Consider the following 56,102-nt stretch of genomic DNA (forward strand, 5'->3'; position numbering starts at 1 on the left):
CCGAGAGTTCCAGCAGCACCGGCCCGCGCGGCGCCGCCATCGCCGCGTCCAGCAGCGCCGCCGCCTGGGCGCCGGGCGCGCCGCCCGCCTCGGTGGCGCGGGCCTGCGCCTTGCTGACCGGCGCCAGCATGGCCGCATGGTCGAAATACTGGTGCGTCGTGAAGGCCCGCTCCGCGCTCGGGAAGCCGTCGGCCAGCAGCAGCACCGGGGCGCGGTCCAGCGCCGCCTGGGCCATGCCGTTCGCGGCATTGCCGACGCCCGGTCCGCGCGTGACAACCACGGCGCCGGGTCGGCCGCCGAGTTCCGCCTCGGTCGCGGCCATGATCACCGCCGCCGTCTCCTGCCGGGCCAGGACGAAGGGGATGCCGCGCGCCGCCGCCGCCTCGATCAGGTCGAGGCTCGAGCCGCCGCCGGGCACGCCGTAGAGCCGCGCGACGCCGGCCGCGCGCAGCGCCTCCGCCACCGCGGCCGCGCCCGTCATCCCGCCATGGTCCTGCTGCGGCATGCGTTTCCGTCCCCTGGCCGACCCCTTGGCCAACCCCCTTGGCCGGCATGGCGCGCAGCATAGGGCGGATCGGTCGCCTGACCAGCGGGTGGCGCTGCTGCCGGACTGTGCATTTTGGATAGCGATTGTGCGGGGCCACGCCACCCGCCCGAAATGGCAGCGTTGCCCGGCTTGAAGCGCGGGTGTGTCCCGTGCAGTTTCGGTCATCGGGACCATCAACCAGGGGATCCGCGCCGCGTGTCTGCTTCGAAACCCGCTGCCTTCGACGAAATGCGCGCCGAGGACGGGGTCCGCGCCGCCTATGCCGAGATCGCCGCCTGGCTGCGCGCCACGCCGCGCGAGGACCTGGATCGCAAGCGGCACGAGGCGGAGCTGCTGTTCCGCCGCATCGGCATCACCTTCGCGGTGTATGGCGAAGGCGGCGACCCCGAGCGCCTGATCCCCTTCGACATCATCCCCCGCATCATCGCCCGGTCCGAATGGGAAAGGCTGTCCACCGGGCTGCGGCAGCGGGTGCGGGCGCTGAACGCCTTCCTGGCCGATGTCTATGGCAAGCAGGAGATCCTGCGGGCCGGCAAGGTGCCGACCGCCCTCGTCCTGGAGAACGAGGCCTACCGCAAGGAGATGGTGGGCATCGTCCCGCCCGGCGGCATCTACACCCATGTCAGCGGCATCGACATGGTCCGCACCGGGCCGGACGAGTTCTACGTGCTGGAGGACAACTGCCGCACGCCCTCCGGCGTCTCCTACATGCTGGAGAACCGGGAGGCGATGCTGCGCCTGTTCCCCAGGCTCTGCGCCCGCCACCGGATCGCGCCGGTCAGCCGCTACCCCGAGGAGTTGCTGGAGACGCTGAAGGCGGTGGCCCCCGCCCGCGCCGGCGCCGACCCCACGGTCGCGCTGCTGACGCCCGGCCCCTACAACAGCGCCTATTACGAGCACTGCTTCCTGGCCGACGAGATGGGCGTGGAGGTGGTGGAGGGCGCCGATCTCTGCGTGCAGGACGAGGTGGTGTACATGCGCACCACCGCCGGGCCGAAGCGGGTGGACGTGATCTATCGCCGCATCGACGACGACTTCCTGGACCCGGAGGCCTTCCGGCCGGACAGCCTGGTCGGCGTGCCCGGGCTGATGGCGGCCTACCGCGCCGGCAATGTCGCGCTGGCCAATGCGCCGGGCGGCGGCATCGCCGACGACAAGGCGATCTACCCCTATGTGCCGGAGATGGTGCGCTTCTACCTGGGGGAGGAGCCGTTGCTGGCCAATGTCCCCACCTTCCTCTGCGAGCGGGAGGAGGACCGGAAATACGTCCTCTCCAACCTGCATGAGCTGGTGGTGAAGCTGGCCAAGGGCTCCGGCGGCTACGGCATGCTGATCGGCCCGCATGCGACCGCCGCGCAGCGGGAGGAATTCCGCGCCCGCATCCTGGCGAGGCCGGGCGACTACATCGCGCAGCCGACGCTGGCGCTGTCCACCTGCCCGACGGTGGTGGAGCAGGGCATCGCGCCGCGGCATGTCGACCTCAGGCCCTTCGTGCTCTCGGGCAAGGAGATCCGCATCGTCCCGGGCGGGCTGACGCGCGTCGCGCTGAAGGACGGGTCGCTGGTGGTCAACTCCTCCCAGGGCGGCGGCACCAAGGACACCTGGGTGCTGGAGGATGAGGGGCCGGGCGGGCTGGCGGAGGGCCAGAGCCAGAGCCAGGTCCAGTCGGCCGGCCTCGGATGCTGAGCCGCACCGCCGACAGCCTGTTCTGGCTGGCCCGCTACGCCGAACGCGCCGGCAATGTCGCCCGCGGCCTCGCCGTCGCCTCCCGCATGGCCGCGGTCTCGGCCCGGCTGGGCGACGAGGTGGCGGAATGGCGGGCGCTGCTCACCGCCTCGGGCGGCGATGCCGTCTTCTACCGGAAGTACGAGGCGCCGACCGCCGAATCCTGCATCCACTGGCTGGTCTTCGACCCGGAGAATTCCTCCTCCATCCTGTCCTGCTTCGAGGCGGCGCGGCGCAACGCGCGCTCCGTCCGCACGGCGCTGACCGTGGACATGTGGGAGGCGCTGAACGACAGCTGGAACCGCCTGCGCGAATTCTCGCCCGACGCGACGGAGGGCGAGCAGCTCGCCGATTTCCTCGGCTGGGTGCGGGAACGCGTCACGCTGTTCAACGGCGCGGCGCATGACACCATGCTGCGGAACGAGGCCTGGCGCTTCGTCCATCTCGGCACGATGCTGGAGCGCGCCGACAACACCGCGCGGCTGCTCGACGTCAAGCACGCGCTCTTCGCGCCGGAGGTGGCGGGGGCGGTCGACTACGTGCAGTGGCAGGCGGTGCTGCGCTCGGTCTCCGCGCTGCGGTCCTACCAGTGGATCTACCGCGACCGCCTCTCCGCCCGGCGCATCGCCGAGCTGATGATCCTGCGGCCGGAGCTGCCGCGCAGCCTCGCCGCCTGCCATGCCGAGGTGTCGGACACGCTGGAGGCGATCGCGCAGGAGCAGGGTGGCCGCACCGGCGAATGCCACCGCATCGCCGGGCTGCTGAAGGCGCAGCTCCGCTACGGCCAGATCGACGATGTCTTCGCCGAGGGGCTGCACGAGTTCCTGACCGGGATGATCACCCGCACCGCGGAACTGGGCGCGGCGATCGACGCCTTCTACATCCGCCACTAGGGCGGATCGCACGGCGCAACGCCGCCCCGGGCGCCAGGCTCAGCCCGGGTCCGGCCGGTAGAGCCGGATGACGGAGACGCTGTCGGCCATCGCATGGCCCTGGCCGACATAGGCGTCGAGCCGCCCGGTCGCGGCGCCGACCACCGGCAGGTCGAGCCCGAGGCCCGCCGCATAGTCCTGCACCGCATGCAGGTCCTTCTGCAGCTGCCGGGCATAGCCGAGCGGCGGGTCGAAGGCGCGGGCCTGCATCAGCGGCCAGATGCGCTGCAGCAGCGCCCCATCGGCGAAGCCGCCGGCCAGCGCGGCCGGCACCGCGGCGGCATCCAGCCCGGCGGCCTCGGCCATCGCCAGCGCCTCCGCCATCACCAGGAAGCCGGCGCCGACGACGGCCTGGTTCACCATCTTCGCCGCCTGGCCGGCGCCGGTCTCGCCAAGCCTGGTGACCTGGGCGCCCAGGTCGCGCAGCACCGGCAGGGCTGCGGCGACATCCGCGGCGTCGCCGCCGGCCATGATGGTCAGCGTGCCGGCGCGCGCGGCGGGCGGGCCGCCGGAGACCGGCGCGTCCACGAAGCCCATCCCCACCGCGTCCCGCAGCCGCGTCGCAAGGTCGCGCGCCGCCGCCGGCGGGATGGTGGACAGGTCGACCAGCCGCTTGCCGGCGCAGGCGGCGCGGCCGGCGGTCGCGACGCCGCCGGGGCCGAACAGGCAGTTCTCCACCGCCGCGGCATGCAGCACGCAGCAGAGCAGGATCTCGCTGGCGGCCACGACCGCGGCGGGGGAGGCGGCGGCGGCGGCGCCATGCGGCACCACCAGGTCCAGCCGCTCCGGCTCCAGGTTCCAGGCGGTGACCTGATGGCCGCGGGCCAGCAGGCGGCGCGCCATCGCCTCGCCCATCAGCCCGACGCCGAGCAGCCCGATCCGTGCCATGCCCGCCCTCTCTCCCTCTGCCGGCGATGCAAGTCAGCCGCGATAGATGCGCTGCGCCCGCCGCTCGGCCCGCGCCGCGGCCTCCCGCGCGGTCGCCTGGCCGCCCACCGCCTCGGCGAACATGTCGGCGACCACGCTGTCGGCCAGCGCCGCCGAGGCCTCCGGCCCCAGGGTCCCGGCCCAGGAGATCGGCCTGCCGCGCGCCGCGACGTCGCGGAACAGCCGCACCTTCGGGTCACGCGTCCAGACCGGGCTGTCGTCATAGGCCCGCAGCCCCTGGGAGAGGTAGCCGACCGAGGCTTCCAGCACCCGCCGGTAGCGCGGCGGATCCATCAGGAAGGCGAGCAACGCCTTGGCGGCGTTCGGGTAGCGCGTGTAGCGCATGACCACGAAGGGGAAGACGATGTGCAGCTCGGCCGGCTGGCCGACCGGCCCCACGGGCCAGAGCGCATGGTCGATATCCGCCGCCACCTCCATCCGGTCGGCCAGCGCCTTGCCGTAGATGGAGACGGCGTTGTTGGTCAGGTGGACCTGGCCGTTCAGGAAGGAGCCGTTGTTGGAGGCGTCGTTCCAGCCCTGGGTGCCGGGGATGAAATGCTGCGCCACCTCCCGCGCATACTCGATGGCGCGGATGGTCTCGGGGCTGTTGATGGCGACCCGGTTGCGCTCGTCCACCAGCTTCCCGCCATGCGACCAGAGCAGCCAGTGCGCGAAGGAATTGCCGTCATTCGGCGCCCGGCTCAGCGCGAAGCCGGCCGGCTTGCCGATGCGCTTCATCTCCCGCACCAGCCGCAGGAAGCCGTCGGTGTCCGCCGGGAAGCGCTCGAACCCCGCCTCCCGCAGGGTGGAGATGCGATAGACCGGCAGCACGCCGACGACGAAGGGCGAGAGGCCGATCCAGCGCCCGTCGCGCATCCCGTACTGCTCGACCAGCCTGTACCAGCCGCCGCCGGCCTGGCCGACCTGCGCCGCGAGGTCGGAGAGGTCGAGTAGCTTGTCGGCCAGGAGCTGCGGCGTCATCTGCAGGGTCCAGGCGACATCCGGCCCGCTGCCGATGCTGGCGGCGACGCTGAGCTGCGGGTGGACATCGTCCTGCCAGACGCTGTCGACGCGCACCTCGACGCCGGTTGCCTCGGTGAAGGCGCGGATGTTCTCGGTGGTGGCGCGCTCCTCGGCGTCGAGGAACTTTCCCCAGCGCAGCAGCCGCAGGCTGGCGCCGCGTTCCGGCTGGAAGGGCAGGGCCTGCGCCCGGGCCTGGGGCGACAGCGCGCCCGCCGCGGCGGCGGCGAGCAGGTGACGGCGTCCGGTCATGGCAACGCGTCCTCCCATGGTTCTTCTGCTTGTTGGGAGGAAGCCTGCGCGCCCGCGGCGCCGCGCGTCAACACGGACCCGGCCGGGGCCGGGTGCGTGTCGAAGGCTGGGCCTTCGATGCGGCCCGGTGTCCTGCCCGCTGCGTTCGCAGCCACTGCCTGCGAACGCAGCGGACCAGCAGGCTACTGAAAACAAAGGCTGGTGGCCCGGACCGCAGGACGCCAGAAGTGGCGGCGAAGGTCGGAGTCGGGACGCCGGAGCGGCTCGCGCGTTCCTCTGAGAGCGCGAACCGCTCTAGCCTAGTGGTTGCAGAGCGGCATCTCGCGTCCGGGCGTTCACGCCCTCCGGCGATCCGCTCCAGCGCCGCGGGGCCGGCGCGGCGCCGCCGGACGTCACCTGGCGGCAGCCCGCTTCGGCGGCGGGATCTCCCGCGGCGCCACGCGCAGCACCGCCCAGCCGGCCAGCCCGGCGGTGAGGGAGCCGAGCAGGATGCCGAGCTTCACCTCGTTCTGCAGCAACTCGTTCCCGTCGAAGGCGAGCAGGCCGATGAACAGGCTCATCGTGAAGCCGATGCCGCAGAGCAGCGAGACGCCTACCATCTGGCCCCAGCCCGCGCCCATCGGCAGGTCGGCGAGGCCGAGCCGGATGGTGATCGCGGCGCTGCCGAAGACGCCGACCAGCTTGCCGAGGACGAGGCCAAGCGCGACGCCGAGCGTCAGGTGGTCCGCCAGCGCATCGAGGCCGATGCCGCTGAAGGAGACGCCGGCATTGGCCAGGCCGAAGACCGGCACGATGCCGAAGGCGACCCAGGGGTGCAGTCTGTGCTCCAGCCGGTGCAGCGGCGAATGCTCGATGTCGTCCACCCGCCCCGGCTCGGCGTGCAGCGGGATGGTGAGCGCCAGCACCACGCCGGCGATCGTCGCATGCACGCCGGAGCGCAGCACCAGCACCCACAGCACCGCGCCGAGCAGGAGATAGGGGAGAAGCCGGGTGACGCCGCGCAGGTTCAGCCCTGCCAGCAGCGCGGCGACCGCGGCGGCGAGGGCGAGATCGAGCAGCGACAGGTTGCCGGTGTAGAACAGCGCGATGATCAGGACCGCGCCGAGATCGTCGATGATCGCCAGCGCCGCGAGGAAGACCTTGAGCGAGCTGGGCACGCGGTCGCCCAGCAGCGACAGCACGCCGAGGGCGAAGGCGATGTCGGTGGCGGACGGGATGGCCCAGCCGCGCAGCGTCTCCGCGTCGTTCCAGTTGAAGGCGGCGTAGATCAGCGCCGGCACCGCCATGCCGCCGGCGGCGGCGATGCCGGGCAGGGCGCGGCGTGGCCAGGAGGCAAGCTGGCCGGCCAGGAACTCCCGCTTGATCTCGAGGCCGACGAACAGGAAGAACACCGCCATCAGCCCGTCATTGATCCAGTGCTGCAGGCTGAGCGGGCCGAGATACAGGTGCAGCGCGGCGAAATAGCCCGGCGCGGCGGGCGAGTTGGCCAGCACGAGGGCGAGCGCCGCGGCGCCCATCAGCACCAGGCCGCCGGCCGCCTCGCTGTCCAGGAAATCCCGCAGCAGGGAGAGCGGGCGGCGGGAGGCGGGTGCGGTCCCGTCGGGCATCGTGGTCCTTTCCTGGGTCGGGCGGCCGTCCCTGGCGGGCAGGCCGCGGCGCCGGCGCAACGCGGCAGCCTCCGGCGGGATGCGAGGGGCCGCCTTCGGGGCACGCCGCAGCCGCAGCGGGCATATGGGGGAGAGCGGGTGGCCTTGTCACCTCGACCCCGGCAAGGCCCGGCCCGGTGGCGACATGGCCGCCGGCCGGCGGGCAGGGCAGGGTGCAGGGCGCGCCCGGCCGGGTTGCCGCAGCGGGTGGGCCGGGCCGCGGGCCGCCATGCGGCGCCGCGCCGGCATCGCCCGGCCCGACCCGCCGGCACAGCGAAGGCTGCGGAGGATGCCCATGCCATCCCCTCGCCCATCCCCTTGCCACGCGTCCGGAGCCGGTGCCGGCGACAGGTTCGGGACGGTACGCCCATGTGGAAATGGCCTATACCGGGCGCGGCCAGAGGAACGCCCGGCATGACCTATTGCGTCGGACTCTATCTGCGGGACGGGTTGGTGCTGCTCTCCGACACCCGCACCAATGCCGGCGTCGACCATGTCTCCTGCTTCGGGAAGATGCAGGTCGAGGAGGTGCCGGGCGAGCGCCTGCTGGTCCTGCAGACCGCCGGCAACCTGGCGCTGACCCAGGCGGTCTGGAACCGGCTGCAGGAGGGGGTGCGGCTCGACGGCCGGCGCCAGACCCTGCGCGAGGTACCGAACATGTTCCAGGCCGCGCAGCTGGTCGGGCAGGCGGTGCGGGACGTGTACCAGGCGGATGGCCCGGCGCTGTCGGCGCAGGGGGTGGGGTTCGACCTGTCCCTGCTGCTGGGCGGGCAGATCCAGGGCGGGCCGCCGCGGCTCTACCTGGTCTATGCCGCCGGCAACTTCATCGAGGCGACGCCGGACACGCCCTTCCTGCAGATCGGCGAGGTGAAGTACGGCAAGCCCATCCTGGACCGGAACGTGCAGTTCGACACCTCGCTGCCGGACGGGGTGAAGCTGGCGCTGATCAGCATGGACGGCACGCTGCGGTCCAACCTGACGGTGGGGATGCCGGTGGACCTGCTGACCTACCGCACCGACAGCTTCGCCGTGGCGCTGCGGCGGCGGCTGGGCGAGGACGACGCCTATTTCCGGACGATCCGGGAGGGCTGGGCGGCGGCGCTGCGGCGGGCCTACCAGGACCTGCCGGCGCCCGACTGGGGCAGGTCAGGGGGCTCTGCCCCCTGAACCCCCCCCGGGGGGGGATCGAACCGACCCCCGGGCCCCCGCATGGGGTTGACCCAGGCCGGTCCAGGGGTCGCCTGACCCCTGGCGGGTGGAGCCCTCCTCGGTCACGCCCGCAGGTCGTGCTGCAGCAGGGGCAGGCTGCGTAGCCGCTTCCCCGTCGCGGCGAAGATCGCATTCGCCACGGCCGGCGCCACCGGCGGCACGCCGGGTTCGCCCACGCCGCCAACCGGCACGCCCGGCGTCGTGAGGATGTGGGTCTCGACCACCGGCGCCTCCTCCATCCGCAGGATCGGATAGGCGTCGAAATTCCGCTGCTCCGTGCGGCCCTCGCGCAGAGTCACCGCCTCGTGCAGCGCGGCGGAGAGGCCCCAGGCCACGCTGCCCTCCATCTGCGCCGTCACCTGACCGGGATTCACCACCTCGCCGCAATCGATCGCCACCGTCACGCGGTGGACGCGCAGCGTGCCGCGCTCGACCGAGACCTCGGCGACCTGCGCGACCGGGCTGTCATAGATCTCGCAGAAGGCGATGCCGCGATGCCGGCCAGCGGGGGCGGGCGTGCCCCAGCCGGATGTCTCGGCCGCGGTCTGCAGCACCCGCAGCCGGCGCGGGTCATGCGCCAGCAGGGCGCGGCGCAGCGCATAGGGGTCCTGGCCCGTCGCCGCCGCCACCTCGTCGAGGAAACACTCCAGGAAGAAGGCGTTCTGCGAGCCGCCGACGCTGCGCCAGAGCCAGCTTTTCGCCGGCCCTTCCGTGCGCACCCATTCGCTGCGGAAGGCACCGAACCGGTAGGGCGTGTCGGTCACCGCCTGCAGCGCGAAGGGGTCCAGGATGGCCGGGCCGCGCGCCATGAAGCCGGGCCGGTAGTCGCCCATCACCGACTGCCCGGCGCTGCGGAACCAGAGGCCGGTGAGCTTGCCCTGCGCGTCCAGGGCGGCGCGGAGGCGGCAGGCATGGGCGGGGCGGTAGTACCCCTGCGCGAATTCCTCCTCCCGCGGCCAGGTCAGCTTGACGGGGCGGCCGACCGCCCTGGCGACCATCGCGGCCTGCTCGGCGACCTCCACCATCAGCCGCCGGCCGAAGGCGCCGCCGGCGAAGGTGGTGTGGACCCGCACCTTCTCCGGCGCCACGCCCGCGCCTTTTGCCACCGCGGCGCGCACCCAGTCCTGGTGCTGGGTGGGGGCCCAGGCCTCGGCGGCATCGCCCTGGATGCGGACGGTGCAGTTGTCGGTCTCGAGCGGGGCGTGGGCCAGCGCCGGGACCTCGTAGGTGGCATCCACCACCCGGGCGGCGGCGCGCAGCGCGGCCTCCACGCGGATCACCACGGCCTCGGCGCCCTTCAGCGCCGCCCAGGTATCGGTCGCCACCACCGCGACCCCGCGGGTGCCGAGCGGCACCACATCCACCACGCCGCGCACCGCGCGCGCCGGGGCGGCATCGAAGCCGGCCATCGCCGCGCCATGCGCCGGCGAGAGCTTCGCCACCGCCTGCAGCATGCCGGGCAGCCGCACATCCTGGCCGAACACTGCCGCGCCGCGCGTCTTGGCCGGCACGTCGAGCCGCGGGACGGGCTGGCCGACCAGGCGGCGCTCGGCGGCCGGCTGCAGTCGGGGCTGCTCGGGCAGGGGGAGGGCGGCGGCGGCCTCCGCCACCTCCCCTACGGCCAGGCTGCGGCCGGAGGCGGCGTGGGTGATCCGCCCCTCCGCCAGGGTCAGCGAGCCGGCCGGCACGCCCAGGCGCTGCGCCGCGGCCTCGACCAGCACCGCTCGCGCCTGGGCGGCGGCGCGGCGCAGCCGGGGCTGGATCAGCCGCACGCCCCAGGAGGCGCCGGCATACTGCTCGTTCACCGGGGTGTAGCGGAACGGGCCCTCGGGCTGCGCCACCTCCACCGTCACGGCCGAGAGCGGCACGCCGAGCTCGTCCGCGACGATCTGGGCATGCGCGGTATGGGTGCCTTGGCCCATCTCCAGGATCGGGGTCAGCACCGTCACGCGGCCATCGGCGCCGATGCGGAGGAAGGCGGTGACGCGGCCCGGCCCGGCATTCGGACTCTCGCCCGGCGGGATGGCGGTGGGGGGCGGGCCAGGAGGAGACCCAGGCGGGGCCTGCTGTGCCTCGGCGAGGACGGGGACCAGCAGGGCGGCGCCGGCGGCCTTGAGGAGATGGCGGCGGTCCATGGCGGCCTCCTCAGCCCTGGGCCGCGGCATGGATGGCCGCGCGCACCCGCTGATAGGTGCCGCAGCGGCAGAGATGCCCGGCCATCGCCGCGTCGATCTCGGCATCGCTGGGCTTCGGCGTCGCGGCGAGCAGGGCGGCGGCGCCCATGATCTGCCCGCTCTGGCAGAAGCCGCATTGCGGCACCTGCTGCGCCACCCAGGCGCGCTGCACCTTGTGGTCGCCGGCGGGGTGCAGCCCCTCGATCGTCGTGATCCGCTTGCCGGCGAGGTCGCCCAGGCGAAGCTGGCAGGCCCGTGCCGCCGCGCCGTCCAGATGCACCGTGCAGGCGCCGCATTGCGCGATGCCGCAGCCGTATTTCGTGCCGGTCAGGCCCAGATGGTCGCGCAGCGCCCAGAGCAGGGGCATGTCGGGGTCGAGGTCGAGGCGCCGCGCCTCGCCGTTCACGACGAGCTCTATCATGGGTAATGCTTCCTCCCGGACGGGTCCTTCTGGTGCGCCAGATGGCACCGGGTTAAGCGAACCGCAATGCGTTGCGCGGCCGCGACGGCCGCCGAGGGAGAGACCGAGGATGCACCGACGCCCCCTGCTGGCCGCGGCCCTGGCGACCGCCGCGCTGCCGCGCCGCGGCCTGGCCCAGGGCGGTGCCGCCTGGCCCAGCCGCCCGGTGCGGATCGTGGTGCCCTTCGGCCTGGGCGGGTCGGCGGACGTGGCGGCGCGCTTCCTGGCGGAGCCGCTGAGCCAGGCGCTGGGCCAGCCCGTCGTCGTGGAGAACCGCCCGGGCGCCGGCGCCGTGATCGGCACCGATGTGGTGGCGAAGTCGGTGCCGGACGGCCACACGCTGCTGCTGATGTCGAACACCCATACGGCGAACGAGACACTGATCCCGAACCGGCCCTATGTGCTGCTGCGGGACCTGGCGCCGGTGGCGGCGATCAACATCGCCTACCACGTGCTGGCGGTGCATCCCTCGCTCGGCGTGAGGAGCGTGGCGGAGCTGGTGGCGAAGGCGAAGGCCGAGCCTGGCAGGATCGACTACGCTTCCTCCGGCCCCGGCACGCCCTATCACATCGCCGGGGAGGTGTTCCGGGCGATGGCGGGGATCGAGGTCAACCACATCCCCTTCCGCGGGTCGAACGAGGCGCGGACGGCGCTGATCGCCGGCCAGGTGCCGATGATGTTCGACGCCATCCCGACGATGCGGGAGCAGATCGTGGGCGGCCGGGTGCTGGGCCTGGCGACGACGGGCACGGCGCGCAGCCCGCTGCTGCCGGAATTGCCGACGGTGGCGGAAACGCTGCCGGGCTACGAGGCGAGCATCTGGCTGGGGCTGATGGCGCCCGCCGGCACGCCGGCCCCGGTGGTGGAGCGGCTGCATGCCGAGGTCGGGCGCGTGCTGTCGGAAGGCGCGGCGCGGGAGACGATGGCGCGCGGCGGGGCGCAGCCGATGGTGATGGGCGTCGCGGAGTTCGACGCCTTCCTCCGGCGGGACATCGAGCGGCAGCGGGAGTGGATACGCATGGCGCGGGTGCAGCTGGGGTAGGCGGTCCGGGCCGCGCGCCGCGGCAGGGCTGACGGGGCTTGCCGGTGCGGGCGAGGCCGGTAGGCTGGCCGGCAACCGGAGGAACCAGACATGCCGCATCGCCGTGCCGTCCTGGCGGGGGCCGCCATGGCCGCGCTGGCCGGGCCGGCGGCGGCCCAACCCGCCTGGCCCAGCCGCCCCATCCGCATCATCGTGCCCTTCGGCCTGGGCGGCGCCGCCGATGTCGCGGCGCGCTTCATGGCAGAGCCGCTCTCCCAGGCGCTGCAGGTGCCCGTGGTGATCGAGAACCGGCCGGGCGCCGGCGGCACCATCGGCACCGACCTCGCCGCCAAGGCGCCGCCCGATGGCCACACCCTCGTCGCCCTAGGCAACACCGCCGCGGTGAACGAGACGCTGCAGCCGCAGCGCGGCTACGTTCTGCTGCGCGACCTCACCCCGGTCGCGCCCATCAACATCGCCAACAACGTCCTCGTCGTGCATCCCGCGGTCCCGGCGCGCGACCTCGGCGAGTTCCTCGCGCTGCTGCGGCGGGAACCGGGACGTTGGAACTATGCGCATAGCGGGCCGGGCACGCCCTACCACCTCGCCGGCGAGATGCTGAAGCACATGGCCGGGGTGGACATGGTCGCGGTCAGCTTCCGCGGCTCGAACGAGGCGCGCACCGCCGTGCTGGCCGGGCAGGTGCCGATCATGTTCGACGGCATCCCCACCATGATCCCGCAGATCGAGGCCGGGCGGGTCCGCGGCCTTGCCACCACCGCCCTGCAGCGCGACCCGGCCTTGCCCGCTTTGCCGGCGGTGGCGGAGGCGGTGCCGGGCTTCGAATACCCGATCTGGATCGGGCTGATGATGCCAGCCGCGACGCCGCGCCCGATCGTCGCCCGGCTGCATGGCGAGATCACCCGCATCATGGATGGCGAGGCCGGCCGCGCCGCGATGGCCCGCATGGGCGCCCGCCCGCTGGTCATGAGCCTGTCCGACTACGACGCCTATATCCGCCGCGACATCGAGACCTTGGCGGGGCTGGTCCGCAGCGCCAATCTGCGGGCGGAGTGACGGGGGGCTTCGCATGGTCGCGTTCACGCTGAATGGCGCGCCGGTCGCGCTGGAGGTGTCGCCGGATGCCTCCCTGCTGCACGCCCTGCGCGGCCCGGCCGGGCTTTCCGGCCCGCGCTTCGGCTGCGGCACGGAACAATGCGGCACCTGCATGGTGCTGCTGGATGGCGCGCCGTCCTATGCCTGCACCCTCGCCGCATCGGCCTGCGCCGGCCGCGCCGTGACGACGGTGGAGGGCCTCGGCACGCCCGACGCCCCACACCCGCTGCAGGCCGCCTTCCTGGCGGAACAGGCGGGGCAATGCGGCTACTGCCTGTCCGGCATCCTGGTCTCGGCCGCGGCGCTGCTGGCGCGCGACCCCGACCCCGATGATGGCGCCATCCGCGCCGCGCTCGACCCGCATCTCTGCCGCTGCGGCAGCCACAACCGGATCCTGCGGGCCGTGCGCCGCGCGGCCGCGGCCATGCGGGTCCCGGCATGAGCGGCGGCAAGGGGCTGATCGCCGACCCTGTCACCGGCACCACCACCACCGGCTTCGGCGCCGCCATGCCGCCGGCGGATGGCAGGCCGCGCCTGCCGGGCAGCCTGCACCTCAACCGCCGCCTGTCGCAGTGGCTCTCCTTCCACGCCGATGGCCGCGTCACCATCACGCCCGGCAAGGTGGAGCTGGGGCAGGGGATCCTCACCACCCTGTCCCAGATCGCCGCCGAGGAGCTGGACGTCGATTTCGGCCGCATCGCGGTGACGCCCGCCGCCACGCCCACCAGCCCGGACGAGGCGGTGACCAGCGGCAGCCTCTCCACGCAGGACAGCGGCGGCGCGCTGCGCCATGCCTGCGCCCAGGCCCGCGCGATCTTCCTCGGCGTGGTGGCGCAGCGCACCGGCGTGCCGGTCGACTCCATCACCGTCGAGGACGGCGTCTTCCTCGGCCCCGCCGGCGCCATCGGCAGCTACTGGGCGCTCGCCGACCAGGCGCTGCTGGAGACGGAGGCGACGCCCGACGCCACGCCGAAGCCGCCCGGCGCGCGGCGGATCGCCGGCACCTCCGTCCCGCGGCTCGACCTGCCGGACAAGGTGTTCGGCGCCGCGCGCTATGTGCATGACCTGCGGCTGCCCGGCATGCTGCAGGCCCGCATGATCCGCCCGCCCTCGCGCCGCGCCACGCTCACCGCCATCGCGGATGGCGCGCTGCCGGGCGATGCCAGGGTGGTGCGCGACGGCGATTTCCTCGCCGTCCTCGCCGCGACCGAATGGGAGGCCGAGGCCGCCGCCACCCGCCTCGCCGCCCGCTGCACCTGGCAGGAACGGGACACGCTGCCGGACCAGGCGAGCCTCGCCGTCTGGCTGCGCGACGCCGCGACGCGCGGCGAGCGGAGCGAGGTCGCCAGCCGCGGCACGCCCGGCACCGCCGGCCGCACCCTGAAGCGCGAATTCCTCCGGCCCTACCTGGCGCATGCCTCCATCGGCCCCTCCTGCGCGGTGGCGCTGTGGGAGGGCGACACCGTGACCGTCTGGTCGCACACCCAGGGCCCCTACAACCTCCGCGCCGACATCGCCAAGACGCTGCGCTGCCCGGCGGAGAAGGTGGTGGTCCGCCATCGGGAGGGCGCCGGCTGCTACGGCCACAACGGCGCCGACGACGTGGCGCTGGATGCCGTGCTGGCGGCGCGCGCGGTGCCCGGCACGCCGGTGCGGATGCTCTGGTCGCGCGCCGAGGAGCTGGGCTGGTCGCCCTTCTCCCCGGCCATGCTGGTGGAGGTCGAGGCGGATCTCGACGCCGACGGCGGCATCGCCGCCTGGCGCAGCCACATCGTCAGCAACGGCCATTCCTCCCGCCCGGGGCGGGACCCGGCGCCGACGCTGCTCGCGGCCTCGATGCTCGCCGATCCCTTCCCGGTGAAGCCCAGCATCAACCCGCCCATGGCGGCCGGCGGCGGGGCGCCGCGCAACGGCGTGCCGCTCTATGCCTTCCCGGCCCTCAAGGTGGAGACCACGCGGCTGCTGGAGATGCCGGTGCGGACCTCGGCCCTGCGCGGCCTCGGCGCCACCCTCAATGTCTGGGCGATCGAGAGCGTGCTGGACGAGGCGGCGGCGCTGGCCGGCGAGGACCCGCTCGATTTCCGCCTGCGCCACCTGGAGGCCAAGCGCGCCGTCGCCGTGCTGGAGCGCGTCGCCGCCATGGCCGGCTGGCGCACGCGCCAGCGGCGCGAAGGCTGGGGCATGGGAATCGGCTTCGCCCGCTACAAGAACAACGGCGCCTGGGCCGCGGTGGTCGCCGAGGTGGAGGCGCGCGAACGCATCCTCTGCCGCCGCCTCTGGATCGCCGGCGACGTGGGGGAGGTGGTGAACCCCGACGGCGTCGCCAACCAGTTCGAGGGCGGGGCCATCCACGGCACCTCCGTGGCGCTGCTGGAGGAGGTGCGCTTCGATCGCCGCCGCATCACCAGCGATGGGTGGGACAGCTTCCCCATCCTCCGCTTCTCCGAGGTGCCGCAGGTGGCGGTGGACATCATCGCCCGGCCGGACCAGCCCTTCCTCGGCGCCGGCGAGGCGAGCATGGCCCCGACCATCGCCGCCATCGCCGGCGCCATCACCGATGCGCTCGGCATCCGGCCGCGGGCGCTGCCCTTCACGCCGGACCGGCTGGCCGCGGCGGCATAGGCGGCGGGCGAGGGGGACCCCGTCCCCCCGTTCGAGGCGGTGCTTCGGCCCCCGCAAGCCAAGCGCACAGGCGCGCGTGGAACCCGCGCGTCATCGCCGCGGCGACAGGCCTTTGCCGCTAGGGGCCGGTCCGGGCCCCGGCGGGGCGGGTGCGGGAGGGGCGGGGCCCCCTCCGCGCGTTGCCAAGGCGCCGGGCGCGCGGCACCACTGCGGCATGCCGAAGCTCCGCCTCTCCTTCGCCTGCACCGCCTCCGACCGCACCCGGCCGCTGATGGAGGGCCGCGTCGCCGTCCCCGGCGTCGACTTCACCTTCCTCCCCGGCGAGCCGGAGGACATTTTCCGCAGGGCCCTGCGGGACAGGGCCTTCGACGTCACCGAGCTGTCCATGGGCAGCCACATCGTCACCACGGCCCGCGGCGACAGCCCCTATGTCGGGGTGCCCATCTTCCTCTCACGGGCCTTCCGCCATTCCGCCATCTACATCCGCACGGATCGCGGCATCCGCACGGCGGCCGACCTCGCCGGCCGGACCATCGGCCTGCCGGAATACCAACAGACCGCCGCCCTCTGGGTCCGCGGCTTCCTGCGGGAGCAGTACGGGGTGGACACGCGCGGCATCCGCTGGCGCACCGGGGCGGAACGGGTCGCCATCGCCCTGCCGCCGGGCCACGATGTCCAGCCCCTCGGCCGCGATCTGGAGGCGGCGCTGGCGGATGGCACGCTGGATGCGCTGATCGCCCCGCGGGCGCCGGCAGGGCTGGGCCAGGGGCAGGGCCAGGCCCAGGGAAGCATCGCCCGGCTCTACCCGGACTACCGCGCCGAGGAGATGGCCTGGCACAAGGCCACCGGCTTCTTCCCCATCATGCACTGCCTCGCGGTCCGCAAGGACGTGGCGGAGCAGCACCCATGGTTGCCGCTCGAGCTCCATCGCGCCTTGCGCCAGGTCAAGGCGCTCTCGCTCGGGGAGCTGCAATTGGTCAACCTGCTCCGAGTCTCGCTCCCCTGGATCGCCGCCGCCTATGAGGACCAGGCGGCGGCCATGGGCGGGGATCCGTGGCCCTACGGCTTCGGCCGGAACCGGGAGGAGATCGCCGCCATGATCCGCTTCGCCGTGGCCGATGGACTGGCCGCCGCCCCCATCCCGCCGGAGGCGCTGTTCCACCCGAGCACCCTGGCCGAGCCCGGCTGATGGACCCCATCCTGATCGCCGGCGGCGGCATCGGCGGCCTCGGCGCGGCGCTCGCCCTCTCCCGCGCCGGCCATCCGGTGCGGCTGTTCGAGCGCGCGGCGGAGTTCCGCGAGGCCGGCGCCGGCATCCAGCTCGGCCCCAACGTCTTCCACATGCTGGACCGGCTGGGGGTGCGGGAGGCGGTGGAGCGCGACGCCGTCCGCCCCGATGCCCTGGTGATGCGCTGCGCCGTGCACGGGCATGAGATCACCCGGGTGCCGCTGGACGGCATGCCGGCGCGCTTCGGCAACCCCTATGCCGTCACCCATCGCGCCGACCTGCATCGCAGCCTGCTGGAGGCCTGCCAGTCCCGCCCGGACATCCTGCTGGAGACCGCCCGGTCCGTCGCCGTCTTCATCGAGGACGCGCAGGGCGTGACCGTCCGGCTTGAGGATGGCGACTGCATCCGCGGCAGCGCGCTGGTCGGCGCCGACGGGCTCTGGAGCCGCACGCGCCAGGTGGTGGTGGGCGATGGCCGCCCGGTCGTCTCCGGCCATATCGCCTATCGCGCCGTGGTGCCGATGGACAGCCTGCCGGAGGCGGTGCGGGAGAACCGCGTCACCCTCTGGGCCGGGCCGCGCCTGCACCTGGTGCACTACCCGCTGCGGCGGGGCGAGGTGATGAACCTCGTCGCCGTCTTCCATTCCGACCACTATGCGGAAGGCTGGGACCAGGCCGGCGACCCGAAGCTGCTCTGGCGGCATTTCGACGCGACGCGGCCGGAGGTGCGGGACCTGCTCTCCCGCATCGAGACCTGGCGCTACTGGGTGCTCTGCGACCGGGAGCCGCGGCGGGGCTGGACCCGCGGCCGCGTGACGCTGCTGGGCGATGCCGCGCACCCGATGCTGCAATACCTGGCGCAGGGCGCCAACATGGCGCTGGAGGATGCGGTCTGCCTGGCGGACCAGCTGCGCGTCCATGCCGGCGACGTCGCCGCCGCCTTCGCCGCCTATGAGGCGCTGCGGGTGCTGCGCACCGGCCGGGTGCAGACCATGGCGCGGGTCTTCGGGGAGATCTACCACGCCGGCGGCGTGCGGGCGGAGCTGCGCGATGCCTGGCTGGCCGGCCGCGACCCGGAGGCGGCGCGGGAGGGCATGGCCTGGCTCTACGACCGGCCGCGCTGGCCGGGCGACGCGGGGTAGCGGGAGAGGACGCCGCCGGCCCGCCGGTGGCGATGACCCGGGCCGGCCCAGGGGGCGCCTGACCCCTGGCGGGGGGTGTCGCAGAACGGCGTCGAACCGGGGGCGGCGCCCCCTCCTCCCTGCGCGGTCTGTTCGCTCGCCGCCCGCGCGGGCATACTTGCGCGCGGGACGAATGCCGGCCTCCACGGCCCATCTGCAGGAGGAGCGGAATGCACCGCATCATCGCCGCGGCGCTTGCCGCGTTGCTCGTGCTTGCCGGCCAGGCCCAGGCGCAGACCCGGTGGGTCATGGCCACGCCCTATCCGGAGGGCAATTTCCACACCCAGACCATCCGCTTATTCCTGGCGGAGGTGGAGAAGGCCGCGCCCGGCAGGCTGGCGGTGCAGCTGCATCCCAACGCGTCCCTGCTGCCGCTGCTGCAGATCAAGCGCGCGGTGCAGACGGGCCAGGTCCAGCTCGGCGAGATCCTGCTCGGCGCCTATGGCAACGAGGATCCGGTCTTCGAGGTGGATTTCATCCCCTTCCTCGCCACTACCTACCCGCAGGCGCGCGCCCTGCTGCAGGCGAGCGAGCCGGCGATCCGCGCCCGGCTGGAACGCCAGGGCGTGACGGCGCTGTATTTCGTGCCCTGGCCCAGCCAGGCGATCTACGGCCGCAGCGAGATCCGCAGCGTCGAGGACCTGAAGGGCAGCCGCTTCCGCGCCCAGACGCCGATCATCGCCCGCATGGCGGAGCTGATGGGCGCGACGCCCGTCCTGGTCCAGGCGGCCGACGTGCCGCAGGCCTTCGCCACGGGGATCGTCAACGCCATGCTGACCAGCGCCCAGACCGGCGCCGACAGCGCCGCCTGGGATTTTTCCAGGTTCGTCTACGACATCGGCTTCACGCTGACGAAGAACGCGGTGCTGGTGAACACCCGCGCCTTCCTGGCGCTGGACGATGCCACGCGGAACGCCATCCGCGATGCCGCGGCGAAGGCGGCGGAACGCGGCTGGGCGGAGTCCGCGGCCTCGGCGCAGGTGCAGATGGACAAGCTGCGCAGCCACGGCATGCAGGCGAACGAGCCGACGCCGGAGCTGCTGGCCGGCCTGCGCGCCATCGGCGCCCGGCAGGAGGAGGAATGGGCGCAGAAGGCCGGCCCGGAAGGCCGTGCCATGCTGGATCGCTACCGCGCACTGGCCCGATAGGGCGCGGCGCCGGGCGGCGCCGGGCCGGGCGGTTTCGCGCCGGGCCGCGAGCCTGTGCGCCGCGGCCCGGGGCGGGGCGTGACCGCCGCGGCGCGGTCATGCGTCGCTGGCGGTGGGGGTGTCCCGCCCCGGCTCTCCACGCCGCCACCGCGTCGCGCCTCGCGGTAGCTGGGCGGTCGGGTCCACGCCCACCCGCGATCACCCGGCAGCGGCCGGATGCCAGCCGCATGAATGATCGCTTCCTGCCGAGCGCCCGGACGGGTGCCGCGGCTCATGCCGCGTCTCCAAGTTGCGCGGCGCAAGCCGCCCGTCGATCGAGGGACCGTCGATCGGTCACGATCATCGGCCGTCAGCATGAGTCCGGGCCGGGCCGCGATGCGGTGGCGCCACCAAGGCGGGCTGGCGCCGTGATCGCGGCTTCCGCACCCCTGCCGCGGTGCGACCCCGGGCGCATTCCCGCCGGGCACCGGGGCCGTCGCACCCTGGCCCTGCCGCCAGGCAAGACGTGCCCCGACCGCCGCGACGTGTCGTGGCCGCCTGACCGGCGGTCAGCCCGGGGCGGTCCCCAGCAGCGCCGCCACCCGGTCGGCCAGCTGCGCTCCGGTGACGGGCTTGCGCAGCAGGGCGAAGCTGCCGTCGAGATTCTGTCCCACCGCCAGCACCGCGGCATCTCCGGCATAGCCGGTGACCAGGATCGCCGGGAGGCCCGGCCGCAGCCCACGGGCCTCCCGGATCAGGGTGATCCCGTCCATCCCTTCCATGGACAGGTCGGACACCAGCAGGTCGCAGGCCGGGCCGTCGCGGAGCATCGCCAGCGCCGCGGCGCCGTCCGCCGCCTGGACAACGCGGTAGCCCGCATCCTCCAGCTGGGCGGCCAGCACGGCGCGCACCGCCGGCTCGTCATCCACCAGCAGGATGTCGGCGCCGCAGGCCGCCCGCGGCGCCAGGCAGGGCGGCCGCGCCGGCGCCTCCGCCTGAGCCTGCGCCACCGGCAGCAGCAGCGCGATGCAGGTGCCCTTGCCCGGGGCGCTGGCGATGCAGAGGCGGCCGCCCGATCCCTCGGCGAAGCTGCGCGCCATGGCGAGGCCGAGGCCGGTGCCCTTGCCGACCGGCTTGGTGGTGAAGAAGGGCTCGCCCGCCCGCGCCAGCGTCTCGGCATCCATGCCGGCGCCGGTATCGGCCACCGCGACGCGGATGTAGTCGCCCGGCCTGAGCCCGCCGATCTCCGGCAAGGCCGGGCCGCCGGCGCTGCGCGGCGGCACCGTGACCTCGGCCGCCGTCAGGGTCAGCCGGCCGCCGCCTTCCATGGCATCCCGGGCATTGGTCGCCAGGTTGACCAGCACCGTCTCGAACTGGCCGCGATCGGCGAAGACCGGCGGCAGCCCCGCCGGCGCCGCCACCTCCACCCGGATGCCGGCGCCGAGCGTGGCCGACAGCACCTCCCGCAGGCCGCCGATCAGGGCGGAGACATCCAGCCGGTCGGCCCGCAATTCCTCCCGCCGGGAGAAGGCGAGCAGGCGGCGGGTGATGGATTCGCCGCGCCGCGCCGCTTCCTGCACCATGCCGGTCAGGCGGCGCACCGCCTCGGCATCCGCCGCCCGCCGGTCGATCAGCGCGACGCCGCCCAGCACCGCCTGCAGCACGTTGTTGAAGTCATGCGCGATGCCGCCGGCCAGCTGCCCGACCGCCTGCAGCTTCTGCGCCTGCAGCAGCGCCGCCTCGGTCTGCCGGCGTTCCTGCATCTCCGCCTCCAGCCTCGTGTTGGCGTCGCGCAGCGCCGCGGTGCGCTCCGCCACCCGCGCCTCCAGCGCCTGGGCGTGCTGGCGCAGCTCCTCCTCCCGCTGCTGCAGCGCCACGGCCATGCCGTTGAAGGCGCCGGCGAGCTGGCCGAACTCCGACCGCGCATCGGCCACCGGCGCGCGCGCCGCCAAGTCGCCGCGCCGCCAGCGCCGCGCCGCGGTCAGCAGCGCCGAGGTCGGCGCGGTGATGAAGCGCCGCGCCACCAGCAGCGTGAGGCCGAGCGCGAAGAGCGTCCCGCTGAGCAGGATCACCATGCCGCGCACCAGCGCGCGCTCGATGTCGCGCAGCAGCTCGTTCTCCTCGAAGCCGACGACGGTGACGAGGCCGTGGTTCTCGCCGGTCGGCGGCACATAGCCGACCAGCCGTTCGGTGCCGTCGATGCTGCGCAGCCGCAGCGTGCCGGGCTGCCGGGCCGGCAGCACGGCCATGGCGGCCGGCGGGAAGGACCGGCCGACGAAATCGGCATGCCGGATGTCGCGCGCCAGGATCACGCCATCGGCATCCGCCAGGGTCAGCACGCCGGAGGCGAGCAGCGGCGAGCCGACGCGCTTCATCCGCTGCAGCGCGTGCTCCAGCCAGCTCAGCTCCAGCGCCGCGACCAGGGTGCCGCCCATGGCGGCGCCCCCCTGCTCGACCGGCAGGTAGAAGGGCAGCACGCCGTCCGGCACCGCGGCGATGCGGGTGAAGCGGCCGGCGGTGAAGCGGTCCGCGGCGCGGGCGGCGGCGACCCAGGGGGCGCCCGCCTCCTGTTCCCGCAGCCCGCGGGCGGAGGCGCAGGCGATGCGGCCGGTGCCATCCACCAGGGCGATGAAGGCGTAGCCGGGCGCATGCCGCCGCAGATGCGCCAGGTAGCCGTCGCAGCCCGGGCCTAGCTGCCGCAGCTCCGGGCTTTCGGTGGCGGCGCCGAGCAGGATGCGGGCGCCCTGGGCGATGCCGTCCAGGTTGCCCGCCAGCAGCTGCGCCTGCTGCAGGGCGAGGTCGCCGAGCTGCGCCTTCCGCTCGGCCCACTGGCTCCAGCCGATGACGACCTGCATGGCCATGATCGGCAGCAGGGAGGTGGCGATGACCAGGATGAGGCGGGTGGACAGGCGCATGCCCTGCGGCCGCAGCCGCCAGGGACGGCGCAATGCGGCGAGGGGGGGCGAGGCGACCGGGGCAGTCTCGGTGACGGCGGAGGCCTCGCGCATGGGATCGGCTCGTCTCCCGCTCGGCGGTCGCGGCGCGCCCGGGCGCCGGCGGACCGCCGGGTCCGGCGCGACGACGCGCACCCCAACCGATCGGCACCGCCCGGACCCGGCCCGGCACCAGGGTACTGCGATACTTCACTAGCGAAACCGTCCCGACTTGTCATCCGCCGGGCCAGCGGCGGTCAGGGTCGGCTGGCCGGGCCGGCAGGTGGGGTCGGCGGGCTTGCGACCACCCCGCCGGGTGTTATGTTATAGCATCATGGCCTTGCCGTTCCCCGACCCGCTCGCCCTGTCCTCGGGCGCCGGCGCGCGTCTCGCGCTCGCCGGGCTGGCCGCGGCCGGGCTCTGGGCGCTGGTCGCCTGGGCCATGTCGGCGTGACGCCGCGCCCCATCCACCTGGCGGACCTGACCCTGGCGCATCAGCGGCGCCCGGCGGTCCATCATGTCTCGGGCCGCTTCGCCCCGGGCAGCCTGACCGCCGTGGTGGGGCCGAACGGCGCCGGCAAATCGACCCTGCTGCGCGCCCTGGCCGGGCTGCACCGGCCGGATGGCGGCCGGATCGAGGGCGCGGCCGGCCAAGTGGCGCTGCTGCCGCAGGCCGCGGCGCTGGACCGCGCCTTCCCGATCGCCTGCCTGGACGTGGTGCTGTTCGGCCTGTGGCGGGAGGTCGGGGCCTTCCGCGCCGTCCCCTCCGCCGGGCGCGACCGGGCGCGGGACGCGCTGGCGGCGGTGGGGCTGACGGGGTTCGAGCGGCGGCCGGTCGGCAGCCTGTCCGTCGGGCAGTTCCAGCGCCTGCTCTTCGCCCGGCTGCTGCTGCAGGACGCCCCGGTGATCCTGCTGGACGAGCCCTTCAACGCGCTCGATTCCCGCACTGCCGCCGACATGCTCGCCCTGGTGCATCGCTGGCACGGCGAAGGGCGGACGGTGGTCGCCGTGCTGCACGACCTGGAGATGGTGCGCCGCGAGTTCCCCGAGACGCTGCTGCTGGCCCGGGACTGCCTGGGCTGGGGCCCGACCGCCGAGGTGCTGACCGCCGCCAACCGGCTGCGCGCCCGGATGATGGCGGAAGCCTGGGCGGCGGACCCGGCGGATTGCGGCCGGCAGGACGCCGCCTGATCCGCGACCTGCTGCTCTCGCCCTTCATCGACTACGGCTTCCTGCGCCGGGCGCTGGTGGGGTGCTGGGCCCTGGCGGTGGCGGCGCCGCCGCTCGGCCTGTTCCTGATGCTGCGGCGGATGAGCCTGACGGCCGATGTGCTGGCGCATGGCATCCTGCCCGGCGTGGCGGCGGGCTTCCTGCTGGCCGGCCTGTCCCTGCCGGCCATGGCGGCGGGCGGGCTGGTGGCCGGCCTCGCGGTGGCGCTGGGGGCGGGGGCGCTGGCCCGCGCCACGGGCGGGCGCGAGGATGCCTCGCTGGCCGCGCTGTACCTGGTGGCCCTGGCGCTCGGCGTCGCGCTGGTGAGCTGGCGGGGCGGCGCGGTGGAGCTGACCACCCTGCTGTTCGGCAGCGTGCTGGGGGTGGACGACGCGGCGCTGCTGCTGATGGCCGGCACCGCGACCCTGACCCTGGCGGCGCTGGCGCTGGCCTGGCGGCCGCTGGTGCTGGAATGCTTCGACCCCGGCTTCGCCCAGGCGGTCGGCGCGCGCGGCGCCTGGTGGCACATGGCCTTCCTGGCGCTGGTGGTGCTGAACCTGATCGCCGCCTTCCAGGCGCTGGGGACCCTGATGGCCGTGGGGCTGATGATGCTGCCGGCGATCGCGGCGCGGCACTGGGCGCGGCAGGTGGGCGGCATGACCTATGCCGCGGTCGGGATCGCCGCGCTCTCGGCCTATGCCGGGCTGCTGCTCTCCTTCCATGCCGATGTGCCGAGCGGCCCGGCAGTGGTGCTGGCGGCCGGGACGGCCTGGGGCCTTTCCGTGCTGTGCGGCCCGGTGGACGGGCTGCTGGCACGCTGGTGGCGGCGACCGCATCTGGCGGGGTAGGGCGGCGGATGGGGCTTCAACCGCGGCCGCCCTGTGGGGCTATGCTGCAGCCGCCGAAGGGAGCCCCTTGCATGACCGACGCCGTCCCCGCCTTCGCCCCCATCCTGCGCGCCCCGGGGGAGGGGCTGCGCAATGCCGCCTTCGGGGAGCGGTTGCTGCGCATCCGCGGCGCCGAGACCGCCGGCCGCTTCGCGCTGTGGGAGGAGCCGGTGCCGCCCGGCTGGGGACCGCCACTGCATGTCCACGGGCGGGAGGATGAGTTCTTCCAGGTGCTGGAGGGTCGGCTGCGCTTCCGCTGCGCCGACCGGGTCTGGGAGGGCGGGGCGGGCAGCACGGCCTTCCTGCCGCGCGGGGTGCCGCATGCCTTCCGCAACATCGGCGCGACGGATGCGCGCATCCTGGTCGGGGTCACGCCCGGCGGCTTCGAGGAATTCTTCGTCGAGCTGGAGCGCGACGGCGTGACGGACCTCGCCAAGGTCGGCGAGATCGCGGCGCGCTACGGCCTGGAATTCCTCGGACCGCCGCTGGAGGCCTAGACCGGTTCCCGTTCGCCATGGCTCACGGCAACCGCTCTGGTCATTTGAATCGACGAGCATCTTCACCCGATCAGGTGTTTCCACCTGATCAGGACCGCTCTAGCGGCGCGAACCGCCCCCACGCCCTGCCGCCAGCAGCGGCGCCGGGGCGGCCAGCAGGTCCGCGGCTTGGCGCCTGGATCGGCGCGAGGCCGCGCCGGCGGCGCTGCGCGTCGCAGATCGTGCGGGCCCTGGTCCCGCCGCCGCGGCCCAAGCGTCCGGGAGCATGCGAGGCCGCGCCCCTTTGGCCCCGGGTGCCTTGTGGCGTGCCCGCGCCGCGGCGCCGTCGAAAGCCGCCTCGCCGGGCGCCGGCTGCCTGATGTGCCGGCAAGGCGATGCTGCCGACACGGTGTTGCCTCGCCGCCTGGACCGCCCGGGGCGGCGGGTCGGCCAGGTTGCCATGCCTTCGGCAGAGGGCGGGTGTGCCGTCGCCCGAAACCCTGCGGGGACGGCAGCCGGAGCGCGCCGAAGCCATCCGCGGATTGGCCAGGAGGAAACGGCGTGTCGCGACCCGGCCCGCAGGGCGGCCCATGCGGCCGATGCCCGGAACCGGCTGGAACCGCGGCGCGTCCGGCGGCGGGGGCTTCTGCCCGACGAGTGCCAGCCACATCAGCCCGGGCAGCCGGGCATGGCATCCGGCCCGCATCCGGGTCACGAACGCCGGTGCCATCGGCAGGTCCGGGGCGAAATCGGTCGAACCGGGATATGGTCGAATGACCGTGGCGATGCCATCGGAACGGCCACAGCAGGAGAATGCAGCATGGATGACGTCGTGATCCGCACCGCCGCGAGCCGCGCGACCAAGACAGCGCCAGCGGCCAATTTCACCGGCACGGTCCTGCAGGATGCGATGGCGACGCCGCTCGCGCCCTCCCGGACCAGCGCCACCCTGGTGACCTTCGCACCGGGCGCGCGCACGAACTGGCACACGCACCGGACGCGGCAGATCCTGGTCGCCACGCAGGGCACCGGCATGGTCGAAGTGCGCGGCAAGCCGCCGCACGTCATGCGTGCCGGCGATGTCGTCGAGGTGCCGCCCGGCCTGGTGCACTGGCATGGCGCCGTGGCCGGGCACCTCTTCGCGCATATCTCCTTCCTGGAGATCGAGGGGCCCGACAACAACACCTGGATGGAGCCCGTGGACGAGGCGCATTACCAGGCCGTGGCGATCGCGCCGGCGACCTGACCCGGGCGTTCAGCCCGCGCCGGTGACGCGCCAGATGACGTTGCCGACGTCATCCGCCATGAGCACCGCCCCGTCCGGCCCGATCGCCACGCCGACGGGGCGGCCATAGGATTCGCGCTCATCCGGCGCGAGGAACCCGGAAAGGATGTCGCGCGGCGCACCGGCGGGGCGGCCATGCGCGAAGGGCACGAACACCAGCTTGTAGCCGCTGAGCGTGCTGCGGTTCCAGGACCCATGCTGGCCGATCGCCATGCCGTCCGGGAAGCCCGGCAGCGTCTCCGCCGGAAGCCAGCACAGGCCGAGCGAGGCCGTGTGCCCGCCGAGCGCATAATCGGGCGTGATCGCGCGCGCGACCATCGCCGGGTCCTGCGGCACCCGGTCATCCACGGTCTGGCCCCAGTAGCAATAGGGCCAGCCATAGAAGCCGCCATCCTGCACCGAGGTCAGGTAGTCGGGCGGCGTCTCGTCGCCGAGGCCGTCGCGCTCGTTCACCACGGTCCAGAGCGCGCCGGTATTGGGCTCCCACGCCATGCCGACGGCATTGCGCAGGCCCCCGGCGAAGATGCGGATGGCGCCCGTCGCCACGTCATATTCGTGGATCGCGGCGCGCCCTTCCTCGACCTCCATGCCCTGCTCGGCGATGTTGCTCAGCGAACCGACCCCGATATAGAGCTTGGAGCCGTCCGGGCTGCGCAGCAGGCTGCGGGTCCAGTGGCCGCCGGGCTTGAAGGTCGCCAGGGTCCGGGCCGGTGCGGTGATGCGCGTCGCCCCCGGCGTGTAGGGAAAGGCGACGAGGGCGTCGGTATTGCCGACATAGAAGGTGTCGCCGATCAGCGCCATGCCGAAGGGCTGGTTGAGATTGTCGAGGAAGGTCTCGCGGATTTCGGCCACGCCGTCGCGATCCGCGTCGCGCAGCAGGGTGATCCGGTTGGCGCTGACGCCCATCGCCGCGGCCCTGCGCATGGTGCTGACCATGGCATAGTCGAAGAGCGAGCGCGGCGAGCGATCCATGCTCATCGCCTCGGCGACCAGCACGTCGCCATTCGGCAGCACCTCGATCCAGCGGGGATGGTCGAGGTCGGTGGCGAAGGCATTCACCCGGAGACCGGATGCCGCCACGGGGGCCTGGCCGGGCATCCAGCCGCGGGCCGTCGGCATCTTCAGCGTGGGAATGCTGCCCTGCGGGCGAGCCTTCGGGATGGATGGGGCATCGCCCCAGGCCGGGGCGGGACTGCCCTGCGTGACCTGCCGCGCGACGCGCGCGGTGCCACCGACCACGGCGACGAGCCGCGCGAAAGCCGTCGAAAAGCTCACCCGGAATCCCTCATCTGCGTGGGCTGCGCCGCCAGGGCGGCAGGCCGTATCTATCATCCTGAACGCCGACCTGTCCCGGCCGGCTCCCTCATGCACGCTTGCCGCAATCGGCCGTGGCGGGTCGGGACGGCGTCGCCCAGCCCGGCGCGATCGCATGCTCCCGAGCCAGCCGGCGGCGGATCCGGTCATTCCGCGGCAGCCATGGGCATGCGGCGGGTGGTTGCCGGTGGCGTCCCCCCTGCCTGCAGGCCGCGGCGGGTCGGCGGCTCCGGCGCACGGGCCCTGCGGCTCAACCCCCAGGCGGGATCCGAACCGCGATCGCGGGCGTCATCGCCAGGCCGGGGCGGGTGCCGGACCGATGCCCCGATGGTCGTCGTCACTGCAGGCGCCGCGCCGCCTGCCGATCCGCCACCCGGGGCTCATGGGCCGGCCGTTGCCGCCGGGGTCAGCCCGGTCGCCAGCAGCCGTTCGGCCGCGGCCTCGAGGGCCGTCGCCGCCTCCTGGTTGCCGAGATAGGGCGCCGCGGTGAACGCCCCCTCCAGCAGCAGGAGGAGGACATCCCCGAGCCCCGCGGCGTCATCGGCGCCTGCCTCGGCGCAGAGGCGACGCAAGCGGTCACGGGTCGCGCGCTTCTCGGCATCCGCCACCTTCCGCGCGGGATGGTCGGGGTCGGGGAACTCGGCGATGGCGAGCCCCATCGGGCAGCCGCGGAAGCCGGGCTGGCGCAGCACATCGGCGGCGGCCCGCACATAGGCGAGGGGCCGCTCGCGCGGCGGCACGCCCTCGGCCATGGCCGCGGCGTAGGTGCAGGCGGCGGATTCGCAATCCTCGCGCAGGATGGCTTCGACGAGCGCGTCCTTCGACGGATAGGCGCGGTAGAGGCTCATCTTCGTCGTGCCGGCGACGCGGCAGACCTCCTCCACACCCGTGGCGCGGATGCCCTGGCGATAGAACAGCTCCTTCGCGGCATCGCGCACCCGCTGTGCCGCCGGGCGCGCATCGCGGGCTGTGCGGGTGCTGGCCTCAGACACGGTTCTGCCTCCTGCCTGCCGGTCAGATCGCGGGATTGCGACCGAGGGCGACCTTGCGATGATACCGACCGGTTCGTATCCATAGGACGAACCGGTCGGTATCATCCGGCCCCGGAGATTGGCGATGTCCCCCTCCCTGCGCAAGTCCCTGGCGCCCCTGGCAATCGCGCTCGCCCTGCCCGCCCTCCCGCTCTCCGCCCAGACCCCTCCCGCCCCGCCGGCCGTGACCGTCGCGCAGCCGCTGCAGCGGACGGTGACCGAATGGGACGAGCATGTCGCCCGGCTGGAGCCCTTCGCCCGGGTGGAACTGCGCCCGCGCGTTTCCGGCCAGGTGGACCAAGTGAATTTCCGCGACGGCCAGCTGGTGCGCGCCGGCGACCTCCTCTTCACCATCGACCGCCGGCCCTTCGAGATCGCGGTGGACGCCGCGAGGGCCGAGGTCGCCAGGGCCCAGGCGAAGCTCGACCTGGCGGGGCAGGAGATCGACCGCACCATCCCGCTGGTGCGCGACCGCTTCGCGCCGCAGGCGCAGCTCGACACGCGCCGCGCCGCGCAGCGCGATGCCGAGGCGGCGCTGGCCGCCGCCCGCGCCCAGCTCCGCAATGCCGAGCTGGAGCTGACCTGGACCGAGGTGCGCGCCCCCAATGCCGGCCGCGTCTCCGACCGCCGGGTGGATGCCGGCAACCTGGTGCAGACCGGCACGACGCTGCTGACCACCATCCTCACCCTCGACCCGGTCTATGCCAGTTTCGACATGAGCGAGGCGGACTACCTCCGCCTCGCCCGGCAGACCCGCAGCGGCGCCCGCGCCTCGGACCGCGAGCCGGGGCGGACACCGGTGCAGCTGCGCCTCGCCGACGAGCAGGGCTTCGAGCATGGCGGGCGGCTCGACTTCCTCGACACCGCGCTCGACCAGCGCTCCGGCACCGTCCGCGCGCGGGCCGTGCTGCCCAACCCGGACCTGTTCCTGATGCCCGGCACCTTCGCCCGGCTGCGGCTCTGGGCCGGGGAGGGCGAGGGGCTGCTGGTGCCGGACGCCGCCATCGCCGCCGACCAGGCATCCCGCATGGTGCTGACCGTCGCCGCGGACGGGACCGTGGTGCCCAAGCCGGTGGTGCTCGGCCCCGTCGTGGACGGGCTGCGCCTGGTGCGCAGCGGCCTGTCGCCGGAGGACCGGGTGGTGATCGCCGGGCTGCACCGCGCCCGCCCCGGCAGCCGGGTGACGGCCGAGGAGGGGCCGGTCCGCCCCACCGCGGCGCAGGTCGCCGCGAACCGCTGACCCCGTCGCGCCAGGAGCCCGCGCCATGCGCCTCGCCCGCTTCTTCATCGCCCGGCCGGTTTTCGCGGCGGTGATCTCCATCGCCATCACCCTCGTCGGTGCCATCGCCGGCTTCGGCCTGCCGATCAGCGAATACCCCGAGATCGCGCCGCCGACCGTGACGGTGACGGCGACCTATCCCGGCGCCTCGGCCCAGGTGATCTCCGAGACGGTGGCGACGCCGATCGAGCAGGAGATCAACGGCGTCGACAACATGCTCTACCTCTCCTCCCAGGCGACCGGCGATGGCAGGCTGACCATCACCGTGGTGTTCCGCCAGGGCACCGACGTGGACAGCGCGCAGGTGCTGGTGCAGAACCGCGTCGCGGTCGCCCAGCCCCGCCTGCCGGAGGAGGTGCAGCGCCTCGGCCTCGTCGTGCGCAAGGCCTCGCCCGACCTGCTGATGGTCGTGCACATGATCTCGCCCGACGGGACGCGCGACCAGCAATACATCTCCAACTACGCGACCATCAACGTGAAGGACCGGCTGGCGCGGCTGGACGGCGTCGGCGACGTGCAGGTCTTCGGCGCCCGCGACTATGCCATGCGCGTCTGGCTGGACCCGGCGCGCGTGGCGGCGCGCGGCATGACGCCGGGCGAGGTGCTGGCGGCGCTTCGCCGCGCCAACCTGCAGGTGGCCGCCGGCGGGCTGAACCAGCCGCCGACCGGCGCCGGCGGGGCGCAGGCCTTCCAAGTGAACATCGAGGCGCTGGGCCGGCTGGTCTCGCCCGAGCAGTTCAGCGAGATCGTCGTAGCGACCGGGGAGGGCGGCGCGCCGGTCCGGCTGCGCGACATCGCCCGCGTCGAGCTGGGCAGCCAGGACTACACGGTGAACGCCTACCTGAACAACCAGGCGGCAACGGCGAACGTCATCTACCAGCGCCCCGGATCGAACGCGCTGGCCACCGCCGCCGCGGTGCGCGCGACCATGGCGGAGCTTTCGAAATCCTTCCCCGCCGGGCTGAGCTACAGCGTGGTCTACGACCCCACGCGCTTCATCGCCCAGTCGATGGAGGCGGTGGCCCACACCTTCGCCGAGGCGGTGCTGCTGGTGGTGCTGGTGGTGATCCTGTTCCTGCAGTCCTGGCGCGCCGCCATCATCCCGCTGCTGGCCATCCCGGTCTCCATCATCGGCACCTTCGCCGCCATGGCGGCGCTCGGCCTCACGCTCAACACGCTGTCGATGTTCGGCCTGATCCTCGCCATCGGCATCGTGGTGGACGATGCCATCGTGGTGGTGGAGAATGTCGAGCGGCACCTGGCCGAGGGCATGGCCCCGCGCGCGGCGGCCGAGCGCACCATGGACGAGGTCGGCTTCGCGCTGATCGCCATCGCCCTCGTGCTCTGCGCCGTCTTCGTCCCCACCGCCTTCATCGCCGGCCTGACCGGCGCCTTCTACAGGCAGTTCGCGGCGACCATCGCGGTCGCGACGCTGCTCTCGGCGCTGGTTTCGCTCACCCTCTCGCCAGCGCTGGCGGCGCTGCTGCTGCGACCGCATGCGCAGGCCGCAGCGCAGGGCCGGCTGGCCTGGCTCCGGGCGCCCTTCGGCCTGTTCGCCCGCGGCTTCAACCGGGTGTTCGATGCGCTGTCGCTCGGCTACGGGGCGCTGACGCGGCGCCTGGTGCGGCTGGCAGCCCTGCTGCTGCTGCTCTATGCCGGGCTGCTGGGGCTGACCGGCCATACGGTGCGGGGCACGCCGACCGGCCTGATCCCGCCGCTCGACCGCGGCTACCTGATCGCCGCCTTCCAGCTGCCGCCCGGCGCCGCCCTGGCGCGGACCGATGCGGTGATCCGCCGCGCGTCGGACGCGGTGCTGCAGGTGCCGGGCGTGCGGGACGCCGTGGCCTTCACCGGCTTCGACGGCGCCACCTTCACCAACGCGCCGAATACCGGCGTCATCTTCCTCGGCCTGCAGCCCTTCGAGGAGCGGCAGAAGGCCGGCATCGCCTATGCCGGCATCATCGCCGCGGTGCAGGCAAGGCTGGCGGAGGAGCGCGAGGCGCTGGCGCTGGTCATCCCGCCGCCCTCGGTCCCCGGCATCGGCACCGGCGGCGGCTTCAAGCTCTATGTCCAGGACCGCAGCGGCCGCGGCGCGCGGGAGCTGGAGCGGGTGACGGGGGAGGTGGTGGCGGCGGCGAACGGCCTGCCCGAGATCGCCATGGCCTTCACCCTGTTCAACACCGCGACGCCGGTGTTGCGGACCGAGGTGGACCGCAGCAAGGCGGAAATGCTCGGCGTGCCGCTGGCCCGTGTCTCGGAGGCGCTGTCGGTCTATCTCGGCTCCATCTTCGTCAACGACTTCAACATCCTCGGCCGGACCTACCGGGTGACGGCCCAGGCCGAGGAAGCCCAGCGCCTGACGCCGCGCGACGTGGCGCTGCTGCGCACCAGGAACGAGGCCGGCGAGATGGTGCCGATCGGCGCGCTGGCCAGCTTCCGCGACGACACCGGGCCCTATCGCGTGCCGCGCTACAACCTCTATCCGGCGGCGGAGATCCAGGGTGCGCCGAAGCCGGGCGTGTCCACCGGCCAGGCGATCGCCGCCATGCAGGCGCTGCTGGCCGAGCGCCTGCCCGAGGGCTTCGGCTATGAATGGACCGAGATCGCGCTGCAGGAAACGACGCAGGGCGACACCGCACCGATCGCCTTCGGCCTGGCGGTCGTCTTCGTCTTCCTGCTGCTGGCGGCGCTGTACGAAAGCTGGCTGCTGCCGCTGGCCGTGGTGCTGATCGCGCCCATGTCGGTGCTGGCGGCGCTGGCCGGGGTGCTGTGGCGCGGGCTCGACAACAACGTGCTGGTGCAGGTCGGGCTGGTGGTGCTGGTCGGGCTGGCGGCGAAGAACGCGATCCTGATCGTGGAATTCGCCCGCACCGCGGAGGCCGAGGGCATGACACGCTGGCAGGCGGCGGAGGCGGCGGCGCGCACCCGGCTGCGGCCGATCCTGATGACCTCGCTCGCCTTCATCCTCGGCGTGCTGCCGCTGGCCGTCGCCACGGGGGCGGGCGCGGAGATGCGCCAGAGCCTGGGCACCGCGGTCTTCGCCGGCATGCTGGGCGTGACGGCCTTCGGCCTGCTGTTCACCCCGGTCTTCTATGTGGTCGCGCGCGCCATGGCGCGCCGGCCGCATGCCACCGCGGATGATGGCGCCCACCTGCCGGGGAAATCCGTGGTCTCGCACGCCGATGTCGGCCAGCCGCCGCGGGCCTGATGGTGCGGAGGGGGGTGTCGCCGGCGCCCCCCCGTGCCCGCGGCAAGGGCCTCGACGCGTGCAGCGGCAGGCCCCGGGACCGGACCCGGCATACCTCCGGCGTCGTTCGCCGGCCATGCAGGGCGATCGATGCACCCAGCCCCAGGTCGCGGCGCGCCTGACCAGGGGGAGGCGCCGAAGGCCGGCGCGAACCCGTTTCTCCGATGGCAGCCGCGCGTGAGTCGCAGGCGCGGCCTGTCGCATTGAGGCACCCGCGCCAACACCCGGCATCCCCGCGCGGGATATCAGCCCGGCATTGGAAATCCAGGGACGAGGGTTGCTCCGCGTCGAGCGGGGACGACCCTCCGGGATGGCAGAATGATTGGCGACGCGCAGCCATTGGCCTTGATCGTGGAGGACGACGCCGTGCTCGCCCTCATGGTGGAAGACCTTCTCGCGGCGGAGGGCTTCGACACGCTGATGGCGGCGAACGCCGCCGATGCCGCGTCCAGGGTCGCCAAGGCCGGCCCGCTCGGGGTGGCGGTGATCAATCTGGAGCTGTCCGGCGTGCTTGCCGGCCAGGGCATCATCGCGGAATTGCGCAGGCACACGCCGCGCCTGCCGGTGGTGGTGATCACCGGCTACAACAAGCGGGCGCCGCAAGGGAATCTGCGCGGGCTGGGCTGGCCGACGATCCGGCTTGCCAAGCCCGAAGGCTACCATGAGCTTGCGGCCGCGGTCTGGGACGTGATCGACCAGGCCCGTACGGGCACGAGGCCGCTCGACATGCTCCGGCGCGCGGATGACCGGCCCCGTCGCGTGGCCCGGGTCCATCCCTAGCGGGTGGTCGCCGTCGTGCCTGCCGCGGCACCACCTGGCCGCCGGCATCCCGATCATGCCTGCATCGGGCGCAGGATGGCCCGGCGACGAGCATGGCCGCATCCGGCTGCGGCGCTGGCGCCACCTCTCGATCGGTACCTTGGCGTGCTGCCGCGGGCTGCGCCCCGCCCGTCCGCCGGATCATCCCTTCGCGGGTCGGCGTCCGGATCGCGTTCGGCCGCCGCTTGCCCTGCCGATCGCACGCCTTCCGTCCGTCCGCCTGGGCCAGCCACCGGCTGCCGAGCTTGGCCCACTCGCGGCAGCGCATCGGCCGCGTCACCCCGATCGGCCGCGCCGCCGTCCCGCGCTGGTCCATCGGGCCGTCAAGCTGCCGCGGCGCGGCAATGATCGTCCCCGGCCGCGCGGCTTGCCCCCTGCGTACCCGCTTCCCAGCGCAGGCACTGGACCGCGCTTCCGCTGGGCCAGGCATGCCGGGTCAGGCGCGCGGCGGCGGCGTGCCCCTGGTCGAGGCCCTGCCGCGCGCCAAGGCCAGCACCGGGAACGCCGCGGCCGCCTGCCGGGCGGCCGCCTGGCCCGCGATGCGGCCACGGCTCGCCGGCCTCTGCCGCATGAGCTCCGCCATCGCGGCCGGCGCCGGCAGGCCGATGCCGAAGATGGCGATCGCCGCTGCCACGAGGCCCAGGCCGGCAAAGGGGGCGAGAATGATTGCGCCCGCCTGCGGGGCGGCGGCGCCGGTTGCGAGACGATGGCGGCGCGGCAGGACGCGCAGCGGCAGATTGCCGGCGATGGACGCGAGCGCGGCCGTCGCCATCAGCAGCCCGGCCAGCCGCGTCGCCTGATCGCGTCTGAGGCCGATCCGCTGCACGCGGAGAGGACCCGGCATGAACCGGGCCCCGCCACCGAGGACAGCAGTGGCAGCAGCGCGCCCAGGAGGCGACGGGCATGCCGCGTGGATGGCGTGGTCTCGGCCGATGGCGCGGCGGCCCCGCCGGCCCCCGGCATGCCCGCGCTGGGGCCCTGGTCGGGGCCGGGAAGGATGCGGAGCAGGAGCAGGGCGAAGGCGACGAGGCCGGCGAGCCCGGCTATGGCGCCGCTCGACATTGTCGGGCTAGGGATCGGCCCAGCCGATCTGAGCCTTGCCGCGCTGTGCGCGGGGGCGCGCCCGCGTCCTCTTCCTCGACCGCAGGCCCGGCTTCGCCTGGCATCGCGGCATGATGCTGCCCGGCGCGCGGCTGCGATGCTCCTGGATCAAGGATCTGATGACGCCGGTGGCGCCGGCCTCGCGCCTCGGCTTCCTGTCCTGCCTCGCCGAACGCCGCCGCCTGCCCGGCGGTGGCCTGTGGCGCCCTGGTTCCGGCGGCCGGCGCGGTGCGGGCGATCCGGGGCCACGCCGATACGCCGCCGGCACGCATCTCGACCCTCCCGCCTGCCGCGGGCGCCAGGAGGCCGAAGCCCGTGGCGCGGCGCGCCTTTGCCGCCCGCTGCGGCAAGCACTCTGCTGGTCGCCAGGACGGCCACGCCCCCGCCATTCGGCAGCCTTCCGACAGGGCCTGGCATCGCCAGTCCCGAGCGGAGCGACGCGCCGCGATCCATCCCCCATCGCCGAAGGCCCTGCGGCCCCTGGCGATGCGGGTTCCGGACACGCGAAGCCCCCGCAGGCGAGTCAGCGGGGCCGTTCGATGTTCCACATCACCGGGAAGCCGAAGTCGATCACGCCGCGCAGTTCCGCCCGCCACACCGCCGGGCTGCGGAACTGGCCGCTGAGCGGGAAGGTGACGTTCTCGATCGCCAGGCGCTGCAGCTCCGCCGCCAGGGCCTTGCGCTTCGCCGGGTCGCCTTCGGCCGCATAGGCGTCGAGCACCGGCTTCATCGCCTCCACGCAATAGCCCCAGGGCTGGTTGTTGGAGCAGTTATAGCCGATGCCGACATTGGACAGCGGGTCGGCCATGTCGAAGCCGGTATAGACCACCGGCACCAGGTTCCAGCCGCCGCGCTCTATCGGCTCCCGCGCCACCCAGCGGCCGGCGATGGAGGACCAGTCGCTGGCCTGCACGTCCAGGTTGAAGCCCGCGCGCTTCAGACGGTCGATCACCACCAGCGCCATCGGGTTGATCAGCGCGGAATCCGCGGGCTGCAGGATGACGATGCGCTCGTTGCTGTAGCCGGCTTCCTTCAGCAGGGCGCGGGCGCGGTCGAGGCTGGCGCCGCGCAGCACCTCGGCGCCCGCATCGTTCGAATAGGTGGTGCCGCACATGTAGAGGCTGGCGCAGTCGGGCGAGGCCATGCCGTCCGCCAGGCCATGCGCCGCCACCACCTCCGCCCGGTCGAGCGCCGCCTGCACGGCCCTGCGCATCGTGACATTGTTGAAGGGCGGCAGGTGGTGGTTCAGCGACACGCCGCCGGTGATCTGCGCGATGCCGCCGGCCTGGGAGAGCACCAGGTTGCGGTCCCGTCGGAAGCGCGGGATGTAGTCGAAGGGCGCGTATTCCAGGTAGTCCACCTCGCCCTGGGTGATCGCCGCGGCGCGCAGCGACACATCGGTCATGGTCAGGAATTCGACCCGCTCGGCCAGCGGCCGCTTGCCGCCGGCCAGGCCGTCCGCCGCTTCCTCCCGCGCGCGATAGGCGGGGTTGCGGCGGAAGGCGGTGCGCTCGCCGGGCACCCAGGCGTCGCGGTCGAACAGGAAGGGGCCGCTGCCCATGATCTCCCGCACCGGCTGGGTGGGCGGCGTGGCGTTGGCGATGCGGGCCGGCATGACGAAGGGGACATGGACGCTCGGCTTGCCCAGCGCCTCCACCACATGGCCGAAGGGGCGCGCGAGCTCGAGGACGAAGGTGGCGGGATCCACCACCGCGATCTCCCGCGTCGCCGCCAACAGCTGCCGGCCGATGGCGTCGCGCTGGCCCCAGCGCCGGATGGAGGCGACCGCATCCTCGGCGGTCACCGCCGTGCCGTCGTGGAATTCCAGGCCGGGGCGCAGCCGGAAGGTCCAGCGCAGCCGGTCCGGGCTGGCCTGCCAGCTCTCCAGCATCTGCGGCCGGTACTCGCCCTTCGAATCCATGGCGACCAGCGTGTCGAAGACCATGTAGGCGAAGTTGCGGGTGACGAAGCTCGGGCTGCTGATCGGGTCCAGGTTCTGCAGCCCGACATTGACGACGAGGCGGAGCGGCCGCTCGCGCGGCTGCGCCTCCGCGCCTGCCGCGGCCAGCGTGAGGACGGAAGCGGCCAGCAGGCCGCGCCAACTCGGTCGCATGGTCGGTTCCCTTCTCAGCGTGTCTCGTTGCGCGCGGCCCAGGCCTCGGCGATCTCGCCGCAGCTGGCGAACCAGACGCCGGGGAATTCGCGGATCCAGGCGATCATCTCCCGCAGCAGGGCGATCCGGCTGGGCCGGCCGCTGACCTGCGGGTGCATGACCAAGTTGTAGAGCCCGCCCCAGCGATGGATCTCCTGGAACTCGGTCTGGAAGACTTCCCTGATGTGGCTGTTCGGAAAGATCGGCCGGGGGCTCTTGATGGAGAACAGCGCATAGGGCGCGTCGTCCAGCGACCAGTGCCAGGGCAGCTCGATCGGACCAGGGCGGCCATCCGGCATGCGGTGGCGATAGGGGTTGATGTCGTCCAGCAGCGACGAATCATAGGTGAAGCCATGCTTGTCGAGCAGGCGGATGAGGTTGTCGCTGGTCTCCCCGGCCGGCGACCGGTAGCCCTTCGGCACCACCCCCAGCACGCGCTTGAGGCTGTCCAGCCCGCGCTCCATCTCCTCCACCTCCTTGTCCGGGAAGGCGGGGTCGATCCAGGCATGGGAATAGCTGTGGTGGCCGATCTCATGGCCCTCCCGCAGGACCATCTCGCAGCGGTCGGTGTGGTTCTCCACCGTCCAGCCGGGGATGAAGAAGGTGGCGGGGACGCCGGCATCCTTCAGCGTCTCGAGGATCTTCGGCACGCCGACCTTGGCGCCGTACTTCCCCTGGCTGAGGATGCCGGGGCGGCGGATGTTGTCGGGGTCGCGCGCCATCCACAGCGTCTCGGCGTCGAAGTCGAAGGTCAGCGCCACGGCGACCCGGGCGCCGTTCGGCCAGTTCACGCGCATGTCGATCATCAGGGATGCTCCGGTCGGATCTCGTCGTCGGGCGGCGCATGCCGCCCCGCCAGCCAGCCGCCGTCCACGCCGATCACCTGGCCGGTGACGTAGGAGGCATCGTCCGAGGCGAGGAAGGCGATCACCGCCGCCACCTCCGCCGGCCGCGCGGCGCGGCGCAGCGGCGTCGGCGCCAGCACGGCGCGGCGATAGTAGTCCCGCTGCAGATGGCCCTCGGTCATCGCCGTCTCGATCACCCCGGGCGCGACCGCATTCACCAAGATGCCGGCGGGGCCGAGTTCGGCGGCAAGCTGCCGCGTCATCTGCGCGACGCCGGCCTTGGCGACGGCATAGGCCGTGGTGCCGGGCACGCCGGCGATGCCGAAGGTGGAGGAGACGGAGACGATCCGCCCGCCCGGCCGCGGCAGGTGCGGCAGCACCGCCCGCGTCATGCGCAGCACGGCCTTCAGGTTGGTGTCCAGGAAGCGGTCGATCAGCGCGTCGTCGGACTCCGCCAGCGGCTTCGACCCGCCGATGCCGGCATTGTTCACCAGGATGTCGACGCGGCCGAAGGCGTCCAGCGCCGCCCGCGCCAGCCGCTCCGGCGCCCCCGCCCCGGTCAGGTCGAGAGCGAGGGATGCGCCGCCGACGGAAGCCGCGGTCTCCGCCACCTCCGGCAGGCGGTCGGCCAGCAGCACTTGCGCGCCGTCGGCCGCCAGGCGGGCGGCGGTGGCGGCGCCGATCCCGCGCGCCGCGCCGGTGACGATGGCGACGCGGCCGGCGAACCGATTGGGGTCAGGCAAGCCGTCCTCCATCCACGGGCAGGGCGACGCCGGTGACGAAGCCGGCGGCGTCCGAGAGCAGGAACAGCACCGTGCCCGCCACCTCCTCCGCCGTGCCGAAGCGGCCCATCGGGTGGCGGGCACGGAAGGCGGCCTCGCGTGCCGCGCGCGCCTCGGAATCGCCTGCCGCGGCGAAGGTCGCTTCCAGCATCGGCGTCTCGATCGACCCGGGGCAGACGCAGTTCACCCGGATGTTCTCCGCCGCATGGGTCAGCGCCAGGCTCTTCGTCAGCATCACCACCGCGCCCTTGCTGGCCGAATAGGCCGGCAGCGTCGCGGAGCCGGCGAGGCCGGCGGTGGAGGCGAACAGCACCATCGCGCCGCGCCCGGCGGCGCGCATCGCCGGAAGCACGGCCCGCACCGTCAGCCAGGTGCCCTTGACGTTCACGTCGAACAGCCGGTCCCATTCGGCCTCGGTCGCCTCATCGGCCGGGCGGGCGGGGCCCAGCATTCCGGCGGCGGTGACCAGCAACGAGACGGGGCCGAGCGTGGCGGCCAGCCGCGCCGCCGCATCGAGATCGCGGGCCGAGGTGACGTCGCCGGTGGCGCAGAGCGCGCCCGGGCATGCCGCCGCTGTCTCGGCGAGGCCCGCCGCGTCGCGGTCGAACAGCAGCAGCCGCGCGCCGTCCCGGGCCAGGCCCTGGGCGGCGGCGCGGCCGAGGCCGGAGGCGGCGCCCGTGACGAAGCCGATGCGTCCCGCGAACCGGCCCTGCCCCTCGCCCTCCGCCATGGCCCGCCCCCGCGTGCTGCGCCGTGGGATGGTGCGGCGAACCCGTCAGCCGGGCAAGACGCCGGATCGGATCGCCGAAGGGCGCATGCCTGGAGGCGTGAATCCGATCCGCATGGCATCGGATCGCCGAAGGGCGCATGCCTGGCGGCGCGACGCCGATCCGCCGCATCGGCGTTATGCGTCGCGGGCCGCCGCCCTCTCCCGCGCCCGCACGCGTTCGCGGTGCACGGTGTAGAGCCCGCTGCCGATGATCACGGCGGCGCCGAGCAGGGTCGCGCTGTCCGGCACATTGGCGAAGATCAACCAGCCCAGCGTGGTCGAGAACAGCAGCTGCACATAGGAGAAGGGCGCGAGCAACGAGGCCGGGCCCTGCCGGTAGGCCAGGATCACCAGGTACTGCCCGACGGAGGAACACAGCCCATGCGCCAGGCCGAGGCCGAGCTGGCGCCAGCCCGGCAGGACGAAATCGACCGGCACCAGCAGGGTCAGCAGCAGCAGGCCGGTGGCGGCCGACCACAGCACGGTCGTCTCCGTCCGGTCGCCGGCGCCCATCTTGCGGGTGATGACGATGGTCGCCGCCCAGCACAGCGCCGAGGCCACGGGGAACAGCGCGGCCAGCGACAGCGCGCCGCTGCCGGGGCGGATGACGATCAGCACGCCGAGGAAGCCGACGAAGACCGCGCTCCAGCGCCGGATGCCCACCTTCTCGCCCAGCAAGACGATCGACAGCGCCGTGACGAAGCCGGGCGCGACATAGCCGATGGCCGTCGCCTCGGCGATCGGCAGGAAGCCCAGCCCGGCGACGAACAGCACGGCGGAGCCGACCAGCGTGACCCCGCGCAGCAACTGCAGCCAGGGCCGCTTCGGCCGCAGCCGCAGCACCCGGGCACGGCGCGCCAGGGCATAGGCCAGGGCGACGAAGACGATGTAGCGGAGCCAGGCGACCTCCACCGCCGGCACGCCATCCAGCCGCATGAGCTTGGCCATGGCGTCCGAGACGGAGAAGAGCACGACGGAGACGAGGATCAGCAGGATGCCCTGCAGCGTCCGGTCCGGTGCCGCGTCGGTCCTGGTCTCGCTCACGCACCCTGTCCCGCTGCAAGGCCGCAGCATAGCGGCTGCGGCGCAGCGCGTCCCGCCGCGCATTGCTCACGGCTGCGATGGAATGCCGCCGCCGGGGACGGGGCCGCTCAGGGTCGGGCGATGGCATCCGGCACGAAGAAGGGCGTGGCCTCCAGCTCCGGCTCGGCGAAGGCTTCCAGCGCCGCCCGCACCGCGCCCAGATCCTCCCGGAACAGGTGCTGCGCGACGGCATGCGCCAGCCGTTCCGCGCCCACCGAGGCGCCGGGGATGTCGGAGGCGATGGCGCCGAGGCTTGCCATCGCCGCGTGGCTGAACAGGTGGATGCGGCCCAGGCCCGGCACCGCCCCGGGCTGGCGCGGCTCCAGCTCGAAGCCCTCGCCCAGCCAGGGGAAGCGCGCCAGCTCCGGCCGGCGCAGCGCCGCCGGCGGGTCGTAGCGGTCGCCCCACAGCGCGACCTCGGCGGACAGGTCGCCGAGCTCCGCGATCCGGCCGCCATCCACCACGAAGCCGGTGCCGATGATGAGGAAATCCGCCCGCGCCTCCCGCCCCTCCGGCAGGGTCAGTACCACCTCCGCGCCCGCTGCCCGCGCCGCCAGCACCGGCGTGGCGAAATGGATGCGGAAGCCGTCGTTGCGCAGCGTGCGCAGCACCGTCTCATGCGGCGGCGGCGCCTGCAGGTCGTGCATATAGGCCAGCAGCCGCCATTTCTCGGCGGGCGGCAGGCCGGCCCAGCCCTCGAAGAAGCCCATGCTGGCGCTGCCGCGGCCCTTGTTGACCTGCGGCAGGTGGCGGCGGCGCACATGCATGTCGACCGAGGCGGCGCCGGCTTCCAGCGCGGTCGCGGCATTGTCCCAGGCGCTGGCGCCGGCGCCCAGGACCGCCACCCGCCTGCCGCGCAGCGCGGCGAAGTCGATGGCGACGGAACTGTGCGCGGCCAGGCGGGGGACCAGCGCGGGATCGATGCCGGGCGGGATGAAGGCCCCGCCGGTGCCGGCGCGGCCGGTCGCCAGCACCACGCGCCGGGCATGCAGCACCCGCTCGCCCTCGGGCGTCGCCAGATGCGCCGTCACCCGGCCTTCGGCCGGCGCCAGCCGCCGCACCGCGACGCCGTTGCGCACCGGCAGGTCCAGCATGCGGCGGACCCAGAGGATGTAGTCCTGCCAGTCGGCATTCGGGATCTTGTACAGCCGCTCCCAGCCCGCCTCGCCATGCCGCGCCTCGTACCAGGCGCGGAAGGTGAGGGAGGGGACGCCCAGCGGGATGCCGGGCAGGTGCTTCGGGCTGCGCAGCGTCTCCATCCGGGCAAAGGTCACCCAGGGGCCTTCCAGCCCCGCCGGCGCGGCATCCACCACCTGGATGTTGCCCAGCCCCTTCATGCGCAGCGCGCCGGCCGCCGCCACCCCGTACATGCCGGCGCCCACCACCAGCACGTCGGGCATGGGCGCGCCATCCGGCCCCAGGACGGTCGCGGTCCAGTTGGCGGGCGGGTAGTTCAGCAGGGCAAGGTCGCGCGCCACGCGGCGCTCATGCACGGCGAGGGGGTCGAGGGCATCCATGGCCGCATTCTGCCGCAGCGCCGGCGGCGGGGCCATGCGCCGCGCGCCCTGGCGCCGGGCGCGCGGCGGGCCAGATCCCTGGCATGACCCCGAGCGACGCCCTGGCCGACGCCTTCCCCGCCGCATTCCTGCCGCCGGCGCCGCCGGTGCCGGCGGCGGCGCCCGGCATCCTGGCGCAACTCCGCCTGTTCCGCCGCAACGTCCCAGCCACTTGGCCGCGCCGCGCCTATGAGGATGCAGTCTACCAGCGCCCCTTCCTCGGCCGCCGCAGCCTGCTGCTGAACGACCCCGCCGCCATCCGGCACGTGCTGGTGGAGGCGACGGAGCGCTACCGACGCACGCCCGCCACCCTGCGCGTGCTCGGCCCGCTGCTCGGCCAGGGCCTGGTGCTGAGCGAGGGTGCGGCCTGGCGCCTGCAGCGGCGCACCCTGGCCCCCGCCTTCGCCCCGCGTGCGGTGGCGCTGCTGCTGCCGCATATCCACGCCGCGACCGAGGATGTCCTCGGCGCGCTGGATGCGCGGGCACCGGTCGACCTGCTCGGCGTCACCCAGGGCCTGGCGCTGGAGATCGCCGGGCGCAGCATGGTCTCGCTCGGCATGGCGCGCTGGCGCGGAAGGCTGCGGACGCTGCTGGACGCCTATGGCCGCCATGCCGGCGTCCATCTGCCCGACATCCTGCTGCCGCCCGCGGTGCCGACGCCCTGGGACCTGCCGCGCCGGCGGATCGGCCGGCGCTGGATGGCGCTGGTGGCGGAGATCGTCGCCGCCCGGCAGGCGGAACCGCGGGCGGACGGGCCGCGGGACCTGCTGGACCTGGTGCTGGCGGCGCGCGACCCGGAGACCGGCCGCGCATTCTCCCCGGCCGAGGTGCGCGACCAGGTGGCGACCCTGTTGCTGGCCGGGCATGAGACGACGGCGCTGGCGCTGTTCTGGTGCTGCGTGCTGCTGGCGCAGGCGCCGGGCTGGCAGGACCGCGTGGCGGCGGAGGCCGGCGCGGCGGAGCAGCCGGTCACCCGCGCGGTGATCGAGGAGGCGATCCGGCTCTACCCGCCCGCCTTCACCCTGGCGCGGCTGGCGATCGAGGCCGACGAGGTGCCTGGGGCGCGGCTGCGGCGCGGCGACGTGGTGCTGATCGCGCCCTGGGTGCTGCACCGGCATCGCCGGCTGTGGCAGGCGCCCGAGGCCTTCGACCCGCGCCGCTTCCTGCCCGGCGCGCCGGCGCCGGAGCGCTTCGCCTATCTGCCCTTCGGCGCCGGCCCGCGGGTCTGCATCGGCGCGCAATTCGCCATGGCGGAGGCGATGATCGCCCTGGCCGGCCTGGTGCGGCGCTGGCGGGTGGCGCTGGTGACGGACCGGCCGGTGCTGCCGGTGGCGGTGACGACGACGCAGCCGGACCACCGGCCGCTCTTCCGCCTCATCCCGCGCTGAGGTGCGGCCCGCGGACACGCATCGTGGCCATGGCGCCCCCGCATGGCCGGCCGGCATGGCCCGCGACCGGGCGAGGGACCGGCCGCGCCCGGCGCCTGGGCGAACCGGGGGACGAGGCAGCCTCGCGGCGCCGGGCGCGGCCGGGGCGGCGCCGGGGCCGGTCGGGCGCCCTGCCGCGCCTGCATCTGGCGGGGCGGGCCGCTCTGGCGCATCCTGCGCCCACGGCCAGGACGACGGGGAAGCGCCAATGGAGTTCGAATTCCCGCCCCGCGTGCGGGACCTGCAGGCCCGCCTGCAGGCCTTCATGCAGGAGGAGATCTACCCCGCCGAGGCGCGCTTCGCCGAGGAAGTGGCCGCCGGCGACCGCTGGCAGCCCACCGCCGTCATGGAGGCGCTGAAGGCGAAGGCCCGCGCGGCCGGCCTGTGGAACCTGTTCCTGCCGGAGAGCGAATACGGCGCCGGGCTGAGCAACCTGGACTACGCGCCGCTCTGCGAGATCCTCGGCCGCAGCATGATCGCGCCGGAGGCGCTGAACTGCTCCGCCCCCGATACCGGCAACATGGAGGTGCTGGTCCGCTACGGCACCGAGCAGCAGAAGAAGCATTGGCTGGAGCCGCTGCTGGCCGGCGAGATCCGCAGCGCCTTCGCGATGACCGAGCCGGCGGTCGCCTCCTCCGACGCCACCAATATCGAGACGCGCATCACCCGCGACGGCGACCACTACGTCATCAATGGCCGGAAATGGTGGACCAGCGGCATCGGCGACCCGCGCTGCCGCATCCTCATCCTCATGGGCAAGAGCGACCCGGACAACCCGGACCGCCACCGTCAGCAGAGCATGATCCTGGTGCCGCGCGACACGCCGGGCATCCGCGTGGTCCGCATGCTCAACATCATGGGCTATGACGACGCGCCGCACGGCCATGCCGAGGTGGTGTTCGACAATGTCCGCGTGCCCGCCGGGAACATGCTGCTGGGCGAGGGAAGGGGGTTCGAGATCGCGCAGGGGCGCCTCGGCCCCGGCCGCATCCACCACTGCATGCGCCTCATCGGCCTGGCGGAGCGGGCGCTGGAACTGATGTGCCGCCGCACCCAGTCGCGCGTGGCCTTCGGCAAGCGCATCTCGGACTACGACACGACGCTGGAGCGCATCGCCGAATCGCGCATGCTGATCGACCAGGCGCGGCTGCTGACCCTGAAGGCCGCCTGGATGATGGACACGGTCGGCAACAAGGAGGCGCGGGCGGAGATCGCCATGATCAAGGTGGTGGCGCCCAGCATGGCCTGCCGCGTGCTGGACTGGGCGATCCAGGCGCATGGCGGCGGCGGCCTGTCGGATGATTTCCCGCTGGCCTATGGCTATGCGCTGGCGCGCGCGCTGCGCTTCGCCGATGGCCCGGACGAGGTCCATCGCGCCCAGATCGCCAGGCTGGAACTGCGCAAGCACCGCTAGAGCAGATCCCGATGAGGTGGCATCACCTGATCGGGTGAAGATGCTCGTAGTGCCAGATGACGAGAGCGGTTGCCGCGAGCCGTGGCGAACGGAAGCCGCTCCAGGGTCGAGGGTTCCAGGGGCCTTTCGGCCCTTGGCGGGGAGGGGCCGGGAGGGGCGGCGGCAGCCATGGCGTGGCGCGCCGTGGGGACCTTGCCGAGCCCCCGTCCGGTCGCCGGCCGCAAGGGAGACACGGATGGAGTTCGACACCGCGCCGCTGGGCGCTTGGCTGGCCCGCCACGTTCCGGGCTTCCACGGCCCCTTCACGCTCGATCGCCTGTCCGGCGGCCAGTCCAACCCGACCTACCGGATCCGCGCCGCATCGGGCGACCTGGTGCTGCGGCGCAAGCCGGACGGGAAATTGCTGCCCTCCGCCCATGCGGTGGACCGCGAATACCGCGTCATCGGCGCGCTGCAGGCGGCCGGGCTGCCGGCGCCGCGCGTGCATGGCTATTGCGACGACCCCGGCGTGCTGCCGACGCCCTTCTTCGTGATGGAGTTCGTCGAGGGGCGCATCTTCTTCGACCCGCGCCTGCCCGGCCTACCGCGCGAGGAGCGCGGGGCGCTGTTCGACGCCATGAACGACACGCTGGCCCGGCTGCACAGCCTGGACCCGGCCGCCATCGGCCTCGGCGACTATGGCCGCCCCGGCAACTACATGGCGCGGCAGATCGAGCGCTGGACGAAGCAGTACCGCGCGTCCGAGACCGGGCGGATCGAGGCGATGGAGCGGCTGATCGCCTGGCTGCCGGAACGCCTCGCCGCCGCCGACGACCCGGCCGTGTCCGTGGTGCATGGCGATTGCCGGATGGACAACCTGGTCTTCCATCCGACCGAGCCGCGCGTGGTCGCGGTGCTGGACTGGGAACTCTCGACGCTGGGCAGCCCGCTGGCCGATTTCGCCTACAACGCCATGGCTTGGCGCATCCCGCCCGGGCTGTTCCGCGGCCTTGCCGGCAGCGACCTGGCGGCGCTGGGGATCCCGGCAGAGGAGGACTACGTCGCGGCCTATTGCCGGCGCACCGGGCGCGCGGGCTTCCCTGCGCTCGACTTCTACGTCGCCTTCAACCTGTTCCGGCTGGCGGCCATCATGCAGGGGATCGCCAGGCGCGTGCTGGACGGCACGGCGGCGGGCGAGGATGCCGAGGCGAACGGGAAGCTCGCGCGGCCGATCGCCGAGTTGGGGTGGGAGCAGGCGCAGCGCGCTGCATGATGCCGGGGACGGGTGCGTCCTTTGCCGGACCCTGCAGCGGTTGCCGTTCGCCATGGCTCGCGGCAGCCGCTCCGGTCGCTTGAAGCGACGAGCCTCTTGACCCGATCAGGTGGTTGCACCCGATCGGGATGGGCCCTGACCCGCCAGGGGCCGCAGCGCCCCTGGAAACCTCGGGTTCAGCCGCGCCGGCCCAGCAGCCGTGCCAGCAGCATCAGGGCGATGCCGAGGGCGACGACGCCATAGGTCTCCGGGTTGCGGCGCACAGCGGCCACCGCCGCCTCGGGCAGCCAGAGCAGCGCATCCCAGCCGGTCCAGGCGGCGAGCAGGCCGAACAGCACCAGCAGTGTGCCCAGCGTGTAGAGGCCACGCGCCACCGGCTCAGCCCCGTCGGGCGCGGTCGCGGGCCAGGGCGTCGTCGACCAGCCGGCGGTCGCGGGCGTCCTGCTGGCGGCCGCGGACCGCCAGGATGGCCCAGACGATCGCCACGCCCAGCAGCGGCAGGCCGGGCACGAAGGGCAGCAGCAGCAGCACGAGGCCGAGGACCCAGAGGAGCCCGTTGGCCACAGCCTGGAAGGGACGGCCGGCGAAGAGGATCGCCAGCGGCGGGAGGAGGATGGCGAGCAGGTACATCACGCCTCCAAACCGGTCAGGGCCCGGTTGGTTGCCATGGCCGGAAGGCAGGAAAAAGGCCGCCGGCGGGTCCCGCCGGCGGCCCCTGTGGCCCGAGCCGCGGCGGCTCAGACCGAGTAGTACATCTCGAACTCGACCGGGTGCGGCGTGTGCTCGAACCGGTACACGTCGCTCCACTTCAGCTCGATATAGGACTCGATCTGGTCCTTGGTGAAGACGTCGCCGGCCAGCAGGAACTCGTGGTCGGCCTCGAGCGCGCCGAGCGCCTCGCGCAGCGAGCCGCAGACGGTCGGGATGCCCTTCAGCTCCTCGGGCGGCAGGTCGTACAGATCCTTGTCCATCGGGTCGCCCGGATGGATGCGGTTCTTGATGCCGTCGAGGCCGGCCATGAGCATGGCGGCGAAGGCCAGGTAGGGGTTCGCGCCCGGATCGGGGAAGCGGACCTCGACGCGCTTCGCCTTCGGGCTGGTCGCGTAGGGGATGCGGCAGGACGCCGAGCGGTTGCGGGCCGAATAGGCCAGCAGCACCGGCGCCTCGAAGCCCGGTATCAGCCGCTTGTAGCTGTTGGTCAGCGGGTTGGTGAAGGCGTTCAGCGCCTTGGCGTGCTTGATGATGCCGCCGATGTAGTACAGCGCCGTCTCCGACAGGTCGGCATAGCCGTTGCCCGCGAACACCGGCTTGCCGTCCTTCCAGATGGACTGGTGGACGTGCATGCCGCTGCCGTTGTCGCCGTAGATCGGCTTCGGCATGAAAGTCGCGGTCTTGCCGTAGCTGTGGGCGACGTTGTGGATGCAGTACTTGTAGATCTGCATGAAGTCGGCCTGCTGCACCAGCGGGCCGAACTTGGTGCCCAGCTCGTGCTGCGACTGCGCCACCTCATGGTGGTGCTTCTCGCCGGGGACGCCCATCTCGATCATGGTCGAGAGCATCTCGGCGCGCAGGTCCTGCTCGGAATCAACCGGCGCGACCGGGAAGTAGCCGCCCTTCACGCCGGGGCGGTGGCCCATATTGCCTTCCGGGTAGTCCTTCATGTTGGCGCCCGGGCCCTCGACCGAGTCGAGGCTGTAATGGCCGAAATTGCCGCCGGTGCCGAACTTCACGCTGTCGAAGACGAAGAACTCGGCCTCGGGGCCGAAGAAGGCGGTGTCGCCGATCCCCGTGCTCTTCAGGTAGGCCTCGGCGCGCTTCGCCGTGCTGCGCGGGTCGCGCGAGTACATCTGGCCGGTCGAGGGCTCGATGATGTCGCAGAACAGGATGAGCTGCGGCTTGGCCGAGAACGGATCCATGCAGGCATTCTCGGGGTCCGGCATCAGGATCATGTCGGACTCGTTGATCGCCTTCCAGCCGGCGATCGAGGAGCCGTCGAACATGATGCCGTCGGTGAAGCTGTCCTCGTCGACGGTCGAGACGTGCTGCGCCGTGTGCTGCCACTTGCCCTTCGGGTCGGTGAAGCGGAAGTCGACGTATTCGACGCTGTGCTCCTTGATCATCTCCATCACCTTGGAGATGGCGGCTGCCTTATCTGCCATGTCGTCTGTCCTGTCCCCTGACTGGTCCCGGGGCCCCTTGCGGAACCCCCCTTCGCCCCCTGCCGCGGCGCACGCCGCGACCCGCGCCCCGCCCCGCCTTTCCGGCGGCGCCGGGCCCGGGCTTGCCGCCGCGGGCCGTGGGCTTGTCCCGGCCGCGGCGTGTCCCGAAGGGCAGATCCGCAGGCCGGGATCTGCCCGATGACCGATCGCGCCGGCCCGTCGCGGCGGGCCGGCGGCGTGGCCTAGACCGCGTCCTCGCCCCGTTCGCCGGTGCGGATGCGGATCACCTCCTGGATGTCGGAGATGAAGATCTTGCCGTCGCCGATCCGGCCGGTGCGGGCCGCCTGCTGGATCGCCTCCACCGCGCGGTCCACCAGGTCGTCGGTGCAGACGACCTCGATCTTCACCTTGGGCAGGAAGTCCACGACATATTCGGCGCCGCGATAGAGTTCCGTATGGCCCTTCTGGCGCCCGAAGCCCTTCGCCTCCACCACGGTGAGGCCCTGCAGGCCTATCTCGTGCAGGGCATCCTTCACCTCGTCGAGCTTGAAGGGCTTGATGATGGCCTCGATCTTCTTCATCGGCTCCGCTTTGCGTTCCGGGGATGGCCTTCAATCCGAAGCAGTCCCGGCATGACGCTTCCTCCTCGACCTCAGCCGCCTGTCCTGGCGGTGCCGGCCGCGGGTGTTTTGCACGGGCCGTGCCAGGGCTTCAATCGGGCCTCGGGCCGAAATCCCGGGGTTTTTGGCCCGCAGCCGCCTTGCCGGGCGGCAATTTGCCCAAGCCGGGGGCAGATGACGAATCCTCCACCGCTTGCGGCGACGGGGGGCCATACCCATTATGCCGCCCCACCCCCGGGGGGATCGTTCCGCGCGCGCCAGGCCCTGGCGACCGGCGCCCCGTACACCTGCTTCGCGGAAGGGCAAGGGCGGAATGCAGCCCCAGAACAGCCTGCTGTCGGCCACCGGCACCACCATCTTCACCGTCATGTCGGCGCTGGCCGTGCAGCACGGCGCGATCAATCTCGGCCAGGGCTTCCCCGACTATGACGGGCCTGAGGACGTGATCGACGCCGCGGCGGCGGCGCTGAGGGACGGCCGCAACCAGTACCCGCCGCTGACCGGCGTGCCGGAACTGCGGCAGGCCGTGGCCGCCCACAACCGCCGCTTCTACGGGCTGGAGGCGGACCCGAATGCCGAGGTGATCGTCACCTCCGGCGCCACGGAGGCGATCACCGCCTGCCTGATGGCGGTGCTGAACCCCGGCGACGAATGCGTGCTGATCGAGCCGCTCTATGACACCTACCTGCCGGTGGTGAAGCTCCTGGGCGCCATCCCGCGGCTCGTCCGGCTGAGCCCGCCGGACTGGGCGCTGCCGCGGGCCGACCTGGCGGCCGCCTTCGGGCCGAAGACCAAGGCCATCCTGTTCAACACGCCGATGAACCCGACCGGCAAGGTTTTCACGGGCGCCGAGCTCGCCTTCCTTGCCGACCTGATTGCGAAGCATGACTGCTACGCGATCTGCGACGAGGTCTATGAGCACCTCACCTTCGACGGCTGGACGCACATCCCGCTGATGACGCTGCCGGGCATGCGGGAGCGCTGCATGCGGATCGGCAGCGCCGGCAAGACCTTCAGCCTGACCGGCTGGAAGGTGGGCTACATCACCTGCGACCGCAGCCTGGCGCCGAACGTCGCTAAGGCGCACCAGAACCTGACCTTCACCACTCCCCCAAACCTGCAGCGTGGCGTCGCGGTCGGGCTGATGAAGGACGATGCCTACTTCGCCGGCCTGTCCACCAGCCTGCAGGCGCGGCGCGACCGGCTGGCGAAGGGCCTGGCCGAGATCGGCTTCGGGGTGCTGGAGACGCGCGGCAGCTACTTCATCACCACAGATTTCCGGCCGCTCATGGCCCCCTTGGGCTTCAATGGCGACGACGTGGCCTTCTGCCGCGCCATCACCGAGGAGGCGAAGGTCACCGCCATCCCGGTGACGGCCTTCTACGCATCCCAGGACGCGCCCGGCCACTATGCCCGCTTCGCCTTCTGCAAGGGGGAGGCGGTGCTGGACGAGGCGCTGGCCCGGCTGCGCGCCTGGGTGGCGAGCCGGGCCGGCCGGCAGTTGACGGCGGCCGCCGGCTAGCCCTATCTCCCGCCGCCCGGGCGCCAGCCGCCCGGGCCGTGTGGCGGCCATAGCTCAGTTGGTAGAGCGCCAGGTTGTGGTCCTGGATGTCACGGGTTCGAGTCCCGTTGGTCGCCCCACCACCCCTCCTTTCCCCCGTTCCGCAGTGCCGGCAGGATGGCCGCGCAACGCAGGGGGAACGTCACCATGGAACTCCGCATCGATGGCCGCGCCGCGCTGATCACCGGCGGGTCGAAGGGGCTCGGCCTGGCCATCGCCCGGGCCTTCGCGCAGGCGGGCGGGGCGGTGGCCATCGTCGCGCGCAACGCGGCGCAGCTGGCCGAGGCCGAGGCCGCCATCCGCGCCGCCGCGCCGGCCGCGAAGGTGGCCGCCATCGCCGCCGATATCAGCACGGCCGAGGGTTGCGAGGCCGCCTATGCCGGCGCCGTGCAGGCGCTGGGTCAGGTCGATATCCTCGTCAACAATGCCGGAACCAGCCAGCGCGGCCCCTTCCTCGAGGTCACCGATGCGCTCTGGCAGAACGACCTCGACCTCAAGCTGTTTGCCGCCATCCGGCTGGCGCGGCTGGCCTGGCCGGGGATGCAGGCGCGGCGCTGGGGCCGCATCGTCAATGTGCTGAACACCGGCGCCAAGGCCCCGCCGGCCGAGGGTGCGCCGACCGCCGTCACCCGCGCCGCCGGCATGGCGCTGACCAAGGTGCAGGCGAATGAGGGCGCGAAGCACGGCATCCTGGTGAATGCGCTGCTGGTCGGGCTGATCGACAGCGACCAGCATCGCCGCCGCCACGCGGCCTCCAAGACCAATGAGAGCTACGAGGAGTGGCTGGGCAAGCTCGGTGCCTCCCTCCCCATGGGCCGCTACGGCAAGGCCGAGGAATTCGCCGCCACCGCGCTCTTCCTGTGCTCGGAGGGCGGCGGCTACATCGCGGGAACGGCGATCAACGTGGATGGCGGCCGCAGCCCGGTGGTCTGACGACTCACGGAAGGCGAAGGGGGTGCCGGGGGAAAGTGCCTTCCCCCGGCTGCCTTTGCGTTACCGGTTCCGCGGATAGGCGCCCGAGGTGTTCGACCCCGTCGCCCGGTCATAGGCCCGCTCGGCCGCCGTGCCCGGCGGGTTCACGCGCGTGCCGTCGGACTGCGCCGGGAAGGCGCCCGAGGTGTTGGTGCCCGCCGCCCGGTCCAGCGCCCGCTCCGCCGCCGTGCCGGACGGGTTGTTGCCGGTGCCGTCGGCGCTGGTGCGCGGGCTGTCGGTGGCGCGGTCATAGGCACGCTGCAGCGCCGTGCTGGGCGGGTTGCCGCGGGTGCCGTCGCGCGTGTTGTCGCAGGCGGCGAGCGTGGTCAGCACCGCCGCGGCGGCGAGACCGCGCAGCAGGGGGGAGGCGTGCATGGCTGGGGATCTCCTCGAACTGTTGCAGACCCGCGTCGATGGCCGGTCGTTGCGGATAGCGCCGGCGCTGCCCCTTGGTTCCCAACCCGGCGTAGTCCTTGGCGGCGGCTTCTGCTAACCGCGGCCCGGAACACACAGGGCCGGAGGCGGGCATGGCGGCGGAACTGACGGTGGCGATCGGGGGCCTGGGCGCGATCGGGGCGCATCTGGCCCGGTCGCTGGATGCCGGCGTGCAGGGCCTGCGCCTCGTCGCCGTCGCGGCGCGGGACCAAGAGAAGGCGCGGCGGACCCTGGCCGGCTTCCGCCAGGCGCCGGCGCTGGTCGGCCTGGCCGAACTGGCGGAGCGCGCCGACATCGTGGTGGAGGCGGCGCCGGCCGCGGTCTTCGAGCAGATCGCCGAGGCCGCCATCGCCCGTGGCCGCATCTTCGTCCCCAGCAGCGTCGGCGCCCTGCTGCCGCGCATGCACCTCGTGGCGCGGGCGCGGGAGACCGGTGCCCGGATCGTCGTGCCGACCGGCGCGCTGCTCGGCCTCGACGCCGTGCGCGCCGCGGCGGAGGGGGAGGTGGCGAGCGTCACCATCCAGACCCGCAAGCCGCCGCGCGGGCTGGAAGGCGCGCCCTACTTGGTCGAGAACGGGATCGACGTCTTCGCGATCCGCGAGCCGACCATCGTCTTCCAGGGCAATGCCTTCGACGCCGCGCGCGGCTTCCCCGCGAATGTGAACGTCGCCGCCGCCCTGGCCCTGGCCGGCATCGGGCCGGAGCGCACGATGGTCGAGATCTGGGGCGACCCGACGGTGACGCGCAACACCCACACCATCAAGGTGGAGGCGGCATCGGCGCGGCTGACCATGACGATCGAGAACGTGCCGAGCGAGGAGAACCCGCGCACCGGCAAGATCACCCCGCTGTCGATCCTCGCCTGCCTGCGCGGGCTGACCAGCACGCTGAAGGTCGGGAGCTAGGGCGCGTTGCCCCGGCGCGGCGGCCGGCGCGGGGGGCGCGCCGGCGCATGAGCCTGCTCGCCTTCGCCTATATCGCCTTCATCGGCCTCGGCCTGCCGGACCCGCTGCCGGGCGCCCTCTGGCCCGTGCTGCGGCCGGATTACGGGCTGCCGGCCTCGGCGCTCGGCGCGCTGCTGCTGGCGGTCTCGACCGGGACCATGATGGCCAGCCTGGTCGCCGGCCGGGCCATCCAGGCGCTCGGCACCGGTGGGGTCCTCGCGCTCAGCGTCGGGCTGACCGCGCTGGCCGCCCTCGGCGCCGCGACGGCGCCGCCCTGGCCGGTGCTGGTGGCTCTCGCCCTGCTCTCCGGCCTCGGCGCCGGGGCGGTGGATGCCGCCATGAACCTCTTCGCCGCCGCCCGCTTCGCGCCGCGGCACCTGAACTGGATGCATGCCTGCTGGGGCGTCGGCGCCACGCTCAGCCCGGCGGTGGCGGCCGGGCTGCTGGCCACCGGCGCATCCTGGCGGGCGGCCTATGCGGTGGTCGGGGTGGCGCTGGCGGCGCTGGCGCTCGGCTTCCTGCTGACCCGGTCGCGCTGGGGCGGCCCGGCGGCCGAGGCCGGGGGGCCGCGCCTGTCCGCCTTCGCCGTGCTGCGCAACCCGCAGGCGCGGCGGCAGGCGCTGGCCTTCTTCTTCTATTGCGGGGTGGAGGCGGGGACCGGCCAGTGGCTCGCCACCATCCTGGTCGAATCGCGCGGCGCCGACCCGGCCTCGGCCGGCGCCGCCACCACGCTGTTCTGGGCCTCGCTCGCCATCGGCCGCGTCGTGCTGGGCTTCGTGGTGGACCGGATGGGGCCGGACCGGCTGGTGCTCCGGGCGGTGCTGGCCTCCGCGTTGTTCTCGGCCGGCTTCGCGCTGCTGCCGGGCGGCGCCGGCATCGCCTGCGCGGCGCTGCTCGCCGTGGCGCTGGCGCCGCTCTACCCGACGCTGATGGCACGCACGCCGGCGCGCCTCGGCGCCGCCGCGGCGGCCCATGCGGTGGGGTTCCAGGTGGCGGCGGCGACGCTCGGCGCCGGGACGCTGCCGGCGCTGCTCGGCCTGGCGCCCATCGGCTGGGTCCCGGGGCTGCTGGCCGTCATGGCCGTGGGGCTCGCGCTCCTCATCCGCCGGATACTGCGATAGCCGCCAGGCGAGGGGGACGCCGTCCCCCTCGCACTCCCCCTACCAAAGGCCGAAGGGCCTTTGGAAACCTCGGGTCAGAAGGGCAGGAGGATATCGAGGAGCTGCGAGCCCAGGCGGGGCTGCTGCAGGTCCGAGAGGGTGCCGCGGCCGCCATAGGCGATGCGCGCCTCGGCCAGCCGGTCGTGCCGGATGGTGTTGTCGCTGGCGATGTCCTGCGGGCGGATCACCCCCTGGACGTTCAGCTCCCGCAGCTCGTTGCTGACCCGCACCTCCTGCTTGCCGGACACCACCAGATTGCCGTTCGGCAGCACCTGGGTGACGGTCGCCGCCAGGCGCAGCGTCACCGTCTCCGTCCGGCGGACCGTGCCGTTGCCATCCGTGGTCTGGCTGCCGGAGGCACTGATCAGCGTGTCCGGGCTCGCCGCCCGCGGCAGCCAGCGCGTCTGCACGCCGAAGAGCTGCGGCATGCCCATGGCGTCGTTGCCGGTGCGCGCCCGCTGGGTGCGGTTCTGCAGCTGCGCCTCGTCCTGGATCGAGACCAGCACGGTGATCAGGTCGCCGACTGCGGCCGCGCGCTGGTCGCGCAGGAAGGTGCGGCTGCCCGGCCGCCACAGGCTGTTCGCCCCCTGCGTCGGGTCCTGCAGCCCCGGCATGGGCATGGAGACGGGGCGCCAGGCCGGATCGGCGGTCGGGTCCGTCACCGCCGACATCTCCGGTGCCCGGCCGACGCGCGACAGGCGTTCGAGCTGGCCGCAACCGGCCATCAGCAGGGCGCAGCCCGCCAGCAGCACCGCGCGCATCACTCGCCCCCTCCCACCCGCAGCGGTGCCGCGCCCATGGCGACGCGCACCCGCCCTGGCCCGACCACCTGCCCTTCCACCACCGTCCGGCTGGCGAGGTTCATCACCGGCACCACGCCGCCGCGCGGCCCGGCATCCAGCGCCCGTCCCTGCGCGGTCAGCGCGATGCCCGGCGCTTCCACCAGCATGGTCACCAGCGCGTTCTTCTCGACGAGCGAGGGCGGCGCGACATCGGCGCGAAGGAAGGCGGCCTCGGACGCCATCGGCCGGCGCAGCTGCTGCCCCACCACCTCCTCCAGGCGCTCGGCGCTGCCGGGACGGACGCGCTCCGCCCGCTGCCGGGCCAGCTTCGCATCGCCCGGCCGCACCACCTCGCCGAGGTTCAGCCGGCGCGTCGCCACCACCACCGGCAGCGTCGCCACCGCGCGCCCGGCCAGGCGCTGGCGCAGCACCGGCATGCCGTCGGCCATCACCACCAGCGTCGCGCCGAAGCGGCCGGTCACCGGGTCGAAGCTCGCAGCTTCCGCCGCCAGCCGGGCCGGCGGTCCCAGCGGCACCATCGGCGCGGCATAGGGGCCGAGCTCGAGATCCGCCTCCGGATCCAGGCCCTGCCGCAGCAGCTCCGCCCGCAGCGCGGCGACGATCTCGTCCCGCGGCACCGGCTGGCCCGGCCGCTCCACCACGGCGCGCTCCTGCGCCGAGACCGGCCGCCAGGCCAGGCCATGCGCCCGGGCCACGGCGGCGAGCTGCGGCGCCTCGATCACCATGCGCCGGCCCGGCGCCGGCGCGGCGCCGATCGCCTGCGCGGCGCGGGGCCCCGCGCCCTCGAACAGGTCGCCGAGGCGGAGCACCGGATCCTCCACCACCACCAGCGGCCGCGGGCCGGCCAGGTCCTGCGCCGCGGCGGGCGCGGCGGACAGGGCGAGGAGGAGCAGCGGGACAAGCCGCAGCGCGCGCATCGCCCGGCTCACCGCATCCGCGACAGCGTCGAGAGCATCTCGTCGCTCGCGGTGATGACCTTGCTGTTCATCTCATAGGCGCGCTGCGCGGTGATCAGCGACGTGATCTCCTGCACCACGTTGACGTTCGAGCTTTCGATGAAGCCCTGCAGCAGCTGGCCATGGCCCGGCTGGCCCGGCGCCGCGATCTGCGCCTGGCCGGAGGCCGGCGTCGCCAGCAGCAGGTTGTCGCCGATCGCCTCCAGCCCGCCCTCGTTGGCGAAGATGGCGGTCTGGATCTGCCCGACATTCTGCGGGTTGAGCTGGCCGTCCAGCTTGGCCAGCACCTCGCCGGCGGCATTGATGGTCACGTCGCGCGCCGCGGCCGGGATGGTGATGCCGGGCAGCACCTGGAAGCCCTCGGCGGTCACCACCAGGCCTTCCGGCGACAGGCCGAAGGTGCCGTCGCGGGTATAGGCGATCTCGCCCGAGGGCAGCTGGATC

General features: G+C 73.5%; 47 protein-coding genes, 1 tRNA gene and 2 pseudogenes (1 of these 50 running past the window's edge). 26 read left to right on the forward strand and 24 right to left on the reverse strand.

Features of this window, described 5'->3' with window-relative positions; all coding sequences use genetic code 11:
* The coding region (locus E2C05_RS04350; RefSeq protein WP_275670490.1) for a thiamine pyrophosphate-binding protein at window positions 1-505 on the reverse strand (505 nt) is incomplete at its 3' end.
* Between the two features lie 237 nt (window positions 506-742).
* Between E2C05_RS04350 and E2C05_RS04355 the strand changes: the two genes are divergently transcribed.
* Window positions 743-2,233: a circularly permuted type 2 ATP-grasp protein gene (locus E2C05_RS04355; protein WP_456306473.1), complete on the forward strand. Its 1,491-nt coding sequence runs from the start codon at window positions 743-745 to the stop codon at window positions 2,231-2,233.
* Entirely contained in the window at window positions 2,227-3,165 is a 939-nt protein-coding gene (locus E2C05_RS04360) for an alpha-E domain-containing protein (RefSeq protein ID WP_133218382.1), read from the forward strand. The genes E2C05_RS04355 and E2C05_RS04360 overlap by 7 nt, the downstream gene beginning before the upstream one ends.
* A 39-nt stretch (window positions 3,166-3,204) precedes the next feature.
* On the opposite strand, the gene E2C05_RS04365 is transcribed toward E2C05_RS04360, so the two are convergent.
* The 3 genes from E2C05_RS04365 to nhaA all read right to left on the reverse strand — a co-directional run bounded on the left by E2C05_RS04365 (window position 3,205) and on the right by nhaA (window position 7,010).
* Window positions 3,205-4,092, reverse strand: a complete 888-nt coding sequence (locus E2C05_RS04365) for an NAD(P)-dependent oxidoreductase (RefSeq protein WP_133218383.1) — start codon at window positions 4,090-4,092, stop codon at window positions 3,205-3,207.
* Between the two features lie 33 nt (window positions 4,093-4,125).
* Window positions 4,126-5,403: an ABC transporter substrate-binding protein gene (locus tag E2C05_RS04370; RefSeq protein ID WP_158291949.1), complete on the reverse strand. Its 1,278-nt coding sequence runs from the start codon at window positions 5,401-5,403 to the stop codon at window positions 4,126-4,128.
* Between the two features lie 392 nt (window positions 5,404-5,795).
* Window positions 5,796-7,010, reverse strand: a complete 1,215-nt coding sequence (gene nhaA / locus E2C05_RS04375) for a Na+/H+ antiporter NhaA (RefSeq protein WP_133218385.1) — start codon at window positions 7,008-7,010, stop codon at window positions 5,796-5,798.
* A 453-nt stretch (window positions 7,011-7,463) separates the two neighbouring features.
* On the opposite strand from nhaA, the gene E2C05_RS04380 reads away from it, so the two are divergent.
* Window positions 7,464-8,216 (forward strand): peptidase, encoded by a 753-nt coding sequence (locus E2C05_RS04380; protein WP_133218386.1) that lies wholly within the window; start codon window positions 7,464-7,466, stop codon window positions 8,214-8,216.
* 104 nt (window positions 8,217-8,320) lie between these two features.
* Here E2C05_RS04380 and E2C05_RS04385 read toward each other — a convergent pair whose 3' ends face one another.
* Together E2C05_RS04385 and E2C05_RS04390 are read right to left on the reverse strand one after the other, a co-directional pair.
* Entirely contained in the window at window positions 8,321-10,393 is a 2,073-nt protein-coding gene (locus tag E2C05_RS04385; RefSeq protein ID WP_158291950.1) for a xanthine dehydrogenase family protein molybdopterin-binding subunit, read from the reverse strand.
* 10 nt (window positions 10,394-10,403) lie between these two features.
* Window positions 10,404-10,853, reverse strand: a complete 450-nt coding sequence (locus E2C05_RS04390; protein ID WP_133218388.1) for a (2Fe-2S)-binding protein — start codon at window positions 10,851-10,853, stop codon at window positions 10,404-10,406.
* A gap of 109 nt (window positions 10,854-10,962) precedes the next feature.
* On the opposite strand from E2C05_RS04390, the gene E2C05_RS04395 reads away from it, so the two are divergent.
* The 7 genes from E2C05_RS04395 (at window position 10,963) to E2C05_RS04425 (ending at window position 19,208) form a co-directional block, all read left to right on the forward strand.
* On the forward strand, window positions 10,963-11,934 hold the full coding sequence (locus tag E2C05_RS04395) for a tripartite tricarboxylate transporter substrate binding protein (RefSeq protein ID WP_133218389.1): 972 nt from the start codon (window positions 10,963-10,965) through the stop codon (window positions 11,932-11,934).
* Window positions 11,935-12,024: 90 nt separating this feature from the next.
* On the forward strand, window positions 12,025-12,990 hold the full coding sequence (locus E2C05_RS04400) for a tripartite tricarboxylate transporter substrate binding protein (RefSeq protein ID WP_240046560.1): 966 nt from the start codon (window positions 12,025-12,027) through the stop codon (window positions 12,988-12,990).
* A 13-nt stretch (window positions 12,991-13,003) separates the two neighbouring features.
* On the forward strand, window positions 13,004-13,471 hold the full coding sequence (locus E2C05_RS04405; protein ID WP_133218390.1) for a (2Fe-2S)-binding protein: 468 nt from the start codon (window positions 13,004-13,006) through the stop codon (window positions 13,469-13,471).
* Complete coding sequence (locus E2C05_RS04410) at window positions 13,468-15,651, forward strand: xanthine dehydrogenase family protein molybdopterin-binding subunit (protein ID WP_205082717.1); 2,184 nt, start codon at window positions 13,468-13,470, stop codon at window positions 15,649-15,651. The genes E2C05_RS04405 and E2C05_RS04410 overlap by 4 nt, the downstream gene beginning before the upstream one ends.
* 214 nt (window positions 15,652-15,865) lie before the next feature.
* Window positions 15,866-16,840 carry a substrate-binding domain-containing protein gene (locus E2C05_RS04415; protein ID WP_133218391.1) on the forward strand — a complete coding sequence of 325 codons (975 nt, stop codon included), beginning with the start codon at window positions 15,866-15,868 and terminating at the stop codon, window positions 16,838-16,840.
* Complete coding sequence (locus E2C05_RS04420; RefSeq protein WP_133218392.1) at window positions 16,840-18,021, forward strand: 3-hydroxybenzoate 6-monooxygenase; 1,182 nt, start codon at window positions 16,840-16,842, stop codon at window positions 18,019-18,021. Before E2C05_RS04415 ends, E2C05_RS04420 begins: the two co-directional genes overlap by 1 nt.
* Before the next feature lie 209 nt (window positions 18,022-18,230).
* Window positions 18,231-19,208 carry a TRAP transporter substrate-binding protein gene (locus E2C05_RS04425; RefSeq protein ID WP_133218393.1) on the forward strand — a complete coding sequence of 326 codons (978 nt, stop codon included), beginning with the start codon at window positions 18,231-18,233 and terminating at the stop codon, window positions 19,206-19,208.
* A 548-nt stretch (window positions 19,209-19,756) separates the two neighbouring features.
* Here E2C05_RS04425 and E2C05_RS04430 read toward each other — a convergent pair.
* On the reverse strand, window positions 19,757-22,195 hold the full coding sequence (locus tag E2C05_RS04430; protein ID WP_133218394.1) for a hybrid sensor histidine kinase/response regulator: 2,439 nt from the start codon (window positions 22,193-22,195) through the stop codon (window positions 19,757-19,759).
* Window positions 22,196-22,639: 444 nt separating this feature from the next.
* On the opposite strand from E2C05_RS04430, the pseudogene E2C05_RS04435 reads away from it, so the two are divergent.
* The 4 genes and pseudogenes from E2C05_RS04435 to E2C05_RS32815 form a co-directional block, all read left to right on the forward strand.
* Window positions 22,640-23,311, forward strand: a pseudogene (locus E2C05_RS04435) (metal ABC transporter ATP-binding protein); the annotation flags it as partial.
* Complete coding sequence (locus tag E2C05_RS04440) at window positions 23,287-24,177, forward strand: metal ABC transporter permease (RefSeq protein WP_240046562.1); 891 nt, start codon at window positions 23,287-23,289, stop codon at window positions 24,175-24,177. The pseudogene E2C05_RS04435 and the gene E2C05_RS04440, both read left to right, overlap by 25 nt.
* A 71-nt stretch (window positions 24,178-24,248) precedes the next feature.
* Window positions 24,249-24,713, forward strand: a complete 465-nt coding sequence (locus E2C05_RS04445; RefSeq protein ID WP_133218396.1) for a cupin domain-containing protein — start codon at window positions 24,249-24,251, stop codon at window positions 24,711-24,713.
* Between the two features lie 799 nt (window positions 24,714-25,512).
* Window positions 25,513-25,938 (forward strand): cupin domain-containing protein, encoded by a 426-nt coding sequence (locus tag E2C05_RS32815; protein ID WP_158291951.1) that lies wholly within the window; start codon window positions 25,513-25,515, stop codon window positions 25,936-25,938.
* 9 nt (window positions 25,939-25,947) lie between these two features.
* On the opposite strand, the gene E2C05_RS04455 is transcribed toward E2C05_RS32815, so the two are convergent.
* Both E2C05_RS04455 and E2C05_RS04460 read right to left on the reverse strand, forming a co-directional pair.
* On the reverse strand, window positions 25,948-27,252 hold the full coding sequence (locus E2C05_RS04455; RefSeq protein WP_240046564.1) for a PQQ-dependent sugar dehydrogenase: 1,305 nt from the start codon (window positions 27,250-27,252) through the stop codon (window positions 25,948-25,950).
* 419 nt (window positions 27,253-27,671) lie between these two features.
* On the reverse strand, window positions 27,672-28,283 hold the full coding sequence (locus tag E2C05_RS04460) for a TetR/AcrR family transcriptional regulator (protein ID WP_240046566.1): 612 nt from the start codon (window positions 28,281-28,283) through the stop codon (window positions 27,672-27,674).
* 124 nt (window positions 28,284-28,407) lie between these two features.
* On the opposite strand from E2C05_RS04460, the gene E2C05_RS04465 reads away from it, so the two are divergent.
* The 3 genes from E2C05_RS04465 to E2C05_RS04475 all read left to right on the forward strand — a co-directional run bounded on the left by E2C05_RS04465 (window position 28,408) and on the right by E2C05_RS04475 (window position 33,628).
* A complete protein-coding gene (locus E2C05_RS04465) occupies window positions 28,408-29,562 on the forward strand; it encodes an efflux RND transporter periplasmic adaptor subunit (protein ID WP_133218400.1) in 1,155 nt (384 codons plus the stop codon).
* A gap of 25 nt (window positions 29,563-29,587) precedes the next feature.
* The gene (locus E2C05_RS04470) at window positions 29,588-32,809 is read left to right on the forward strand and encodes an efflux RND transporter permease subunit (protein ID WP_133218401.1); all 3,222 of its coding nucleotides are present in this window, start codon (window positions 29,588-29,590) and stop codon (window positions 32,807-32,809) included.
* A 357-nt stretch (window positions 32,810-33,166) separates the two neighbouring features.
* Entirely contained in the window at window positions 33,167-33,628 is a 462-nt protein-coding gene (locus E2C05_RS04475; RefSeq protein WP_133218402.1) for a response regulator, read from the forward strand.
* 475 nt (window positions 33,629-34,103) lie between these two features.
* Here the strand turns inward: E2C05_RS04475 and E2C05_RS04480 are convergent, their stop codons facing one another.
* A complete protein-coding gene (locus E2C05_RS04480) occupies window positions 34,104-34,511 on the reverse strand; it encodes a hypothetical protein (RefSeq protein ID WP_133218403.1) in 408 nt (135 codons plus the stop codon).
* 253 nt (window positions 34,512-34,764) lie between these two features.
* Between E2C05_RS04480 and E2C05_RS35375 the strand changes: the two are divergent.
* Window positions 34,765-34,941, forward strand: a pseudogene (locus E2C05_RS35375) (SidA/IucD/PvdA family monooxygenase); the annotation flags it as partial.
* Between the two features lie 350 nt (window positions 34,942-35,291).
* Here E2C05_RS35375 and E2C05_RS04490 read toward each other — a convergent pair.
* The 6 genes from E2C05_RS04490 to E2C05_RS04515 all read right to left on the reverse strand — a co-directional run bounded on the left by E2C05_RS04490 (window position 35,292) and on the right by E2C05_RS04515 (window position 41,952).
* Window positions 35,292-36,881: an ABC transporter substrate-binding protein gene (locus tag E2C05_RS04490; RefSeq protein WP_133218405.1), complete on the reverse strand. Its 1,590-nt coding sequence runs from the start codon at window positions 36,879-36,881 to the stop codon at window positions 35,292-35,294.
* Between the two features lie 14 nt (window positions 36,882-36,895).
* Window positions 36,896-37,726: a polysaccharide deacetylase family protein gene (locus E2C05_RS04495; protein ID WP_133218406.1), complete on the reverse strand. Its 831-nt coding sequence runs from the start codon at window positions 37,724-37,726 to the stop codon at window positions 36,896-36,898.
* Complete coding sequence (locus E2C05_RS04500; protein ID WP_200305727.1) at window positions 37,726-38,508, reverse strand: SDR family NAD(P)-dependent oxidoreductase; 783 nt, start codon at window positions 38,506-38,508, stop codon at window positions 37,726-37,728. The genes E2C05_RS04495 and E2C05_RS04500 overlap by 1 nt, the downstream gene beginning before the upstream one ends.
* The gene (locus E2C05_RS04505; protein ID WP_133218408.1) at window positions 38,501-39,277 is read right to left on the reverse strand and encodes an SDR family NAD(P)-dependent oxidoreductase; all 777 of its coding nucleotides are present in this window, start codon (window positions 39,275-39,277) and stop codon (window positions 38,501-38,503) included. The genes E2C05_RS04500 and E2C05_RS04505 overlap by 8 nt, the downstream gene beginning before the upstream one ends.
* A 174-nt stretch (window positions 39,278-39,451) precedes the next feature.
* On the reverse strand, window positions 39,452-40,360 hold the full coding sequence (locus tag E2C05_RS04510) for a DMT family transporter (protein ID WP_200305729.1): 909 nt from the start codon (window positions 40,358-40,360) through the stop codon (window positions 39,452-39,454).
* 107 nt (window positions 40,361-40,467) lie between these two features.
* Window positions 40,468-41,952 carry an FAD-dependent oxidoreductase gene (locus E2C05_RS04515; protein WP_133218410.1) on the reverse strand — a complete coding sequence of 495 codons (1,485 nt, stop codon included), beginning with the start codon at window positions 41,950-41,952 and terminating at the stop codon, window positions 40,468-40,470.
* Window positions 41,953-41,999: 47 nt separating this feature from the next.
* On the opposite strand from E2C05_RS04515, the gene E2C05_RS04520 reads away from it, so the two are divergent.
* The 3 genes from E2C05_RS04520 (at window position 42,000) to E2C05_RS04530 (ending at window position 46,048) form a co-directional block, all read left to right on the forward strand.
* Window positions 42,000-43,343 (forward strand): cytochrome P450, encoded by a 1,344-nt coding sequence (locus tag E2C05_RS04520; protein ID WP_133218411.1) that lies wholly within the window; start codon window positions 42,000-42,002, stop codon window positions 43,341-43,343.
* Between the two features lie 247 nt (window positions 43,344-43,590).
* Complete coding sequence (locus tag E2C05_RS04525) at window positions 43,591-44,796, forward strand: acyl-CoA dehydrogenase family protein (protein ID WP_133218412.1); 1,206 nt, start codon at window positions 43,591-43,593, stop codon at window positions 44,794-44,796.
* A 235-nt stretch (window positions 44,797-45,031) separates the two neighbouring features.
* Entirely contained in the window at window positions 45,032-46,048 is a 1,017-nt protein-coding gene (locus E2C05_RS04530; RefSeq protein WP_133218413.1) for a phosphotransferase, read from the forward strand.
* Window positions 46,049-46,224: 176 nt separating this feature from the next.
* Here E2C05_RS04530 and E2C05_RS04535 read toward each other — a convergent pair whose 3' ends face one another.
* The 4 genes from E2C05_RS04535 to E2C05_RS04550 form a co-directional block, all read right to left on the reverse strand.
* Window positions 46,225-46,422 (reverse strand): hypothetical protein, encoded by a 198-nt coding sequence (locus E2C05_RS04535; protein WP_133218414.1) that lies wholly within the window; start codon window positions 46,420-46,422, stop codon window positions 46,225-46,227.
* 4 nt (window positions 46,423-46,426) lie between these two features.
* Window positions 46,427-46,678: a hypothetical protein gene (locus E2C05_RS04540; protein ID WP_200305731.1), complete on the reverse strand. Its 252-nt coding sequence runs from the start codon at window positions 46,676-46,678 to the stop codon at window positions 46,427-46,429.
* A 107-nt stretch (window positions 46,679-46,785) separates the two neighbouring features.
* Window positions 46,786-48,207: a type I glutamate--ammonia ligase gene (glnA, locus tag E2C05_RS04545; RefSeq protein WP_133218416.1), complete on the reverse strand. Its 1,422-nt coding sequence runs from the start codon at window positions 48,205-48,207 to the stop codon at window positions 46,786-46,788.
* Window positions 48,208-48,449: 242 nt separating this feature from the next.
* A complete protein-coding gene (locus tag E2C05_RS04550; protein WP_133218417.1) occupies window positions 48,450-48,788 on the reverse strand; it encodes a P-II family nitrogen regulator in 339 nt (112 codons plus the stop codon).
* A 352-nt stretch (window positions 48,789-49,140) separates the two neighbouring features.
* On the opposite strand from E2C05_RS04550, the gene E2C05_RS04555 reads away from it, so the two are divergent.
* The 3 genes from E2C05_RS04555 to E2C05_RS04565 all read left to right on the forward strand — a co-directional run bounded on the left by E2C05_RS04555 (window position 49,141) and on the right by E2C05_RS04565 (window position 51,321).
* Window positions 49,141-50,349, forward strand: coding sequence for an aminotransferase (locus E2C05_RS04555; RefSeq protein ID WP_133218418.1), 1,209 nt, complete (start codon window positions 49,141-49,143; stop codon window positions 50,347-50,349).
* Window positions 50,350-50,392: 43 nt separating this feature from the next.
* A tRNA-His gene (locus tag E2C05_RS04560) sits at window positions 50,393-50,468 on the forward strand.
* A gap of 67 nt (window positions 50,469-50,535) precedes the next feature.
* Complete coding sequence (locus E2C05_RS04565) at window positions 50,536-51,321, forward strand: SDR family oxidoreductase (RefSeq protein WP_158291952.1); 786 nt, start codon at window positions 50,536-50,538, stop codon at window positions 51,319-51,321.
* Window positions 51,322-51,381: 60 nt separating this feature from the next.
* Here the strand turns inward: E2C05_RS04565 and E2C05_RS04570 are convergent, their stop codons facing one another.
* Window positions 51,382-51,735, reverse strand: coding sequence for a hypothetical protein (locus tag E2C05_RS04570; protein WP_192912413.1), 354 nt, complete (start codon window positions 51,733-51,735; stop codon window positions 51,382-51,384).
* Between the two features lie 152 nt (window positions 51,736-51,887).
* Here E2C05_RS04570 and E2C05_RS04575 point away from each other — a divergent pair, with 152 nt between their 5' ends.
* Together E2C05_RS04575 and E2C05_RS04580 are read left to right on the forward strand one after the other, a co-directional pair.
* A complete protein-coding gene (locus E2C05_RS04575; RefSeq protein ID WP_133218420.1) occupies window positions 51,888-52,700 on the forward strand; it encodes an aspartate dehydrogenase in 813 nt (270 codons plus the stop codon).
* A gap of 47 nt (window positions 52,701-52,747) precedes the next feature.
* Window positions 52,748-53,860 carry an MFS transporter gene (locus E2C05_RS04580; RefSeq protein ID WP_133218421.1) on the forward strand — a complete coding sequence of 371 codons (1,113 nt, stop codon included), beginning with the start codon at window positions 52,748-52,750 and terminating at the stop codon, window positions 53,858-53,860.
* Window positions 53,861-53,934: 74 nt separating this feature from the next.
* Here E2C05_RS04580 and flgH read toward each other — a convergent pair whose 3' ends face one another.
* The 3 genes in view from flgH to flgG are tightly spaced (at most 8 nt apart) and all read right to left on the reverse strand, a layout consistent with a single transcriptional unit that may run on beyond the window.
* The gene (flgH, locus tag E2C05_RS04585) at window positions 53,935-54,660 is read right to left on the reverse strand and encodes a flagellar basal body L-ring protein FlgH (RefSeq protein WP_133218422.1); all 726 of its coding nucleotides are present in this window, start codon (window positions 54,658-54,660) and stop codon (window positions 53,935-53,937) included.
* The gene (gene flgA / locus E2C05_RS04590; protein WP_133218423.1) at window positions 54,660-55,619 is read right to left on the reverse strand and encodes a flagellar basal body P-ring formation chaperone FlgA; all 960 of its coding nucleotides are present in this window, start codon (window positions 55,617-55,619) and stop codon (window positions 54,660-54,662) included. The genes flgH and flgA overlap by 1 nt, the downstream gene beginning before the upstream one ends.
* Window positions 55,620-55,627: 8 nt before the next feature.
* Window positions 55,628-56,102 carry the 3' portion of a flagellar basal-body rod protein FlgG gene (flgG, locus tag E2C05_RS04595; RefSeq protein WP_133218424.1) on the reverse strand. The gene runs 311 nt beyond the window's last position, so only the last 475 of its 786 coding nucleotides appear in the window; its start codon lies beyond the right edge, outside the window; it ends in the stop codon at window positions 55,628-55,630.

The organism is Paracraurococcus ruber, assembly GCF_004353985.1.
Taxonomy (GTDB): domain Bacteria; phylum Pseudomonadota; class Alphaproteobacteria; order Acetobacterales; family Acetobacteraceae; genus Paracraurococcus; species Paracraurococcus ruber.

Excerpts from the sequence above, each read along its gene's own strand:
- E2C05_RS04415 (WP_133218391.1), top strand. The coding sequence starts at position 15,866 with ATGCCGAAGCTCCGCCTCTCCTTCGCCTGCACCGCCTCCGACCGCACC.
- E2C05_RS04420 (WP_133218392.1), top strand. The coding sequence starts at position 16,840 with ATGGACCCCATCCTGATCGCCGGCGGCGGCATCGGCGGCCTCGGCGCG.
- E2C05_RS04395 (WP_133218389.1), top strand. The coding sequence starts at position 10,963 with ATGCACCGACGCCCCCTGCTGGCCGCGGCCCTGGCGACCGCCGCGCTG.
- E2C05_RS04380 (WP_133218386.1), top strand. The coding sequence starts at position 7,464 with ATGACCTATTGCGTCGGACTCTATCTGCGGGACGGGTTGGTGCTGCTC.
- E2C05_RS04490 (WP_133218405.1), bottom strand. The coding sequence starts at position 36,881 with ATGCGACCGAGTTGGCGCGGCCTGCTGGCCGCTTCCGTCCTCACGCTG.
- E2C05_RS04365 (WP_133218383.1), bottom strand. The coding sequence starts at position 4,092 with ATGGCACGGATCGGGCTGCTCGGCGTCGGGCTGATGGGCGAGGCGATG.
- E2C05_RS04405 (WP_133218390.1), top strand. The coding sequence starts at position 13,004 with ATGGTCGCGTTCACGCTGAATGGCGCGCCGGTCGCGCTGGAGGTGTCG.
- glnA (WP_133218416.1), bottom strand. The coding sequence starts at position 48,207 with ATGGCAGATAAGGCAGCCGCCATCTCCAAGGTGATGGAGATGATCAAG.
- E2C05_RS04465 (WP_133218400.1), top strand. The coding sequence starts at position 28,408 with ATGTCCCCCTCCCTGCGCAAGTCCCTGGCGCCCCTGGCAATCGCGCTC.
- E2C05_RS04410 (WP_205082717.1), top strand. The coding sequence starts at position 13,468 with ATGAGCGGCGGCAAGGGGCTGATCGCCGACCCTGTCACCGGCACCACC.
- E2C05_RS04400 (WP_240046560.1), top strand. The coding sequence starts at position 12,025 with ATGCCGCATCGCCGTGCCGTCCTGGCGGGGGCCGCCATGGCCGCGCTG.
- E2C05_RS32815 (WP_158291951.1), top strand. The coding sequence starts at position 25,513 with ATGGATGACGTCGTGATCCGCACCGCCGCGAGCCGCGCGACCAAGACA.
- E2C05_RS04565 (WP_158291952.1), top strand. The coding sequence starts at position 50,536 with ATGGAACTCCGCATCGATGGCCGCGCCGCGCTGATCACCGGCGGGTCG.
- E2C05_RS04360 (WP_133218382.1), top strand. The coding sequence starts at position 2,227 with ATGCTGAGCCGCACCGCCGACAGCCTGTTCTGGCTGGCCCGCTACGCC.
- E2C05_RS04580 (WP_133218421.1), top strand. The coding sequence starts at position 52,748 with ATGAGCCTGCTCGCCTTCGCCTATATCGCCTTCATCGGCCTCGGCCTG.
- E2C05_RS04505 (WP_133218408.1), bottom strand. The coding sequence starts at position 39,277 with ATGGCGGAGGGCGAGGGGCAGGGCCGGTTCGCGGGACGCATCGGCTTC.
- E2C05_RS04525 (WP_133218412.1), top strand. The coding sequence starts at position 43,591 with ATGGAGTTCGAATTCCCGCCCCGCGTGCGGGACCTGCAGGCCCGCCTG.
- E2C05_RS04550 (WP_133218417.1), bottom strand. The coding sequence starts at position 48,788 with ATGAAGAAGATCGAGGCCATCATCAAGCCCTTCAAGCTCGACGAGGTG.
- E2C05_RS04475 (WP_133218402.1), top strand. The coding sequence starts at position 33,167 with ATGATTGGCGACGCGCAGCCATTGGCCTTGATCGTGGAGGACGACGCC.
- E2C05_RS04425 (WP_133218393.1), top strand. The coding sequence starts at position 18,231 with ATGCACCGCATCATCGCCGCGGCGCTTGCCGCGTTGCTCGTGCTTGCC.
- E2C05_RS04385 (WP_158291950.1), bottom strand. The coding sequence starts at position 10,393 with ATGGACCGCCGCCATCTCCTCAAGGCCGCCGGCGCCGCCCTGCTGGTC.
- E2C05_RS04390 (WP_133218388.1), bottom strand. The coding sequence starts at position 10,853 with ATGATAGAGCTCGTCGTGAACGGCGAGGCGCGGCGCCTCGACCTCGAC.
- E2C05_RS04445 (WP_133218396.1), top strand. The coding sequence starts at position 24,249 with ATGACCGACGCCGTCCCCGCCTTCGCCCCCATCCTGCGCGCCCCGGGG.
- E2C05_RS04555 (WP_133218418.1), top strand. The coding sequence starts at position 49,141 with ATGCAGCCCCAGAACAGCCTGCTGTCGGCCACCGGCACCACCATCTTC.
- E2C05_RS04495 (WP_133218406.1), bottom strand. The coding sequence starts at position 37,726 with ATGATCGACATGCGCGTGAACTGGCCGAACGGCGCCCGGGTCGCCGTG.
- E2C05_RS04520 (WP_133218411.1), top strand. The coding sequence starts at position 42,000 with ATGACCCCGAGCGACGCCCTGGCCGACGCCTTCCCCGCCGCATTCCTG.
- flgA (WP_133218423.1), bottom strand. The coding sequence starts at position 55,619 with ATGCGCGCGCTGCGGCTTGTCCCGCTGCTCCTCCTCGCCCTGTCCGCC.
- E2C05_RS04540 (WP_200305731.1), bottom strand. The coding sequence starts at position 46,678 with ATGTACCTGCTCGCCATCCTCCTCCCGCCGCTGGCGATCCTCTTCGCC.
- flgH (WP_133218422.1), bottom strand. The coding sequence starts at position 54,660 with ATGCGCGCGGTGCTGCTGGCGGGCTGCGCCCTGCTGATGGCCGGTTGC.
- E2C05_RS04480 (WP_133218403.1), bottom strand. The coding sequence starts at position 34,511 with ATGCCGGGTCCTCTCCGCGTGCAGCGGATCGGCCTCAGACGCGATCAG.
- E2C05_RS04470 (WP_133218401.1), top strand. The coding sequence starts at position 29,588 with ATGCGCCTCGCCCGCTTCTTCATCGCCCGGCCGGTTTTCGCGGCGGTG.
- E2C05_RS04430 (WP_133218394.1), bottom strand. The coding sequence starts at position 22,195 with ATGCGCGAGGCCTCCGCCGTCACCGAGACTGCCCCGGTCGCCTCGCCC.
- E2C05_RS04570 (WP_192912413.1), bottom strand. The coding sequence starts at position 51,735 with ATGCACGCCTCCCCCCTGCTGCGCGGTCTCGCCGCCGCGGCGGTGCTG.
- E2C05_RS04530 (WP_133218413.1), top strand. The coding sequence starts at position 45,032 with ATGGAGTTCGACACCGCGCCGCTGGGCGCTTGGCTGGCCCGCCACGTT.
- E2C05_RS04370 (WP_158291949.1), bottom strand. The coding sequence starts at position 5,403 with ATGACCGGACGCCGTCACCTGCTCGCCGCCGCCGCGGCGGGCGCGCTG.
- E2C05_RS04515 (WP_133218410.1), bottom strand. The coding sequence starts at position 41,952 with ATGGCCCCGCCGCCGGCGCTGCGGCAGAATGCGGCCATGGATGCCCTC.
- E2C05_RS04575 (WP_133218420.1), top strand. The coding sequence starts at position 51,888 with ATGGCGGCGGAACTGACGGTGGCGATCGGGGGCCTGGGCGCGATCGGG.
- nhaA (WP_133218385.1), bottom strand. The coding sequence starts at position 7,010 with ATGCCCGACGGGACCGCACCCGCCTCCCGCCGCCCGCTCTCCCTGCTG.